The organism is Stenotrophomonas sp. Steno-Z10-BAI (assembly GCF_056393115.1).
The window spans coordinates 1-56215 of sequence record NZ_JBWJOZ010000010.1 but is presented as its reverse complement, the minus strand read 5'-3'; the positions used below and the strand labels follow the sequence as shown (position 1 = coordinate 56215).

50 protein-coding genes and 2 pseudogenes (1 of these 52 cut by a window edge) are annotated in these 56215 nt (G+C 66.6%); 20 read left to right on the top strand and 32 right to left on the bottom strand.

What is annotated here, in order from left to right; translation table 11 throughout:
* The 19 genes from AC06E9_RS18610 to AC06E9_RS18520 form a co-directional block, all read right to left on the bottom strand.
* Positions 1-1173 carry the 5' portion of a sulfite reductase subunit alpha gene (locus AC06E9_RS18610; protein WP_478056592.1) on the bottom strand. The gene continues 441 nt to the left of window position 1, outside the view, so 1173 of the gene's 1614 nt are visible here — the first part of the coding sequence; it begins with the start codon at positions 1171-1173; the stop codon falls past the left edge of the window.
* Positions 1170-2150: an FAD:protein FMN transferase gene (locus tag AC06E9_RS18605; RefSeq protein ID WP_478056591.1), complete on the bottom strand. Its 981-nt coding sequence runs from the start codon at positions 2148-2150 to the stop codon at positions 1170-1172. The genes AC06E9_RS18610 and AC06E9_RS18605 overlap by 4 nt, the downstream gene beginning before the upstream one ends.
* 121 nt (positions 2151-2271) lie before the next feature.
* A complete protein-coding gene (locus AC06E9_RS18600; protein ID WP_121043190.1) occupies positions 2272-3078 on the bottom strand; it encodes a DUF4198 domain-containing protein in 807 nt (268 codons plus the stop codon).
* Positions 3079-3104: 26 nt separating this feature from the next.
* On the bottom strand, positions 3105-3623 hold the full coding sequence (locus tag AC06E9_RS18595; RefSeq protein WP_121043192.1) for a DUF2271 domain-containing protein: 519 nt from the start codon (positions 3621-3623) through the stop codon (positions 3105-3107).
* 22 nt (positions 3624-3645) lie between these two features.
* The gene (locus tag AC06E9_RS18590; RefSeq protein WP_478056590.1) at positions 3646-4284 is read right to left on the bottom strand and encodes a PepSY-associated TM helix domain-containing protein; all 639 of its coding nucleotides are present in this window, start codon (positions 4282-4284) and stop codon (positions 3646-3648) included.
* 149 nt (positions 4285-4433) lie between these two features.
* Positions 4434-6857 carry a TonB-dependent receptor domain-containing protein gene (locus AC06E9_RS18585; RefSeq protein WP_478056589.1) on the bottom strand — a complete coding sequence of 808 codons (2424 nt, stop codon included), beginning with the start codon at positions 6855-6857 and terminating at the stop codon, positions 4434-4436.
* 139 nt (positions 6858-6996) lie between these two features.
* Complete coding sequence (locus tag AC06E9_RS18580) at positions 6997-7434, bottom strand: hypothetical protein (protein ID WP_147433921.1); 438 nt, start codon at positions 7432-7434, stop codon at positions 6997-6999.
* Between the two features lie 132 nt (positions 7435-7566).
* Positions 7567-8280, bottom strand: a complete 714-nt coding sequence (locus AC06E9_RS18575) for a tetratricopeptide repeat protein (RefSeq protein WP_478056588.1) — start codon at positions 8278-8280, stop codon at positions 7567-7569.
* Positions 8273-8962 (bottom strand): Fe2+-dependent dioxygenase, encoded by a 690-nt coding sequence (locus AC06E9_RS18570; RefSeq protein ID WP_121043200.1) that lies wholly within the window; start codon positions 8960-8962, stop codon positions 8273-8275. The genes AC06E9_RS18575 and AC06E9_RS18570 overlap by 8 nt, the downstream gene beginning before the upstream one ends.
* A 48-nt stretch (positions 8963-9010) precedes the next feature.
* Entirely contained in the window at positions 9011-11296 is a 2286-nt protein-coding gene (locus tag AC06E9_RS18565) for a TonB-dependent receptor (protein WP_478056587.1), read from the bottom strand.
* Between the two features lie 149 nt (positions 11297-11445).
* Positions 11446-11841 (bottom strand): hypothetical protein, encoded by a 396-nt coding sequence (locus AC06E9_RS18560; RefSeq protein ID WP_478056586.1) that lies wholly within the window; start codon positions 11839-11841, stop codon positions 11446-11448.
* Positions 11842-11930: 89 nt separating this feature from the next.
* The gene (locus tag AC06E9_RS18555) at positions 11931-12263 is read right to left on the bottom strand and encodes a non-heme iron oxygenase ferredoxin subunit (protein ID WP_121043206.1); all 333 of its coding nucleotides are present in this window, start codon (positions 12261-12263) and stop codon (positions 11931-11933) included.
* Positions 12260-12796 (bottom strand): GNAT family N-acetyltransferase, encoded by a 537-nt coding sequence (locus tag AC06E9_RS18550; protein ID WP_478056585.1) that lies wholly within the window; start codon positions 12794-12796, stop codon positions 12260-12262. The genes AC06E9_RS18555 and AC06E9_RS18550 overlap by 4 nt, the downstream gene beginning before the upstream one ends.
* A 107-nt stretch (positions 12797-12903) precedes the next feature.
* The gene (locus tag AC06E9_RS18545) at positions 12904-14160 is read right to left on the bottom strand and encodes a cysteine desulfurase (protein ID WP_121043210.1); all 1257 of its coding nucleotides are present in this window, start codon (positions 14158-14160) and stop codon (positions 12904-12906) included.
* Positions 14157-15419 carry a Fe-S cluster assembly protein SufD gene (gene sufD, locus AC06E9_RS18540; protein ID WP_282263171.1) on the bottom strand — a complete coding sequence of 421 codons (1263 nt, stop codon included), beginning with the start codon at positions 15417-15419 and terminating at the stop codon, positions 14157-14159. Before sufD ends, AC06E9_RS18545 begins: the two co-directional genes overlap by 4 nt.
* The gene (gene sufC / locus AC06E9_RS18535; protein ID WP_259261285.1) at positions 15419-16183 is read right to left on the bottom strand and encodes a Fe-S cluster assembly ATPase SufC; all 765 of its coding nucleotides are present in this window, start codon (positions 16181-16183) and stop codon (positions 15419-15421) included. Before sufC ends, sufD begins: the two co-directional genes overlap by 1 nt.
* 45 nt (positions 16184-16228) lie before the next feature.
* Entirely contained in the window at positions 16229-16639 is a 411-nt protein-coding gene (locus AC06E9_RS18530) for a lysozyme inhibitor LprI family protein (protein WP_226956678.1), read from the bottom strand.
* A complete protein-coding gene (gene sufB, locus AC06E9_RS18525; protein ID WP_478056584.1) occupies positions 16636-18111 on the bottom strand; it encodes a Fe-S cluster assembly protein SufB in 1476 nt (491 codons plus the stop codon). Before sufB ends, AC06E9_RS18530 begins: the two co-directional genes overlap by 4 nt.
* Positions 18112-18124: 13 nt before the next feature.
* Positions 18125-18577 carry an SUF system Fe-S cluster assembly regulator gene (locus AC06E9_RS18520; protein ID WP_026070170.1) on the bottom strand — a complete coding sequence of 151 codons (453 nt, stop codon included), beginning with the start codon at positions 18575-18577 and terminating at the stop codon, positions 18125-18127.
* Positions 18578-18749: 172 nt separating this feature from the next.
* Between AC06E9_RS18520 and AC06E9_RS18515 the strand changes: the two genes are divergently transcribed.
* The gene (locus tag AC06E9_RS18515; RefSeq protein WP_121043218.1) at positions 18750-19217 is read left to right on the top strand and encodes an SET domain-containing protein; all 468 of its coding nucleotides are present in this window, start codon (positions 18750-18752) and stop codon (positions 19215-19217) included.
* A 121-nt stretch (positions 19218-19338) separates the two neighbouring features.
* On the top strand, positions 19339-19881 hold the full coding sequence (locus tag AC06E9_RS18510) for a type 1 glutamine amidotransferase domain-containing protein (protein ID WP_121043220.1): 543 nt from the start codon (positions 19339-19341) through the stop codon (positions 19879-19881).
* Between the two features lie 40 nt (positions 19882-19921).
* Here AC06E9_RS18510 and AC06E9_RS18505 read toward each other — a convergent pair whose 3' ends face one another.
* The 4 genes from AC06E9_RS18505 to AC06E9_RS18490 form a co-directional block, all read right to left on the bottom strand.
* Positions 19922-20518: a YceB family lipoprotein gene (locus AC06E9_RS18505; RefSeq protein WP_088432783.1), complete on the bottom strand. Its 597-nt coding sequence runs from the start codon at positions 20516-20518 to the stop codon at positions 19922-19924.
* Between the two features lie 101 nt (positions 20519-20619).
* On the bottom strand, positions 20620-21156 hold the full coding sequence (locus AC06E9_RS18500; protein WP_478056583.1) for a hypothetical protein: 537 nt from the start codon (positions 21154-21156) through the stop codon (positions 20620-20622).
* Positions 21157-21208: 52 nt separating this feature from the next.
* Entirely contained in the window at positions 21209-21520 is a 312-nt protein-coding gene (locus tag AC06E9_RS18495; RefSeq protein ID WP_259462203.1) for a DUF3861 domain-containing protein, read from the bottom strand.
* 315 nt (positions 21521-21835) lie between these two features.
* Positions 21836-22234 carry an HU family DNA-binding protein gene (locus tag AC06E9_RS18490; RefSeq protein WP_019185677.1) on the bottom strand — a complete coding sequence of 133 codons (399 nt, stop codon included), beginning with the start codon at positions 22232-22234 and terminating at the stop codon, positions 21836-21838.
* 365 nt (positions 22235-22599) lie between these two features.
* Here AC06E9_RS18490 and AC06E9_RS18485 point away from each other — a divergent pair, with 365 nt between their 5' ends.
* Both AC06E9_RS18485 and AC06E9_RS18480 read left to right on the top strand, forming a co-directional pair.
* Complete coding sequence (locus AC06E9_RS18485) at positions 22600-23034, top strand: OsmC family protein (RefSeq protein ID WP_123728599.1); 435 nt, start codon at positions 22600-22602, stop codon at positions 23032-23034.
* Between the two features lie 85 nt (positions 23035-23119).
* The gene (locus tag AC06E9_RS18480; protein WP_478056582.1) at positions 23120-24793 is read left to right on the top strand and encodes an amidohydrolase; all 1674 of its coding nucleotides are present in this window, start codon (positions 23120-23122) and stop codon (positions 24791-24793) included.
* A 16-nt stretch (positions 24794-24809) separates the two neighbouring features.
* Here AC06E9_RS18480 and AC06E9_RS18475 read toward each other — a convergent pair whose 3' ends face one another.
* Positions 24810-25685 carry a PhzF family phenazine biosynthesis protein gene (locus AC06E9_RS18475; protein WP_478056581.1) on the bottom strand — a complete coding sequence of 292 codons (876 nt, stop codon included), beginning with the start codon at positions 25683-25685 and terminating at the stop codon, positions 24810-24812.
* 150 nt (positions 25686-25835) lie between these two features.
* Between AC06E9_RS18475 and AC06E9_RS18470 the strand changes: the two genes are divergently transcribed.
* Genes AC06E9_RS18470 through murD form a run of 3 tightly spaced genes read left to right on the top strand, consistent with a single transcriptional unit; the run spans position 25836 to position 31215 of the window.
* Positions 25836-28439 carry a bifunctional aspartate kinase/diaminopimelate decarboxylase gene (locus AC06E9_RS18470; protein WP_478056580.1) on the top strand — a complete coding sequence of 868 codons (2604 nt, stop codon included), beginning with the start codon at positions 25836-25838 and terminating at the stop codon, positions 28437-28439.
* Positions 28440-28472: 33 nt separating this feature from the next.
* Positions 28473-29825, top strand: coding sequence for a UDP-N-acetyl-alpha-D-muramoyl-L-alanyl-L-glutamate epimerase (gene murL, locus AC06E9_RS18465; RefSeq protein WP_478056579.1), 1353 nt, complete (start codon positions 28473-28475; stop codon positions 29823-29825).
* Positions 29806-31215 carry a UDP-N-acetylmuramoyl-L-alanine--D-glutamate ligase gene (murD, locus tag AC06E9_RS18460; protein WP_478056578.1) on the top strand — a complete coding sequence of 470 codons (1410 nt, stop codon included), beginning with the start codon at positions 29806-29808 and terminating at the stop codon, positions 31213-31215. Before murL ends, murD begins: the two co-directional genes overlap by 20 nt.
* A gap of 64 nt (positions 31216-31279) precedes the next feature.
* Here the strand turns inward: murD and AC06E9_RS18455 are convergent, their stop codons facing one another.
* Positions 31280-31876, bottom strand: a complete 597-nt coding sequence (locus tag AC06E9_RS18455) for an SMI1/KNR4 family protein (RefSeq protein ID WP_478056577.1) — start codon at positions 31874-31876, stop codon at positions 31280-31282.
* Between the two features lie 182 nt (positions 31877-32058).
* Here AC06E9_RS18455 and AC06E9_RS18450 point away from each other — a divergent pair, with 182 nt between their 5' ends.
* A complete protein-coding gene (locus AC06E9_RS18450) occupies positions 32059-32859 on the top strand; it encodes a dienelactone hydrolase family protein (protein WP_152153497.1) in 801 nt (266 codons plus the stop codon).
* Between the two features lie 29 nt (positions 32860-32888).
* Here AC06E9_RS18450 and AC06E9_RS18445 read toward each other — a convergent pair whose 3' ends face one another.
* The gene (locus tag AC06E9_RS18445) at positions 32889-33887 is read right to left on the bottom strand and encodes a polyprenyl synthetase family protein (protein ID WP_478056576.1); all 999 of its coding nucleotides are present in this window, start codon (positions 33885-33887) and stop codon (positions 32889-32891) included.
* A gap of 304 nt (positions 33888-34191) precedes the next feature.
* Between AC06E9_RS18445 and AC06E9_RS18440 the strand changes: the two genes are divergently transcribed.
* Positions 34192-35805: an alpha-glucosidase gene (locus AC06E9_RS18440; RefSeq protein WP_152153492.1), complete on the top strand. Its 1614-nt coding sequence runs from the start codon at positions 34192-34194 to the stop codon at positions 35803-35805.
* Positions 35806-36416: 611 nt separating this feature from the next.
* On the opposite strand, the gene AC06E9_RS18435 is transcribed toward AC06E9_RS18440, so the two are convergent.
* Positions 36417-39176, bottom strand: a complete 2760-nt coding sequence (locus AC06E9_RS18435; protein ID WP_478056575.1) for a TonB-dependent receptor — start codon at positions 39174-39176, stop codon at positions 36417-36419.
* Positions 39177-39513: 337 nt separating this feature from the next.
* Positions 39514-41580 carry a glycoside hydrolase family 97 protein gene (locus AC06E9_RS18430; RefSeq protein ID WP_461770508.1) on the bottom strand — a complete coding sequence of 689 codons (2067 nt, stop codon included), beginning with the start codon at positions 41578-41580 and terminating at the stop codon, positions 39514-39516.
* Between the two features lie 234 nt (positions 41581-41814).
* Here AC06E9_RS18430 and AC06E9_RS18425 point away from each other — a divergent pair, with 234 nt between their 5' ends.
* From AC06E9_RS18425 to AC06E9_RS18405, 5 genes are all read left to right on the top strand, one after another.
* A complete protein-coding gene (locus AC06E9_RS18425; protein WP_478056599.1) occupies positions 41815-44016 on the top strand; it encodes a glucosidase family protein in 2202 nt (733 codons plus the stop codon).
* Positions 44013-45500, top strand: a complete 1488-nt coding sequence (locus AC06E9_RS18420; RefSeq protein ID WP_121043251.1) for an MFS transporter — start codon at positions 44013-44015, stop codon at positions 45498-45500. Before AC06E9_RS18425 ends, AC06E9_RS18420 begins: the two co-directional genes overlap by 4 nt.
* Positions 45500-47221: an alpha-amylase family glycosyl hydrolase gene (locus tag AC06E9_RS18415; protein ID WP_478056574.1), complete on the top strand. Its 1722-nt coding sequence runs from the start codon at positions 45500-45502 to the stop codon at positions 47219-47221. Before AC06E9_RS18420 ends, AC06E9_RS18415 begins: the two co-directional genes overlap by 1 nt.
* Before the next feature lie 91 nt (positions 47222-47312).
* The gene (locus AC06E9_RS18410; RefSeq protein WP_478056573.1) at positions 47313-47810 is read left to right on the top strand and encodes a GNAT family N-acetyltransferase; all 498 of its coding nucleotides are present in this window, start codon (positions 47313-47315) and stop codon (positions 47808-47810) included.
* 71 nt (positions 47811-47881) lie between these two features.
* On the top strand, positions 47882-48274 hold the full coding sequence (locus AC06E9_RS18405; protein ID WP_121043258.1) for an SseB family protein: 393 nt from the start codon (positions 47882-47884) through the stop codon (positions 48272-48274).
* Between the two features lie 8 nt (positions 48275-48282).
* Here AC06E9_RS18405 and AC06E9_RS18400 read toward each other — a convergent pair.
* The 3 genes and pseudogenes from AC06E9_RS18400 to AC06E9_RS18390 form a co-directional block, all read right to left on the bottom strand.
* A pseudogene (locus AC06E9_RS18400) lies at positions 48283-48465 on the bottom strand (hypothetical protein); the annotation flags it as partial.
* The gene (locus AC06E9_RS18395) at positions 48375-48878 is read right to left on the bottom strand and encodes a hypothetical protein (protein WP_461770947.1); all 504 of its coding nucleotides are present in this window, start codon (positions 48876-48878) and stop codon (positions 48375-48377) included. The pseudogene AC06E9_RS18400 and the gene AC06E9_RS18395, both read right to left, overlap by 91 nt.
* Positions 48875-49474, bottom strand: a complete 600-nt coding sequence (locus AC06E9_RS18390) for an RNA polymerase sigma factor (protein WP_478056572.1) — start codon at positions 49472-49474, stop codon at positions 48875-48877. Before AC06E9_RS18390 ends, AC06E9_RS18395 begins: the two co-directional genes overlap by 4 nt.
* 112 nt (positions 49475-49586) lie before the next feature.
* Between AC06E9_RS18390 and AC06E9_RS18385 the strand changes: the two genes are divergently transcribed.
* Complete coding sequence (locus AC06E9_RS18385; protein WP_121043262.1) at positions 49587-49913, top strand: hypothetical protein; 327 nt, start codon at positions 49587-49589, stop codon at positions 49911-49913.
* A 17-nt stretch (positions 49914-49930) separates the two neighbouring features.
* Here the strand turns inward: AC06E9_RS18385 and AC06E9_RS18380 are convergent, their stop codons facing one another.
* The gene (locus tag AC06E9_RS18380) at positions 49931-50962 is read right to left on the bottom strand and encodes a LacI family DNA-binding transcriptional regulator (protein WP_121043266.1); all 1032 of its coding nucleotides are present in this window, start codon (positions 50960-50962) and stop codon (positions 49931-49933) included.
* A gap of 312 nt (positions 50963-51274) precedes the next feature.
* Here AC06E9_RS18380 and AC06E9_RS18375 point away from each other — a divergent pair, with 312 nt between their 5' ends.
* The 5 genes and pseudogenes from AC06E9_RS18375 to AC06E9_RS18355 all read left to right on the top strand — a co-directional run.
* Positions 51275-51817 (top strand): single-stranded DNA-binding protein, encoded by a 543-nt coding sequence (locus AC06E9_RS18375; RefSeq protein WP_088435225.1) that lies wholly within the window; start codon positions 51275-51277, stop codon positions 51815-51817.
* Positions 51818-52022: 205 nt separating this feature from the next.
* Positions 52023-53213, top strand: a complete 1191-nt coding sequence (locus AC06E9_RS18370) for a site-specific integrase (RefSeq protein ID WP_088435226.1) — start codon at positions 52023-52025, stop codon at positions 53211-53213.
* Positions 53210-53587 carry a hypothetical protein gene (locus AC06E9_RS18365; protein ID WP_478056601.1) on the top strand — a complete coding sequence of 126 codons (378 nt, stop codon included), beginning with the start codon at positions 53210-53212 and terminating at the stop codon, positions 53585-53587. Before AC06E9_RS18370 ends, AC06E9_RS18365 begins: the two co-directional genes overlap by 4 nt.
* Complete coding sequence (locus tag AC06E9_RS18360; RefSeq protein WP_478056571.1) at positions 53509-54735, top strand: site-specific integrase; 1227 nt, start codon at positions 53509-53511, stop codon at positions 54733-54735. The genes AC06E9_RS18365 and AC06E9_RS18360 overlap by 79 nt, the downstream gene beginning before the upstream one ends.
* A gap of 94 nt (positions 54736-54829) precedes the next feature.
* Positions 54830-56215 (top strand): annotated as a pseudogene (locus AC06E9_RS18355) (hypothetical protein); the annotation flags it as partial.

Here is a 56215-nt window from a genome sequence, read left to right as displayed (position 1 = left end):
GCTGCGGAAGCGCAGATCGATGCGGCCCTCCAGCGCAGCGTGATCGCACAGCCAACCACTGCCCAGCCCCGGGGTGCCATCAGGACGCAGCTGCCGGCGCAGCAGCAACTGTACCTGGCCTTCGGCAGGCAGGCTGGCGATGGAGTACTCGCGGTGCGGCAGCGGACGTAACGCGGCGACCAGTGCGTCTGCGTCGGCAAACGTCGGGAGTTCCCCATCACCGGGCAGATGCGCCCGCGCGAGATGTGCGCGCAGCGGCCGTCCATCGATGAGCATATCGCCCTTCCACGGGGTATTTCGCAGCCACGCCTCGACGTCGGCCGGTGCATGCTGCGGCCCGATCTCGACCACGTCGCCGGCCTGCCACGCCGGGAGCACGCCATCGGAGGGCACCAGCGTGATGCGGTACGTCGGTGCGCCCGGGCTGCCCGGGTTTTCCAGATGCCGCGCCTGCAGTTGCCACGGCAGATACTCGGCCGGGGCCCAGTCCGGCAGTTCGGTGGCGTCACCGCCGAGCTGGCCGAGAAGCTGCTGCCAGTGGCGCAGTGCGCCGGGGTCGGCGTTGTCTGCCTCCACGGTATCGAACAGCGGATGCGCGCCGTGCTGGCGCAGCCAGGCATCCAGCTGGTGACCGAAGGCGCAGAAATGCCCGTAGCTGCGATCCCCCAGCGCCAGCACGCCGTACTGCAGTTGTGGCAGTTCCAGCGCCTGTGGCATCACCTTGCGCAGGAAGGGCAGGGCATGATCCGGCGCATCGCCTTCGCCGGTGGTGCTGACCATGAACAGCACCTGCCCGCTGCGCTGCAGAAGCTCGGCGGTCACCGCATGCAGCGCGCGGATGCGGACCGGCAAGCCGGCAGCGCGCAACGCCTCCGCACTGCGTTCGCACAGCTGCTGGGCGAAGCCGGTCTGGCTCGCCCAGACCAGCAGGATCGGTGCGGATCCGGGATCGGCGACGTGGTCTTCGCGCGCGCGCCCGCGCCACCAGATCAGCGTGCAGAACGCCGCATACAGCACCAGGCTGCCGGCGGCCCAGCGCCACTGCGAGGCCAAGGGGGCGCTTTGCCACCACGCCTCACCCAGATGCAGGCGCAGCAGCGCCCAGGCGATGACCGCCAGCAACAGCATGACCGCCAGGTTGCCCAGCCAGGCACGGGAAGGACGCAGGCTCATGCCGCGCCTGCGCGGTCGTCGGCGAGCAGCTGTTCGAATGTAGGGCTCATGTGTTCCTCGATACCGTGCGCACCCCGGCTGACAACGCGGGCGGCCAGTGCATGGGTGCGCGCAAATGCGATGCCCTCGCCGGGGCCCATCACCGTCAATGCGGTGGCCCAGGCATCGGCCTGCATGGCGCTGGCGGCGACCACGGTGACCGCGGCCGCAGCGCGCGTGACCGGTGCACCGGTGCGCGGATCCAGCGTGTGGCTGAACTGCTCGCCGCCCTGTTCGAAGTGATGCCAGCGATCACCGGAGGTGGCCACCGCCCGATCCCTCAGCGCGAGCACGCGCGGCGGATGCTCTGCCTGTGCATCGTCTTCCGGGGCCGATTCCACCAGCACGCGCCACGGCTGACCGTCGGGCTTTTGGCCGAACCCGTGCAGCTCGCCGCCGACTTCCACCAGCGCTGCGCGCACGCCGTTCTGGCGCAGCCACGCGCTGACCTGGTCGACACCAAATCCCTTGGCGATCGCCGAGAGATCCAGCGCCAACCCGCCGGGTTGCAGCAGGCGGCCGGGCTGCCACTGCAGCCGTTCCCAGCCACACCGCGCACGGGTCGCGGCGAGGGCGGCCGCATCGGGAATGCGCCGGGCCTGCGCCTGCGCGCCGAATCCCCACAAGGCCACCAACGGGCCGATGGTCGGATCGAAGGCGCCGCCGCTGCGCTGTGCGATGTCCAGCGCGCACTGCATCACGGTGTCGAACAATGGCGGCAGCGCCTGCCACTCACCGGCGGAGGCGCGGTTGAACCGCGCGATATCGCTGTCGGCTTCCCACGTGCTCATCTGCGCCACGATGGCGTCCAGCTGCGTCTGGATGCCGGCGTGCAGCGGGTGCAGGTCGCGGCTGCGCGCGACGGCCAGCCTTACCTGCCAGGTGGTGCCCATGGTGTGGCCGCCGAGGCTGGCGATGTCGAGATCCAGGTTGTTCATGGGGTGGGCACGTCGGGCCTAGTAAGCCCGATGGCCGGACTGCGTCGGGTGAAAAGCCCCCGTCGTGTCGACGGGGGCGCGATGAGGTGGACGGCGCGTGCAGCGGCCGCGCCGAAGGCCGTTACTCGGGCAGCACTTCCAGCGTGGCCACGTAGCTCAGGCGACGCTTCTTGGCCTCCTTGATCGAGGTCCTGCTGTCTTCGGTGCCGGTTTCCAGCCAGTACATGCCCGCTTCCGGCCAGGTGACGGCGAACTCGCCCTTGGCATCGGTGCTGACCTTGATCTCGTCCTGCGCGTTGCGGTACCGGGTGCCGCCGCGGGTGATCTCGAACGCCAGGCCGGCGGTCGGCTTGCCGTCGACCAGCACGCGGAAGCGCGCGGCTTCACCGGCGACCAGATCGTTCGGGTGGGCCAGCGCGATCATCTCGATGCCCTGGTTGGTCGGCTTGAGCGCGGTGTCGTTCGGCGTGCCGTTGGTGACGAAGGTTTCCACGCGACCCACCGACTGCGAGACCTGCAGGTTCCTGGCGTTCTTCGGCACTTCGGTGGCGAAGGTGGCGGGGGTGCCACGCCAGCGCTTGGGCTTGCCGTCTTCTTCCCAGCTGGCCGACAGGCCGTTGTTGATCGTGGCCAGGCGGTAGGTGCCCTGCTGGGTCAGCTCGACATCGAACACGCTGCGGAACTTGCCGGTCGCCGCGTTCTGCGGCTGCACGGTGCTGCCGTCCGGCGCGGTGATGACCAGGTTGTCCAGGCGCAGCGGCACGTGGTTGAAGTAGAACAGGTCGTTGGAGACCGCCGCATCGACGGTGATCCACGGGTTGGTACCCGCGATCACGGTCTGCGAGGGCTGCAGCCAGGCCTTGTGGGCCAGGGCGGAGAACGGAAGTGCGGCGGCCATGGCGGCGGCGAGGACGAGCGTGCGCTTCATCGAAAAACTCCAGGTGGATGGGGGGATCAGGGCTTGGCGGACAGGGTGACCAGACCGAGTTCGGTCGCGCCCTGGGCCTTGCCGGACTGGGCGGACGTGGCCGGCCAGGTGAAGGGGATCTTGAGCAGTTCGCGGCCGCCGACTTCGCGCACCGCTTCCACCACGAGGGTGTAGTTGCCCGGGGCGAGCGCCTTGAGCGCCGGCTGCTTGTCGCTGAAGGAGAGCGCGTGCTTGCCGACCGGGCGGGTCGGGCCGGTCACGCCGTCCACCGGCACCTCCAGCGTGCGCCCGCTCTTGCGCCACCACTGGCGCAGGTCGGGCAGCCACTTGGTGCCATGGCCTTCGGCGTTGCCGGTCTGCTGGTACCAGACGGAGAGGTTGGCGGCGACCTTCTGGTCGGCCCCTTCCAGCCACACGGCCACATACGGGCGGTGGTACTCGGCCACGTTGAGCTTGGGCACCTCGACGTTGATGTCCAGGGTGGTGGCATAGGCCGGCGAGGTGGCCAGCAGGCCGCTCAGGGCGATGGTCAGGGTGACGCGCATGGTGCGGCTCCGGAAGGGACGGTCAGTGGATGAGGATCAGGGCGATCAGCAGCGGGATCAGCAGGCCCAGGCCGACCAGCGGCCAGGTCATGCGGCGCTGGCGGGCATGCAGGTGCAGCAGGAACAGGCCGGTGATGCAGAACACCAGGCAGGCCACGGCGAAGATATCCAGGAACCAGCCCCAGGCTGGCCCGGCATTACGCCCTTTGTGCAGATCGTTGAAATAGGACACCCAGCCGCGCGCGGTGGATTCGTACTCCACGTCACCCGTTTCGCGGTCGATGCTCAGCCAGGCGTCGGCCCCCGGGCTGGGCATGGAGAGATAGATTTCGCCATCGGACCATTCGGCCGGGCGGCGACCGATCGAGATGCCGAGCTGCGCATCCAGCCAGCGGCTGGCCACGCGGGGCAGAGGAGCATTGCCGTCGGCGCGGCCGCCGAGCTTGCCGAGCAGCTCGGCAGGCAGCGCCAGCTGGCGGCTGACCACCTCCGGCTTGGCTTCGATCCTGGCCGCGTGGTTCAAGGTGATGCCGGTCGCGGCAAACAGCAGCATGCCGATCAGGCACACCGCCGAGCTGATCCAGTGCCACTGGTGCAGCGTGCGCAGCCAGAAGCCGCGGCGTTGTTGTTGCACGCTGGAAGAGGGAGCGCTGGTGGCCACGGTCGGGAGAGAGAGTACTGAGGGGCGAATTACACCATTGATGAGAATGATTCGCAATTTCTGCAAAAAGAAGGCAGCGTTCCGTTGTCGGCGCGCTGCCCGAGGTCAAGGCCCGCGGCGGCGTCACCAGGACGCCGCGGCGGTGTGCCTCAGAACTTGGCGTTCAATGAGATCCAGTAGCTGCGGCGCTGATCCTTGGTGGAATAGTCATCCACACAGCTGTAGTCGCTCTCGCTGATCAGCACGCAGGACTGCGAGACGAAGTTCTTGTCGAACAGGTTGTTGACCCGCGCGTTGACGGTCAGCCACTTGTTGATATCCCAGCTGCCGCCGAGGTGGAAGATGGTGTAGTCCTCGTAATAGCGGGTCTGCGAGCTGCTCACGCCGCCCACGTTGCTGACCAGCGTGTCGCGGTAGCGGTCGTAGCGGCCTTCGCCGATCAGCGACAGGCTCACCGCCTCGCTGATCTGCCAGTTCAGGCTGGCATTGGCCATGTGCCTGGCCGGGTTGCCGGTGATCGGCAGGCCCTTGCCGGTGCCACTGGTCTGCTCGCTCTTGGTCCAGGTGTAGTTGCCGCGCAGTTGCAGGTTGTCCAGCAGATCCACCTGGGCCGCCGCTTCCACACCGCGGGTCTCGGCCTTGTCGATGTTCACGCTCTGGCCGAAGGTGCTGTAGCCCAGCTCGGCCCAGCCCGGGCCGATATCCACGCAGTAGCTGCCATCGTTCGGGGCGACTTCGCAGTTGGCGAAGGTGCCGCCGCTGGCGATCTTGTCGTCGAACTTGTTGAGGAAGCCGGTGAGGTTGAAGCCCCAGCGATCGCCTTCGTAGTACGCGGCGATTTCGTAGTTGGTACTGGTTTCGGGCTTGAGATTCGGCGAGCCGACCAGCGGGATCACGCCCTGGCCACCGAAGCCGACGATGCCGGGGAACAGCTGGTCCGGACGCGGGGTCTTGTAGCCCGTGCTGACGCCGCCCTTGACGGTCCAGGCATCGTTGGCATTCCACACCAGGTAGGCGCGCGGGCTGACGTGACTGCCGAAGATGTTGTGGTCGTCATAGCGCACGCCGACCGTGGCGGTCAGGGTGTCGGTCAGCGACCAGTTGTCCTCGGCGAACAGCGCCCACATGCGGTGCTGCTGCTTCACGTTGTTCTTGTAGCCGGCGCCGTCCATGCCGAACACGCCGTCGATCATGTCGGTATCGTTGTACTGGCCGCCGACGGTCAGCTTGTGCGCGCCGAAGGTGAGATCGAGCATGGTGTCCAGCACGTTGCCCTTCAGTTCCATCGTGCGCAGCGGGCGCGGCAGGAAGGCCTGCAGGCGCGCCATCTCGGCCGGGTTCAGCGCAGCCAGACCGTTGCGTGCGCTGGCGGCGCAGTTGGCGGCGACGCCGGTGCGGCGGCAGACGTCGTTCCACAGGCCCTGCAGATCGGCGCGCTCATCCAGCGTCAGCGGCAGCGACCGGCCGAGGTTGTTGCTGGTGATGTGGGTCAGCGTGGTCTGCCAGGTGCCGAATTCATAGCGGCCCTGGTGGGTCAGTGCCAGCTGGTCGCGCTCATAGCGCTGGTAGGCGGTGTAACCCACGCGCGGCTGCACCACGCGGCGGGTAACGTTGCCGGTGCCGTTCGGGTTGGGGATCGTGGCATTGCCCACGCGCCACAGGCTGGCCAGGCTGTCCAGGGTGCCGGTCTGGCCTTCGCTGTTGTCGTACTTCTGGCGCGACACGTCGTAGTCCAGCCACAGCTCGTGGTCGTCATTGACGATGAAGTTCAGGCGCAGGCCGGTGTTCCAGTTGGTGTTGGCCACCGCCTTGCCGCCGGCACCGAAGCCGATGCTGCGCGACCATAGCGTGCCGTCCGGCAGCGGCAGATCGTCCCATTCAGGGTTGGAGGCTTTGGCGTCGTAGTAGCTGCCGCGCACCGACAGGCCCAGGCGGTCCTTGATCAGCGGGCCGCTCAGGTAGACATCGGTGCTGCGTGCATCACCGAACTGGTCGTCCTGCTGCACCGTGAAACCCTGGGTGACCGCGCCATGCCACTCGGTCTGGTTGCGGCGGGTGATGATGTTGATGACCCCGCCCATCGCATCGGAGCCGTACAGCGTGGACATCGGGCCGCGCACCACCTCGATGCGTTCGATCGCATCCAGTGGCGGCATGTAGGAGAACTGGCCACCGCCGAAGTTGTTCGGGTACAGGTTGCCGGCGTTGCTCTGGCGGCGACCGTCGATCAGCACCAGGGTGTAGTCCGACGGCATGCCGCGCATGGAAATGGTGGCGCGGCCGTTCTTGTCGGTCGGCTCCATGCCCACGTCGATGCCTTCCACGTCGCGCAGCGCATCCACCAGGCTGGTGTACGGGCGCTTGCTCAGCTCTTCGCGGCTGATCACGCTGATGCTGGCCGGGGCATCGGCGATCTTCTGCTCGAAGCCGGCGGCCGTGACGACCACCTTGTCCAGCGTGGTCGGGCCGGCCGCGTCGCCGTGGGCGAAGGCCGGGGCGCTCAGCGCACCGAGCAGGGCGATGGACAGGGTGCAGCGGGACAGGGACGTGCGACGACGATGGCGCTGGGCCATGGGGGTAACCTCGAAAAGGAGAACGCGGACGCGACATGGCAGGCCGCAGGGCGGCAGCACGCGCAGGAATCAGGAAGGCCCGGAACGGGCAGAACGTGCGTGACCGGGCGGGGCGCAATGGCGCCGCCGGCCGTGTGGATCAGCCCTGCGGTGGGGCTTGGCCGCGCTGGACGCGCAGGCCGGGTGCGGCAGGCAGCGGCGTGGCCGGTGCCGAATCAATGGCGGGCACGACCCGCGGCGGCTGTGCCACCAGGGTGGCCATCAGCGCATCCAGCGATTCCACGACCGGTGGCAGCGACGGCTGCGGCGGTGGCGTGGAAGCAGGGCGTGCGCTGGCGACCCGGCGCGGCTTGGCCGGGGCTTCTTCCTGCGGGGTGGTCTCGCCACCGCCGGCCGGGCGCTCGTCCATCGGCATCTGCAGGACCATCACGGTGCTGCCGGGGGCAACGCGCTCCAGTACCGGCAGGCCGGCCAGCAGCAGCGACAACAGGCCCAACCACGCCAGCACGGTCGACAACGCCTGCTGCCGCCCGCGCATGGCGGGAGCAAAGCTGCGATGGCGGTGTGGATGGCGCAAGACGAGCCCCTGTCGAAGCGGCCAGTCGATCAGCCGACCGGCAACGCGGCGGGATTGTAGGTGAGATTCGTTAGCGGACGCAAATGAGAATGATTAATGATTCTGCGCCTGCAGGTACGTCAGCCTTTGCAATCAGGCAACCAGCGCCCGGATCGAGGGATGGGGCGAGGCCGCCAAGGTGGGGCGCAGGTGAGCCAGAAACGACGGACTGCCGTGGGCAAGTGCGCGTCGCAGCCACTGCGCCGCAGCGTCGATTTCCCCGGCGGCGAGCAGCAACGAGGCATGGCTGGCCTGGCCGCGGAAGTCGCCGGCCTCGGCCGCGCGCCGATACCAGGCCGGTGCCGCAGCCGGATCGGCCGCCACGCCGATCCCGTCCTCCAGGCAGCGACCGACCAGATTCATTGATTTGGCATGGCCGAGCCGCGCGGCGCGCAGATACAGCGCGAACGCAGCGCGTTCGTCGCGGGCCACACCTCGCCCGGTAGCCAGCAGGTTGGCCAGGTTGTACTGGCCCCAGTCCAATTCGGCCTGCGCGGCCTTGCGGTACCAGACCGCCGCGAGCACCGGATTGACCGGCGTGCCGCTGCCGAGTTCATGGCAACGGCCAAGCATGTTCATGGCGATCGCCAGGCCACCATTGGCGGCGCGCTCGAACCAGAGCACGGCGGCGGCGGCATCGGGCGCGATCCCGCGTCCTTCCATCCGCGCCTGGCCGAGCAGGCACTGCGCCTGCGGATCGCCGCGCTGTGCGGTAGCTTCCAGGGTGGCGAGTGCGGCGGCCGGATCGTGCCGCAGCTGCTCGGCCAGTGCCGCCACGTCGAGCGCAGCCAAGGGGGCCTCAGACATCGGCCCACTGCCGCAGCAGGTTGTGATACACGCCGGTCAGGTTCACCAGCGCGGGGTGTTCGGGGTGGTCATGGGTGAGACGGCGGATCGAGACATCCAGATCCCACATCAGGCGCCGCTGGCCGTCATCGCGCAGCATGCTCTGGATCCAGAAGAACGAGGCCAGCCGCGTGCCGGCGGTGACCGGGGTGACCTGGTGCAGGCTGGTGCCCGGGTACAGCACCATGTGGCCGGCTGGCAGTTTGACCCGCTGGTTGCCGTAGGTGTCTTCGATCACCAGCTCGCCGCCCTCGTACTCGTCCGGATCGCTCAGGAACAACGTGGCTGACAGGTCGGTACGTATCGGCTGTGGTTGGCCCGCAACGGTGTAGTCGTAGCGCACCGCGTTGTCGACATGGAACCCGAAGGTCTGCCCCGGCTGATAGCAGTTGAACAGCGGCGGGAAGATGCGACGCGGCAAGGCGGCCGAGAAGAAGGTGCTGTTGCGGCCCAGCGCATCGAGGATGGCCGAGCCAACCGCTCGCGCGGCCGGGTCGGACTCGGGCAACTGCAGGTTGTGCTTGGCCTGCGCGGACTGGTAGCCCGCAGTCAGGCGGCCGTCGGTCCAGCCGGCCGTGGCCAGCTGCTGGCGGGCCTGGGTGACCTGCTCGGCGGTGAGGACGTCGGGGATGTGCAGCAGCATGGTGGGCTCCAGCCCCTCCCGCACGAGCGCGCGGGAGGGGGGCATCGCTTAGAACGTGAAATTGAAGGCCAGCGTGGCCGAACGACCCGGCGCGATGGCGGCGTAGTGCGAAGCGTACGCCTTGGTGAAGTAGGTTTTGTTGGTCAGGTTCTGCACGTTCAACTGCAGGCTGTAGCGCTCGCTGAAGGCGTAGCCGACCATCGCATCCCAACGGGTGTAGGAGGGCACCCACTTGGTGTTGTTGACGTTGCCGTAGACCTTGTCCACGTAGTTGGCACCCGCGCCCAGGCTCAGGCCCGGCACGAACGACGGCGCCCACGTGGTCCACAGGCTGGCGCTGTGCTTGGCGGTGTTGGGGAACGCGTTGCCGTTGAACGGCGAGGGCACGTAGACGCCGTTGACCAGCGCGAAGCCGTTGTCCTCGACCACCGCATCCAGGTAGGTGTAACCCCCGAAGACCTGCCAACCCTCCACGATCGTGCCGCTGAAGCCCAGCTCGGCGCCCTTGACCTTCTTGGTGCCTGCGTTCTGCGTGGTGCCTGCATCGCTGGTCACGCGCGCGTTGCTCATTTCGGTCTGGAAGATCGCACCGGTCAGCGACAGGCGGGCATCGAACAGATCCCACTTGGTGCCCAGCTCGATGTTGCGGCTGCGCTGCGGCTTGAGATCCTGGATGGTGGCACTGATGCCGTCGGCGCCGTCGCCGCCGTCCACGCCGACCGGGGTGGAGGAGGTGCCCCAGGAGAGGTAGATGCTGCCGTTTTCCACCGGCTTGAACACCAGGCCGGCCTGGCCGTTCCAGAACGAGGTGTCGTTGCGCAGGTGCTGCAGGTTGGCCGCCGCAGTGGGGTTGAACTGGTGGGTGTTGTAGTCGTCCAAGCGCGCGCCCAGGTTCAACATCCATTGCTCGCTGAAGCTGATCGTGTCGAACACATACGCCGATTTGGTGCGGGTGGTCTGGCGCACATCGCGGGCCGGATCGCTGCGGGTGACGGTATGGGTGGCCGACCACGGATCGTTCGGATTCGGATTGGTCAGATCGGTGCAGTTGTAGCCGGTGGCGGCGCCGGTGGTCGGGCAGCTCTGGTTGGCGGTCAGCGGGTTGTTGGTGCCTGCGGTGGTCTGGCCATTGGGGCGGCGCACATCGGCGATCGCATAGGTGCCGCGCACGGTCTTTTCGCTGCTGTACTCGACGCCGGCGTTGAAGCTGTGGCGCAGCGGGCCGGTTTCCAGCTCACCGGTCACGCTGGTCTGGTTGACGAAGCTGTCGGTCTGCGTGGCGCGTGCATTGGTACGGCGCCAGACGGTGCCGAACAGGTTCGGGTTGCCCTTGCTGTCGTCCGGCTGGGTCCACAGGTAATCGTTGCGGGTATCGCCGTAGCGGGTGATGTTGCGCAGCACGATGCCGCCAAAATCATGCGACAGATTCAACGTGGTGATGTCCGCCTTGGTTTTCTGGAAGTCGCGGTCGACCAGGCCATAGAACGCATCGCGGTTGGTCACGATCGGGCTGCCGTCACCGTTGAGCGCCACGTTGGGGCCGCTGGTGAACGGGTTGTTGTACGGGAAGCCGCCGGCATCGGGCAGGTCGTCGGTTTCCATGTGGTAGTGGCTGATCACCGCCTGGGTCGGGCCGTTCAGGCCGAATGCCAGCGACGGCGCGATGCCCCAACGGCTGCTGTTCACTTCATCGCGGCCGGCCACGTCGGCATCGTGCTTCATGATGTTCAAACGGGCGGCGATGCCGTCGCCGATCACCTGGTTCGCATCCAGCGTGCCGCGGCGGTAGCTGTCGGTGCCGGCGGCCAGGCTGCCGGACACGAAGTCCTCCAGCTTGGGCGTCTTGCTGACCAGGCTGATGGTGCCGCCGGCCGAACCGCGGCCGGAGTAGGCCGAGCTCGGGCCCTTGACCACATCGATCTGCTCGATGGCGAACACTTCACGGGTCTGGCTGCCGGCATCGCGGATGCCATCCACATAGATGTCCGAGGCCGAATCGAACCCGCGGATGAAGGGCCGGTCGCCGGTCGGGTTGCCGCCTTCGCCGGCACCGAAGGTGATGCCCGGCACGGTGCGCAGCGCATCGAGCAGGGTGGTGGCGGCGGTCTGCTCGATCACCTGCTGGGAGATCACGCTGACCGACTTGGGCGTATCCAGCAGCGGTGCGGTGAATTTGGAAGACTGCGCGCGGACGCGCTCGCCGTGGACATCCACGCCGTCCAGTTCGGTGGCGCGCTGCGGATCGGCGGCAGCGTCGGTCTCTGCATGGGCGATGGCGGGGGCGGCGATGGCCAGCAGCAGGGCGGACGACAACGGAGTCGGGCGGACGGTCATGGTGATTCCTGGGAAGACGGACGAAGGCCGGACGGCACGCGGCGGTCACGGCGGAGCGGAGGCAGGTGGGGAAAACGGACAGGCGGCCGACGGCGGCGCGGTGACGCAGGCGTGGCGGGCATCGACGCGCAGCAGCGTCGACGCCGGGATCAGGCGTAGGGAGGCGCGTGGCCGGGGTTGAGCCGCAGCGAGGGTTCCAGCCGCTGCCAACGCAGCGCGTCGGCGCGCCACAGCGGCACCCGCGCGACCCACGGCCCGCGGCTCAGGCGAGGCAGCACGGCCGGGTGGCCGGCCTCGGGGTCTGGGCCGGTCTCGGCTGTCAGGCTGGGCTCGGCGAACGGCAGCTCCGGCGCAGGCGCGGGCGCGGTGGGCGCGGTGACCCGAAGCGTGCTGCCGGCGTCCACTATCGCCGGGGTCTGGCCCGTCGCCGGGGAGCGCCCGGCGTTACCGGAACCGCCGGCGCTCAGCCAGCCGCAGGCCAGCAGCACCACGCAGAACGTGGCCCACAGGGCGGCGATACCAAGGACGGAGCGGTTGGCGGACACGGCTTACCGGGCAGGAGCGGCCGGGTGGCCGCAATGCCTATGGTAATAGGAACAATTCGCGTTTTCAAAACGCCGACGTTCAGCCCGGATCAGTCGCGGTCGTCGCGGGCCCAGACGGCGTCGTGTTCCCGCTTGACCGGGAACTTCGCGACCGGCGAGTAGGCCGGGGCGCACAGCGCGGCCCCGTCGCGGATGTCGAAGCGGGCCCCGTGCAGGACGCACTCGATGCTGGCCTCGGTGGTATCGAAGGTGCCCGAGGACAGCTCGAACTCGTCGTGGGTGCACTGGTCTTCCAGCGCGTACAGCTCGCCGTCCAGGTTGAACACCACGATCGGCGTGCCGGTCACCTCATCGAAAGTGCTCTTCATCTCGCCGGGCAGCAGCTCGGCGCTGGCGCAGACGAAGGTCCAGGTGTCGCTCACGCCGGCACCGCCAGCGCCTTTTCCAGGATCTCGAAGCGCAGATCGTCGCGCTTGGGGATGCCGAAGCGTTCATCGCCATACGGGAAGGGCTTTTTGATGCCGGTGCGCTGGTAGCCGCGGCGTTCGTAGAAGGCGATCAGCTCGTCGCGGATGTCGATCACCGTCATCTGCATGACCGGCACGCCCCACTCGCGCGCGGCGTGGGCTTCGGCGGCCAGCATCACCTGCTTGCCGATGCCGCCGCCCTGCTGGGTCGGGTCCACCGAGAACATGCCGAAGTAGCCTTTGCCCTGGTCATCGGCGATATGGGCGCAGGCCAGCAGCTGGCCCCCGCGCTCGGCCAGCAGGATGGTACTGCGCGGGCGCTCGATGTCTGCCTGAAGACCCTGCGGGTCGATGCGGGCGCCATCGAGGATGTCGGCCTCGGTGGTCCAGCCGGCGCGGCTGGCATCGCCCCGATAGGCGGAGGTGACCAGGGTGACGAGGGCGGGGATGTCGGCCAACGTGGCGGCGCGGTAGGTGAGTGTGCTCATGCGGCCATTTTAGGCTGGCCGGGGCCGGGACGGAAACGACCGCAGCCGGGAACGAAAAACGCCGTGGCAGGCCACGGCGTTCCGGTGAGGCACAGACGGGGGCGGACTCAGCCCAGCAGCTTGCGCACCTTGTTCAGCGCCACGATGAAGCGCTCGATTTCGTCATGCGTGTTGTAGAACGCCAGCGAGGCGCGGCAGGTCGCGGCGACGCCGTAGTACTGCAGCAGCGGGTGCGCGCAATGCTGGCCCGAGCGGACGGCGACGCCTTCCAGGTCGAGCAGGGTGGCCAGATCGTGCGAATGCGCGCCGTCCACCAGGAAGGAGACCACCGCCGCCTTGTCCGGCGTGGTGCCGAAGATGCGCAGGCCGTCGATCTTGTTCAGCTCTTCGGTGAAGTGCGCCAACAGCTCGCCTTCGCGGGCTTCCACGTGCTCCAGGCCCAATGACTCGAGGTAATCCACCGCCACGCCCAAGCCGATGAAGCCGGCGATGTTCGGGGTGCCGGCCTCGAACTTGTGCGGGGCATCGTTGAACACGGTGCCCTCGAAGCTGACTTCCTTGATCATCTCGCCTCCGCCGAGGAACGGCGGCATGGCATCGAGATGCTCGCGCCTGGCCCACAGCGCGCCGGTGCCGGTCGGGCCGCACATCTTGTGGCCGGTGATGGCATAGAAGTCGCAGCCGATCGCGGGGATGTCGACCTTGCGGTGCGGCACCGCCTGCGAGCCGTCCACCACGGTGATGATGCCGCGCTTGCGGGCTTCGCGGCAGATCTCGCGGACCGGGTTGACCGTGCCCAGCACGTTGGAGACGTGGGCAACCGCGAGCAGCTTGACCTCGGGGGTCATGGCCGCGCGCAGCGCATCCAGATCCAATGCGCCCTCCGGGGTGATCTCGGCCACGCGGATCGTCGCGCCGGTGCGCTGGGCGACCAGCTGCCACGGCACGATGTTGGCGTGGTGTTCCATGCGCGAGACCAAGATGACATCGCCGGCCTTCAGCCGCGGCAGTGCCCACGAATAGGCGACCAGGTTGATCGCGAACGTAGTGCCGCTGCACAGCACCAGCTCGCTGGCGCGCACGTTGAGGAAGCGCGCCAGTTTGTTGCGTGCGCCTTCGTAGGCATCGGTCGCTTCGGTGCCGAGCGCATGCACCGCACGGCTGACGTTGGCGTTGTAGCGGCGGTAGAACTCGTCCACCGCGCCGATCACCTGCACCGGCTTCTGGCCGGTGTTGGCGTTGTCGAAGTACACCAGCGGCTTGCCGTGCACTTCGCGCATCAACAGCGGGAAGTCCAGGCGCACGCGGTCCCAATCGGGTGCGGCGCCGGTATCGGCGACCGGGCGCGGCGTGGACAGGTTCATGCCACGCCCGCCAGGGCCAGCGCACGGTCGAGCTGGGCGGTGAGCTGCTCGGTCAGGCGCGCGTCGAGGGCGTTCAGTGGTTCATGGCAGAACGCCGCGCTCAGCAGCTGCTGCGCGCGATCGGCCGGCAGGCCACGCGAGCGCAGGTAGAACAGCGCGTTGGCATCGAGCTGACCGACCGTGGCACCGTGGGCGGCCTTCACTTCGTCGGCATCGATCACCAGCGTGGGCTGGGTATCGATCTCGGCATCGGCGGAGAGCAGCAGGTTCTTGTTGGACAGGTTGGCGTCAGTGCCATCGGCGCCTTCGCGGATGTGGATGCCACCGTGGAAGACCACGCGGCTGCGGTTGGCCGCCACGCCTCGCCAGACCATTTCCGAGGCGGTATCACGCGCGATGTGCTCGATGCCCAGGCGGGTATCGATATGGCGGCGGCCGTTGCCAAGCAGCACGCCGTTGGCGGTCAGCTGGGCGTTGTCGCCTTCCAGGCGGACGTTGAGCTCATGGCGGCTCAGCGCGGCGCCCAGCTCCAGATCGATGCGGCGGTACTGCGCGTTACGGGCCAGCACGGCGTCGGTGCGCAGCAGCGAGGTGGCGCGGGTGGCATCGGCCTGCACGCGGGCGTGCGAGAGCACCGCATCCTGCGCCAGATGGACGTGCACCAGGGTGTTGTCCAGGTGCGCGGCATCACCGACATGCAGGTGGTGCTCGACCACGCCCAGCGCAGCGCCAGCACGAAGCTCGATCAGGTGGCGGTGGTGCCAGGACAGGTCGGTATCGCCGGCCACGCTGATGAACACCAGCTGCAGCGGCGCCTCGACCTGCACGCCTGCTTCCACGCGCAGCAGCACGCCCTCATCGGCGAGCGCGGCGTTGAGGCGGGCGAACACTTCCTCGCTGCGCTCGAAGCGGCGGCCGAGGAAACGAGCGGCTTCATCGCCCGCGGCCAGTGCCGAGGACAGGGTGGCCAGCTGCACACCGGCCGGCACTGCAGCGACATCGCTCAGCGCGCCGGACGGGCGACCATTGACGAACACCAGCCGCGGCGACGGGATGTCGGCCAGCAGGGCGGCATCGACCATGGCCGGGGCGAGCGGGGCGGGCTGGAAGCTGCGACGCTCCAGCTGGCGCAGGGAGGTGTATTTCCAGGCTTCGGTGCGCGGGCCGGGCAGGCCGGCCTGCAGGGCGGCATCCAGCTCGGCGCGACGTGCATCGCTGCCGCAGAAGCCGCTGGCGAGGGAATCGAGCAGGGCGCTCATCAGACCGCTGCCTCCGGCACCACGCGGTCCTTCAGGAAGTGGTAGCCATGGGCTTCCAGTTCCAGGGCCAGTTCCGGGCCGCCGCTCTGCACGATCTTGCCATCGGCCAGCACATGCACCACGTCCGGCTTGATGTAATCGAGCAGGCGCTGGTAATGGGTGATCACGATGAAGGAACGGTCCGGCGAACGCAGCGCGTTCACGCCGTCGGCCACGCTTTTGAGCGCGTCGATATCCAGGCCGGAGTCGGTTTCATCCAGGATCGCCAGCTTCGGCTCGAGCACGGCCAGCTGGAAGATCTCGTTGCGCTTCTTCTCGCCACCGGAGAAGCCTTCGTTGACGCCGCGGTGCAGCAGCTCGTCCTTCAGGTGCAGCACGGCCAGCTTCTGGCGGACCAGCTTGAGGAACTGCATCGAGTCCAGTTCTTCCTCGCCGCGCGCCTTGCGCTGGGCGTTGAGCGCGGCGCGCAGGAAGTAGGTGTTGTTCACGCCGGGGATTTCCACCGGGTACTGGAAGGCCAGGAACAGGCCGGCGGCGGCGCGTTCTTCCGGCGCCAGCTCGAGCAGATCACGGCCTTCGAACTGCACGCTGCCTTCGCTCACGTCATAGCCGTCGCGGCCGGCCAGGACATTGCCCAAGGTGGACTTGCCGGCGCCGTTGGGGCCCATGATGGCGTGCACCTGGCCGGGCTTCACGTCCAGCGAGAGGCCCTTGAGGATGTCTTTGTCGCCGATGCGTGCGTGGAGGTTGTCGATCTTCAACATGTCGATAATCGTCTTGTCAGATAGGGGAACTGGAGGCAGCGCGACTCAGAGGTCGTATTCGCTGCGCTCGAGGAATTCGTTGCGCAGGTAAGTGACCCGCGCGGTGGTCAAGGCCGCCTTGGCGCCGGAATACAGCATCGGGTACATCGAGCCGTACAGCAGGCGAGGGTTCTCGTCATCGCCCACCGGGTAGCGCGCGTCCAGATCGGCGTCGCGCAGCTGGACCCACAGGCGCTGCGCTGCTTTCATCTTTGCCAGTGCGACCGGCTCGCCGGCCAGCTTGGCCACGATCTGGCGGTACACCGCGTTCAGTTCGGCATCGGCCTGCTTGAACTCGCCGTCAGCGCAGGCATTGAGCTCGAGCTGGTTGCCACCCGGATCGCATTTCACGTCCTGCGCGGCCGCCGGCGCCACCGCGCCCAGCAGCAGACCCAGGCTGATCAGGATGCGGATCATCCGACCGAGCCTTCCAGGCTGACGTCCAGCAGCTTCTTGGCTTCCACGGCGAACTCCATCGGCAGCTCGCGGAAGACCTGCTTGCAGAAGCCGTCGACGATCATCGACACCGCATTTTCCTGATCGATGCCGCGGGCGCGGCAATAGAACAGCTGGTCGTCGGAGATCTTGGAGGTGGTCGCTTCGTGCTCGACCGTCGCGCTGGGGTTCTTCACCTCGATGTAGGGGAAGGTATGCGCGCCGGACTTCTTGCCGATCAGCAGGGAATCGCACTGGGTGTAATTGCGCGCGCCCTCGGCGCCGCGATCGATCTTCACCAGGCCACGATAGGTGTTCTGGCCATGGCCGGCGCTGATGCCCTTGCTGACGATCTTGCTCTTGGTGCGCTTGCCGATGTGGATCATCTTGGTGCCGGTGTCGGCCTGCTGACGATGGTGGGTCAGCGCAACCGAGTGGAACTCGCCGACCGAATCATCGCCAAGCAGCACGCAGGACGGGTATTTCCAGGTGATCGCCGAGCCGGTCTCGACCTGGGTCCAGGTGACCTTGCTGCGCGCGCCACGGCATTCGGCACGCTTGGTGACGAAGTTGTAGATGCCGCCCACGCCGTTCTCATCGCCCGGGTACCAGTTCTGCACCGTGGAGTACTTGATCTCGGCATCGTCCAGCGCGACCAGCTCGACCACCGCGGCGTGCAGCTGGTTCTCATCGCGCATCGGCGCGGTGCAGCCTTCCAGGTAGGACACGTACGCCTTGTCCTCGCAGATGATCAGCGTGCGCTCGAACTGGCCGGTATGGCCGGCGTTGATGCGGAAGTAGGTGCTCAGTTCCATCGGGCAACGCACGCCCTTGGGGATGAACACGAAGCTGCCATCGGAGAACACCGCCGAGTTGAGCGCGGCGAAGTAGTTGTCGCCGACCGGGACCACGGTGCCCAGGTACTGTTTGACCAGTTCCGGGTGTTCCTTGATCGCCTCGGACATGGAGCAGAAGATCACGCCCTTCTCGGCCAGTTCCTTGCGGAACGTGGTGCCGACCGAGACCGAATCGAACACCGCATCCACGGCCACGCCGGCCAGCCTGGCGCGCTCATGCAGCGGCACGCCGAGCTTGTCGTAGGTGTCCAGCAGTTCCTTGGGCACATCGTCCAGCGAGGCGTACTTCGGGCCCTTTGGCGCGGAGTAGTAGCTCAACGTCTGCAGGTCGATCTGCGCGATCTGCAGCTTGGCCCAGTCCGGCATCGGCATGGTCAGGAAGTGGCGGTAGGCGTCCAGGCGCCACTGCGTCATCCACTCCGGCTCGTCCTTCTTGGCGGACAGGGCACGGATGGTGTCCTCGTCCAGGCCGGGCGGCAACGAGTCCGATTCGATGTCCGTGATGAAGCCTGCCGAGTACTTGCGGCCGAGCTGCTCATGGATCTCGCGGTTGGGGGTATCGCCGGTGGCGACGGTATCGAGGGTATCGGTGGCCATGGGGGCTGCCTGATCAGGAGACGACATCCGCCGCGATCGCGCGGCGGTGGGCGTCAACAAGGGGAAGAGGGGGCAGGATCTGCGCCAGGGTGACCGCGCGCAGCGCTTCGGACACCACGTCGTTGATCATCCGCCAGCTGCTGCGCGCGCCACACTGCAGCTCGCGGCCGCACTGGCTGTGGTCATGGGCGCACTCGGTCAGGCCCAGCGGCCCTTCCATGGCTTCCACGATCTCGAACAGCGTGATCTGGTCTGCCGCGCGGGTCAGCCGGTAGCCGCCGCGGACGCCGCGCAGGCCTTCGACCAGCCCGGCCTGGGCCAGCGGCTTGAGCAGCTTGCTGACGGTGGGCGGTTCCAGACGGGCGAACTCGGCCAGTTCAGTTGCACTGAGCACCTCGCCCGGGCGGGCAGCGAGCACGGTCAGCACGACGGTGGCGTAATCGGTGAGCTTGGTGACGCGGAGCATGTGGGGTGCAGAACCATAAAGCGGACTGAAATTGTACGCTTTTCTCCGGCGGCATCCAACCCGCCCGTTCAGGCGCCCGCAGGGCGGCCTTGGGCGTGTATTGGACTGCATCGCTTTGGCAATCACAAAGATTAAGCGAGAATCGGGGCTTCCCACCGCAACGGTCAGCCAGATGCCCAAGAAGATCCAGGCCCGCAAGTCCACCATCCATGGCAATGGCGTGTTCGCGCTGGCGCCGATCAAGAAGGGCGAGCGGGTCATCCAGTACAAGGGTCTGCTGCGCAGCCACGCCGACGTGGACGCCGACGACACCGGGGATGTGGAGAGCGGTCATACCTTCCTGTTCACCCTCAACGACGACTACGTCATCGATGCTAACTACAAGGGCAACGACGCGCGCTGGCTCAACCACAGCTGCGATCCGAACTGCGAAGCAGTGATCGAGGAAGCCGAGGGTGACAACCGCCGCGAGGACAAGGTATTCATCGAGGCGATCAAGGACATCAAGCCGGGCGATGAATTGACCTACAACTACGGCATCACCCTGGCCGAGCGTCACACCGCGCGCCTGAAGAAGATCTGGGAGTGCCGCTGCGGTTCGAAGCAGTGCACCGGCACGATGCTGCAGCCCAAGCGCTGATCCCTCCGGTCGCCACCGGCCATGGGCCGGTGGCTGTCCCGACACGATGTGCACATCGTGGTCACCGCCGCCCAATGCGCCCGCGGCCACACTGAGCGCTCCTACTTACTGGAGCCGCTCCATGGCACACGCACTCAACGGCAAGCACATCGCGATCCTCGCCACCGATGGCTTCGAACAGTCCGAGCTGCAGGAACCCAAGCGCCTGCTGGAATCCTGGGGCGCCTCGGTCAAGGTGATCGCCCCCGGTGACGCCCGCACGATCCGCGGCTGGAAAGACAAGGACTGGGGCGAGGACGTCACGGTCGATGCACCGCTGAAAGGCGCGAAGGCCGGCGATTACGACGCACTGGTACTGCCCGGCGGCGTGATCAATCCCGACAAACTGCGCATCGACACCGACGCGGTCGCGCTGATCAAGGCCTTCGGCGCGGCGGGCAAGCCGGTCGCCGCGATCTGCCACGGGCCGTGGCTGCTGGTCGAGTCCGGCTTGGCCAAGGGCCGCAAGGTCACCTCGTGGCCGTCGCTGAAAACCGATCTGGGCAATGCGGGTGCCGAGTGGACCGATGCCGAAGTGGTGGTGGATGGTGGCCTGATCACCAGCCGCAAGCCGGGGGATATTCCCGCCTTCGCCGATGCGGTGGCCAAGGCATTGGCCGGTTGATCGTGTGGGCACCGACCCAGGGTCGGTGCCCACAATCGCGTTACTTGCTCAGCAACCCGGCCGGCACCAGCGCGCCGAGATCCTGGTTGAAGGTTACCACCAGCTTGCCGTTCTCCACTTGGGCCGACTGCACCTGCAGCGTGCCGAGCACCGCGGCCACGCTCGGGTCGATCTTGTAGATCGGTTCGCGCTGGGCGTAATCGGTGAGCCAGGCATTGAGCAGGCCGCGCGTACGTGAATCCAGCTTGCCGCCGTTGTTGGCCGGGGTGAAATCATCGACCGTCGGCTCCTGCAGGTGGAAGCCCTGTGTCTGCGCGTCGTAGCGCAGGCCGCTGCTCAGCTTCACTTTGCCCAGCGGCGCCGGGTTGCCGCCGGCGGTCGCCATGGCGACATCGAAGCCCAGGTCCAGCCGGCTGCCCTGCGGAAGGGTCAGCTGCGGATGGCTCATCGTCATTGCGATCAGGCCCCCCAGCGCGTTCTGCGTGCGCGGGAAGCTGCCGTCGAGGTACTGCTGCACATCGGTAGCGCCGACGGACAGCTGGCGGCCGGATACGCTGGGCGCGGCCTGCGCGCCGATGGCGGCGGCCAGCAGCACGGTGCAGGCGGCGAGGCGGGACAACAGCGGGCGAACGTTCATGGCGGCAGGCCGTGGGGAATGAGATGCCAACAATAGCGCGCGCGGCTGAATCCAGCTTTGACGTACGCGGTCAGGATTCGATGGCGCGCCCTGCGATGCAGTCAGTTCAGCACCGGCTGGATCGAGGCGCCGTGGATTTCCCACCCGCTCCCATCCGCGCGGGGTTGCAGCCGATACCAGCCCTCGAAACGCAGTGTGCGTGTGTCGGTGCTGACCCGGATCTGGACCGGCACTTCGCGCAGCCGGGAGGGCTGGGCGGTGTCGCGTGCGATGGGCGCGCCGGTCTTGATGCGCAGCCCGCGGAAGTCGGGCAGTGCGCGAAGGGGGGCATCGTCCGGGTGGCCGCCCGGGCCGCCGCCGGTCCACTGCGCGTCGGCGGTCGCGACGTCGCCCTGCGCCAATGCACTCAGGTAGCGATGCACCAGCGAAGGCTCATCCAGTGCGTCCGCGGCCACTGCGCTGAGCGCGGTCGGTGCCGCGGCGGTGGGCGGGGGCGTCGGTGCACTGTGCCGAGGCGGCACGTCATCGGCGTCCGCTGCGCCTTCGGGCGCCGCAGGTGACTCGGTCATGGGCGGCTGCTGCTGGCAGGAGCAGCCGTGCAGGAACAGCAGCGGAAGCAACAGGACGGCGCGGCGCATGCAGGACTCTCCCCGGAGAGCGCCGAGTGTAGCGCCACGCCCGGCGCTTGGCTCAGGGCGCGCCCTGGATCGACTCCAACGCGGCGAGCACCTCGTCCAGCTGCGGTTGCAGCACGGTAAGCGGGTGGCCGGGTTCGTCGGCGTGGCGCTGGGCGAGGTCGCGCAGCAGCTGGGTGGCCACGATGGCCGCGGCACGTTCGTCACCGCTGAGCCCGGTGTTGCGCCGCGCGATTTCCAGCAGGCGCATCCAATCCTGCTGCGCACGGTGCTCCAGCTCGATGGTGCAGCGCCCGCTGCACTGAAGGCCGTCCTTTTCGATCGGGGTGACGGTGATGCGGTAACGCTGGGAAGAAGAGCTGGCCATGGCTGCCTGCGCGGTGGGGGGTCAAGGCCACCATAGGGCGCGAGGCGTACCGCGACGACAGGCGCGGTCGCACGCAGTGTTCCACCCTGTGCGTTCCGGTCGGTTCTGCTATGCCCTGGATCACGGCAGGGCAGGCATCTGCGCAGGAAGCAGGCGGCGCGAACGTCTTTGGAAACGCTGTGTTTCGCTAGGCACGCCGAGCCCGCAGCGACCGGCACGCCCTCGGCAACTGTCCCCAGGCCGCCGCCTGGAGATGACCAAAAAAAACGGGACGGCTTATGCCGTCCCGTTTAGGTGCTGCAGGAAGCGCGCAGATTAGAGCGCGGCGTCCTTGAGCTTCTTGAGCGGACGCACCTTCAGCTTGGTCGACGCCGGCTTGGCGGCAAACCACTGCTCTTCCTTGGTGAACGGGTTGATGCCCTTGCGCTTCGGCTTGGCCGGCACGCTGACGGTGGAGATCTTCAGCAGGCCCGGCAGGGTGAAGCTGCCCGCGCCCTTCTTGTGCACCGAAGCGGCGACGGCGCCTTCCAGCGAGGCGAGCACGGCGCGCACGTCCTTGGCGACAACGCCGGACGCTTCAACGATGTGTGCAACCAGACCAGACTTGCTCAGCACTTCCTTGATCGGCTTGGGAGCGGCCGGCTTCGCGGCTGCCTTCGTAGCGACTTTCTTTACTGCCTTCTTCGGGGCAGCCTTCTTAGCGGTCTTTGCCATGGTTTCCTGTTCCGTGAACGGTTGGTTGTTTGGTCGCGCCGAACCCCGTCGGCAAGCGAAATGTAGGGCAACTATGGGGCGCCGCCAATAGGCAGGCGCATAAAAATTCGTGATTTCCACGCCCTTCGTTACCGCAGTGCATCAGGTCATAGCCAAAAAACAGGGTCCGCCCTCGCGGCGGGTGCCATCGGTCATGGACCGTCGCACCCCGACTGTCGCACGAAAACCACTTGAAAACAGCATCGATCTTGAGGACCGATTCAGCTGGGAGCGCCACCTGCCATGCCGCTGACGGCAGCCAGACATGGCACTAACGCGGCACGGTCTAGGCTGGTCTGGTCATTCACGCCGCAGGAGATCTCACGATGGGTATTTCACGCCACGCCACCGCGCATTGGGAAGGTGACCTCAAGACAGGCAAGGGACAATTGAGCACGCCCCAGAGCGGCTTGATGGACAAAACACGCTATGCCTTCAGCAGCCGCTTCGGCGATGAGAAGGGCACCAACCCGGAAGAGCTGATCGCCGCTGCACATGCCGGCTGCTTCACGATGGCGCTGTCGGCCAAGCTGACCGAGGCCGGTTTCGTGCCCACCTCGCTGGATACCGAAGCCAAGGTGGACCTCTCGATGGAAGGTGGCCCGCAGCTGTCGCAGATCACGTTGAAGGTGAAGGCCGTGGTGCCGAACATCGAGGCCACCCAGTTCCGTGCCATCGCCGATGACGCCAAGCAGAACTGCCCGGTCTCCAAGGCGCTCAGTGCGGTACCGATCAGCCTTGAGGCCGAGCTGGCCGGCTGATCCGCGCCAGCGATTGGTGCACAGCAGATTGTGATGGGAAAGCGGCGGCCGCATAGTCGCCGCTTTCCTGTTGTGGGGTATCTGCATGCGTCCGACCGCTCTTGCCACCCTGCTGGCCTGCCTGCTGGCCGGCACCGCGCAGGCCGATGTGCGCCTGCTGACCGCCGCGACCATCCATACCGGGGATCCCGACGCGCCCGCCGCCACTGCGCTGGCGTGGGATACCGACACCGGGCGCGTGCTCGCCGTTGGTGATCGGCAGGCACTGTTGACGCTGTATCCACTGGCGGCGCTGACCGACGTCGGCGAGGCCACCGTGATCCCGGGGCTGATCGATGCGCATGCACACCTGATGTTCCTGGGCGGCACGCTGATGCAGGCCGATCTCACCGGTGCGACCAGTACCCAGGACATCGTGGTGCGCCTGCAGCGCTTTGCGGCCGACAACCCCGAGGGCTGGCTGCTGGGCAGCGGCTGGGACCAGAACCGGTGGCCGGACAAGCAGTTCCCGACCGTGGCCGATCTCGACACGGCGTTCCCGGACCGACCGGTCTGGTTGGGTCGCATCGATGGTCACGCGGGCTGGGGCAACAGCGCGGCATTGCGCGCGGTCGCACGGCAGCCCGGCCAACGCGCGCTGAAGGGCAGCTGGCAGCCGGCCGGTGGTCGCATCGTGCGCGATGCGAAGGGGCAGCCGAGCGGGGTGTTCGTCGATGAAGCGATGACCCTGGTGCAGGCGGCGATCCCGACGCCCAGCGACGCAGCCCGCGAGCAGATGCTGACCCGCGCACTGGATAAAGCGGTCAGCCACGGCCTGACCGGTGTGCACGACATGGGCGTATCGCGCGCCGATCTGGCTCTGATGCGCCGCTTCGCCGATGCCGGCACGCTGCCGCTGCGTATCGATGCGTATGCCGATGGTAATGGCGATGCGCTGGCTGATCTGTGTGCACAGGGCGCGTACCAGCATCCCGGTGGCCGCCTTGAGATGCGCGGGGTCAAGCTGTTCATGGATGGCGCGCTGGGCAGCCGCGGCGCCGCGCTGCTGGCCGACTACAGCGACGACCCGCACAACCGCGGCTTGCTGGTGACCTCGCCGGCCGAGTTTGAAACGGCGGTGCGCAAAGCCGATACCTGTCATGTCCAGGTCGCCACCCATGCGATCGGCGATCGAGGCAACCGGATCGCGCTGGACACCTACGCCAGGGTGCTGGGCGAGCGTCGCAGCAGCGATCATCGCTGGCGGATCGAGCATGCGCAGGTGGTGGCGCTGGAGGACATTCCGCGCTTTGCCCAGCTCGGCGTGATCGCCTCGATGCAACCTACCCACGCCACCTCGGACATGGGCTGGGCGCAGGATCGGGTCGGTCCCGAGCGCATCCTCGGGGCCTATGCGTGGCGGCGGATGCTGGGCTCCGGTGCCCGGCTCGCGCTTGGTTCGGACTTCCCGGTGGAACAGGTGGATCCGCGCCTGGGCCTGTATGCCGCGGTCACCCGCCAGGACCGTGCGGGCCAACCGCCGGGCGGCTGGCAGCCCGATCAGCGCCTGACCGCGGCCGAAGCGCTGCGCGGGTTCACCGCCGATGCCGCGTGGGCAGGCCATGACGAGGCCCAGGTCGGCCGGTTGCAGCCCGGCCTGCACGCGGATTTCGTCGTGCTTGATCGCGATCCGCTCAGCATCGCCCCGGCCGACCTGGCCGACCTGCAGGTGCGTTCGACCTGGGTCGATGGCGCACCGGTGTACGACACGGCGCGTTGACGCGCCGCCGCCGGGATCACCAGTCCAGCGTGCCGCGGATGACGGTCTGCACCTGGCCGCCGGACCAGACATCGCCATGGTCATCGATGCGCAGGGTCAGGCGCGCATCGTGGCCCACTTCACGGCCCTGGCTGACGACGTAGCCGTGCGCGGTGCCGGGCAGCGCATCGCGGCTGTCCAGCCACGCGGCCAGCACCGCATTGGCCGCACCGGAGGCCGCATCTTCAAAGCGACGGCCATTGCCGACGAACGCACGCACCGCCAGATCCCACGCCTGGCCCTGGCTGCGTGCATAGGCGAATACCCCCATGCTGTCGGTGGCCTCGGCCAAGGTGGCCACGGCATCCCAATCCGGGGTGAGGGCGCGCAGGGCGGCCTCGTCAGCGAGTTCCACCACCCACCAGCTGCGGCCACCGGCCATGCTCGCCGGCGGCAGATTGCCCAGCGGCCAGCCCGCCAAGGCTGCCTGCAGGCGCGGGTCGGCGGCAGTGGTCACTTCGGCCACCGCGGCGCGCGGGGTACGGATCGCGATGGTGCGGGCGTCACCGCTGCCATCCACCCGCAGCGGCAGGGCACCGGCGATGCCGTCCTGGACCAGCACGCCCTCGACCGGTGCGGCCACGCCCAGCTCGAGCACGGCATGCGCGGTGCCCACGCTGGGGTGGCCGGCGAACGGAACTTCCTTCTGCGGGCTGAACATCCGGATGCCGTAGCTCGCGCCCGGGGCGGCAGGCGGGAACACGAAGGTGGTCTCCGGCAGGCGGGTCCAGCGGGCGATGGCCTGCATCGCCGTCTCGTCCAGGCCCTGTGCATCGAGCACGACGGCCAGCGGGTTGCCGGCGCCGGGGTAGGGCGAGAACACATCCAGCTGCAGGAAACGACGGGAGGTCATGGCGGGGCGCTCAGGGAAAAACGGGCGGGCAGCTTACCAACCGGGGCCGCATTGCGGGCCCGGCCCCTGCAACGGGCAGGCTTGGCATAGAATCGGGGGTTCGGCCCGGCGTGCCGGGCGATCCCTCTCACTACCCAAACCTCCACCTCCATGTCAGCTTCCCCCCTTGTCGATCGCTGGATCGTACTGAAGTTCGGCGGCACCTCCGTGTCGCGTCGTCACCGCTGGGACACCATCGGCAAACTGGCGAAAAAACGGGCGGAAGAAACGGGCTCGCGCGTGCTGGTGGTGGTATCGGCGCTGTCCGGGGTGACCAACGAACTCACCGCGATCGCCGATGGCGCCGCCGACAGCCGCGACCGTGTCGCCGCGCTGGTCGCGCGCCACCGCGAATTCCTGACCGAGCTGGCGCTGGACGCCACCGCGCTGGACGTGCGTCTGGACGCGCTGGCCGGGCTGCTGGACGATCCGCGTGCCGCCGGTCGGCCGCTGGAGTGGCAGGCTGAGGTGCTGGGCCAGGGCGAACTGCTGTCCTCGACCGTCGGTGCGGCCTATCTGCGCGCCAGTGGCCTGGATTTCGGCTGGATGGATGCCCGCGAGTGGCTCGATGCACTGCCGCCGCAACCCAGCCAGAGCGAGTGGTCGCAGCGCCTGTCGGTGAACTGCCAGTGGCGTGCCGAGGCCGATTGGGCCGCGCGTTTCCGCGCCCAGCCGACCCGCATGCTGATCACCCAGGGCTTCATCTCCCGCCATGCCGATGGGGGCACCGCCATCCTCGGTCGCGGCGGTTCGGATACCTCGGCGGCGTACTTCGGTGCGCTGCTCGGCGCCAGCCGCGTGGAGATCTGGACCGATGTGCCGGGCATGTTCAGCGCCAACCCGAAGGACGTGCCCGACGCGCGCCTGCTGACCCGCCTGGACTATTACGAAGCGCAGGAAATCGCGACGACCGGCGCCAAGGTGCTGCACCCGCGTTCGATCAAGCCGTGCCGCGATGCCGGCGTGCCGATGGCGATCCTGGATACCGAGCGCCCCGAGCTGCCGGGCACCAGCATCGATGGCAATGCCGCGGCGGTGCCGGGTGTGAAGGCGATCAGCCGCCGCAACGGCATCGTGCTGGTCTCGATGGAAGGCATCGGCATGTGGCAGCAGGTCGGCTTCCTGGCCGACGTGTTCGGGCTGTTCAAGAAGCACGGCCTCTCCGTGGACCTGATCGGTTCGGCCGAAACCAACGTGACCGTCTCGCTGGACCCGTCCGAAAACCTGGTCAGCACCGATGTGCTGGCCGCGCTGTCGGCCGACCTGTCGCAGATCTGCAAGGTCAAGATCATCGTGCCGTGCGCGGCGATCACCCTGGTCGGCCGCGGCATGCGCTCGATGCTGCACAAGCTCTCGGACGTGTGGGCCACCTTCGGCCGCGAACGCGTGCACATGATTTCGCAGTCGTCCAATGACTTGAACCTGACCTTCGTCATCGACGAGGCGGACGCGGACGGCCTGCTGCCGATCCTGCACGCCGAACTGATCGACAGCGGCGCGATGCCGGTGGAAGAGGGCGAAGTGTTCGGCCCGCGCTGGCGCGAAATCGCCGGCACCATCCGCCCGCGCGAAACCGCCTGGTGGCGGGGCCAGCGCGAGCACCTGCTGACGCTCGCCCAGGCCGGGACGCCGCGCTACGTCTATAACCTGCCAACGGTGCGGGCGCGTGCGCGCGCGCTGAACGCGATCAAGGCGATCGACCAGCGTTACTACGCGATCAAGGCCAACTCGCACCCGGCCATCCTGGAAGTGCTGGAGCAGGAAGGCTTCGGCCTGGAGTGCGTGTCGCACGGCGAGCTCAAGCACGTGTTCAACACGCTGCCGACGCTGTCGCCCAAGCGCGTGCTGTTCACCCCCAGCTTCGCGCCGCATGCCGAGTACGATGCCGCGTTCGCGCTGGGTGTCACCGTCACGCTGGACAACGTGGAAGCCCTGCAGCGCTGGCCGGAACTGTTCAGCAACCGCGAGCTCTGGCTGCGCGTGGATCTGGGCCGTGGCGAAGGCCACCATGCCAAGGTCCGCACCGGCGGCAAGGACTCCAAGTTCGGCCTGCCGATCGCCCGCGTGGATGAGTTCGTCCGCATCGCCGGCGAGCTGGGCACCCGCGTGGTCGGCCTGCATGCGCACCTGGGCAGCGGCGTGGAAACCGCGCAGCACTGGCGCCTGATGTGCGATGAACTGGCCGGGTTCGCCCGCCGCATCGGCAGCATCGAGACCATCGATATCGGCGGTGGCCTGCCGATCCCGTACAGCGCCGACGACGAGCCGTTCGATCTGGAGGCCTGGGCGATCGGCCTGGCCGAAGTGAAGGCCGTGCACCCGGCGTTCCGCCTGGCGATCGAACCGGGCCGCTACCTGGTGGCCGAGTCCGGCGTGCTGCTGACGCGGGCCACCCAGGTGGTGGAAAAGGACGGCATCCGCCGCGTCGGTCTGGATGCGGGCATGAACACGCTGATGCGTCCGGCGCTGTACGACGCCTGGCATGACATCGAGAACCTCAGCCGCCTGAGTGGCTACTCCGAAGCGATGTTCGATGTGGTCGGCCCGATCTGCGAATCCAGCGACGTGTTCGGCAAGCGCCGCCGCCTGCCGGCCTCGACCGCGCCGGACGATGTGATGCTGATCGCCGACGCCGGCGCGTATGGCTACGTCATGGCCAACACTTACAACCAGCGCGAGCTGCCGCGTGAGGACGTCATCGATGATGGCCATTGACCGCTGCCTGCCGCCATTCAAACCGGATACACCATGACTGCTTTTGATAAACACCAGGTTGCCGTTTTCCGCTTCGTCCGCTGCGAATTCGACGCGGGCACCGGCGTGGCGCAGCTGGTCTACGCCTTCGATGACGGCCCGGAGCTGATCGAGACGGTGACCATCCCGGGCGCGCCGTTCGTGCTCGAGGATGACCGCGCCGAGGCGGTGCAGCGCGCCCTGCGCCTGCTGCACCTGATGGCCGGGGTGAGCTACTACAAGGCCGGCGTGCCCGAGCAGGTGCGTATCGACAGCTACACCATTGACGCGGCCACCGCGGCGCTGGTCGAGACGGTGTACCTCAACGGCCTGGGCGAATTCGCCTACCGCAATGGCCTGAACCTGCGTGGCCGCTTCCGCCTGCCGGTCGAGGGCGAAGCCTTCGCCGCACCGGCGCTGGGCCTGCGCGAACACGCGCTGGTCGCCATCGGCGGCGGCAAGGATTCGCTGGTCAGCATCGAAGCGCTGCGCAGCCTGGGTATCGCCGAAACGGTCACCTGGATTGGCGGCTCGCAGCTGATCCGCGCCTGCGCCGAGCGCACCGGCCTGCCGATCCTCAACATCGGCCGCACGCTGGCCCCGGAGCTGTTCGAGCTCAACCGTCAGGGCGCCTGGAACGGCCATATCCCGGTCACCGCGGTGAACTCGGCGATCCTGGTGCTGGCCGCGCTGCTGCAGGGCGTGGACCAGGTGGTGTTCTCCAACGAGCGCTCGGCCAGCTATGGCAGCCAGATTCCGGGCACCGGCGAGGTCAATCACCAGTGGTCGAAGGGCTGGGCGTTCGAACAGGCCTTCGGTGAGCATCTGGAACGCCACGTCGCCGCGGACCTGCACTATTACTCGCTGCTGCGCCCGCTCTCGGAGCTGGCGGTGGCGCGTCAGTTCGCCAAGAGTGACTTCTACGACGCGCATTTCTCCAGCTGCAACCGCAATTTCCACATCCTGGGCGAGCGCCCGGTGAACCGCTGGTGCGGCGTCTGCCCGAAGTGCCACTTCGTGTTCCTGGCGCTGGCCCCGTTCATGCCCAAGATGCGCCTGGTCGGCATCTTCGGCCGCAACCTGCTCGACGATATCGAGCAGGCCCCGGGCTTCGATGCGCTGCTGGAGTTCCAGGACCACAAGCCGTTCGAGTGCGTGGGCGAAGGCCGCGAATCGCGCGCTGCGATGGCGACCTTGGCCGCGCGCCCGGAATGGAATGAAGACGCGCTGGTGAAGCGCTTTGTCCACGAGATCCGCCCGCAGCTGGACGCCACGGAACTGCAGATCGAACCGCTGCTGGCGCTGGAAGGCGAACACCGCATTCCTCCGGCGATCTGGGAGCGTCTGCGTGCGAATTTCGCAGCTTGAAGGCAAGCGCGTTGCGTTGTGGGGCTGGGGACGTGAGGGGCGCGCCGCGTTCCGCGTCCTGCAGCAGCGGCTGCCGTCGCTGCCGCTGACGTTGTTCTGCCCGGAGGCCGAGGCCGCCGGTGCGCGTGAGGAAACCCAGGGGGCGCTGACGGTTCGTTCGGATGTCACCGGCCTGGCGCTGGCCGCCTTCGAGGTGGTGATCAAATCGCCGGGTATCAGCCCGTATGGCGAGGCAGCCCTGCACGCCACCGCGCAGGGCACGCAGTTCATCGGCGGTACCTCGCTGTGGTTCGCCGAGCACGCCGCTGCCGACGGCATCGTGCACGACACCGTGTGCGTGACCGGTACCAAGGGCAAGAGCACCACCACCGCGCTGCTGGCACATCTGCTGCGTGCTTCGGGCGCGCGCACCGGGCTGATCGGCAACATCGGCCTGCCGCTGCTGGAAGTGCTGGCCCCGCAGCCGGTGCCGCAGTACTGGGCAGTGGAACTGTCCAGCTACCAGACCGGCGAGGTCGCGCGCAGTGGCGCGCACCCGCAGGTCGCCATCGTGCTGAACCTGTTCCCCGAGCACCTGGATTGGCACGGCAGCGAAGCACGCTACATCGATGACAAGCTGCAGCTGGTCACCGGGGCCGCGCCGCGGACCGCGGTGCTCAACGCGGCCGACCCGCACCTGGCGGGGTTGTCGTTGCCGGAGAGCGAGGTCATCTGGTTCAACCAGCCGTTGGGCTGGCACATGCGCGGCGATGTCGTGCATCGCGGCGAGCAGGCCGTGTTCGACACCTCACACACGCCGCTGCCCGGCCGACACAACCGCGGCAACCTGTGCGCGGTGCTGGCGGCGATCGAGGCGCTGGGCCTGGACGCGGTGGCACTGGCCCCGGCGGTGCAGGACTTCCGCCCGCTCCCCAACCGCCTGCAGACCATCGGTAAGCGTGAGGGGATCACCTTCGTCAACGATTCGATCAGCACCACGCCGCACGCAAGTCTGGCGGCGCTGGAGTGCTTCGCCGGTCGCCGCATCGCGCTGCTGGTGGGCGGGCATGATCGTGGCCTGGACTGGCACGACTTCGTCGCGCACATGGCGCACGACGTGCCTCCGGTGGAGATCGTCACGATGGGCGCCAACGGCCCGCGCATCCACGCGCTGCTGCAGCCGTTGGCCGATGCAGGCCGTTTCGGTCTGCATGCCGCCGCCGATCTGCCCGAGGCCATGCGGCTGGCGCAGGTCGCGCTTGGCGGGCAGGGCGGGGTGGTGCTGTTGTCGCCGGGTGCGCCGAGCTACGGCGTGTACCGCGACTACGTCGCCCGTGGCCGCCATTTCGCCGAACTGGCCGGCTTTGATCCGGACCAGATCACCGCGATTCCGGGCATCGGGATCGCCTGATCTGCTCTACCCCGGGGCGACGCGGGATACGTCATCCACCCTGGTTACGCCGGTGATGCAGGCATCAGGCTTCTTCTTCATCGATGAACGCGTAGTCCCCGTCGATGAGCTGCTGCAGATAGACATCGAAGCTCGGCGCGATCACCCGGTAGCTGTCCGGGTCGTGCAGGTAGCGCACCACCTGGCCGGCCGTGCCGCCCGGTGCGGGATCGAAATCCAGATACAGCACCGAGGTGCCACCGTTGTTCATGCAGTGCGAGAAGCACAGGCGCTTGCCCATCGGCAGATCCGCGTCAATGCCCTCGCCAAGAATCTCGGGGTCTTCCTCCAGCCACTCCTCGTAGATCGAGCGGATGCTGTCATCCCACTGCGCGCTGTCCTCGAATACCTGCGCTACCGAGCGCAGGAAGTAGGGGTAGTGCCCCTCCTCGACATCCGAGCCCAGCATCAGCACCACCGCCTCGCCACCCGGGTAGGTGCGGAAATGCGTGCCATCGACCCGCCCCAGCAGCGCCACCAGGCTCTCGGGCACCTGCGGCCAGCGCTCGCGCAGGCGCGCCAGATCGGCCGTGCTGGCGCCCTCGACCCAGGCCCACATCCGCGCATCGTCTTCGGGCAGGCGCGGCACCAGGCCGGAAAGGAAGCGGTCGACAAGGCTCATGAGCTGTTCCATGCACAGGGGGCGGCCAGCCTGCCATAACAGGGACGGAGGTAGTTAATTCAGATGAGGTCGGGCGTGGCCGGCCTGTCAGATCACGGGGTCGCACGTCGCGCCGGCGCGTCTACACGGTCCCGTCAGCCGACCGTCATACACTCGGGGCTCTTTCTGTCGGGAGCAGGCGCATGAACACGCAATGGCGGTGGGGTGCAGCGGTACTGTTGGGCATGACGGCGCTGCCCGCGCTGGCGGCGATGCAGGCCAAGCCGGTGGAGTGGACCCAGGATGGCACCACCTTCAGCGGGGTGCTGGTCTATGACGACAGTGACAACGACAAACGCCCGGGCCTGGTGATGGTGCCCAACTGGAAGGGCGTCAACGACTCGGCCATCGCCAAGGCCAAGCAGCTGGCCGGCGATGACTACGTGGTGCTGGTGGCCGATGTGTACGGCAAGGGCGTGCGCCCGAAGACCGATGCCGAGGCGGGTCCGGTGGCGACCAAGCTGCGCAATGACCGCCCCGTGCTGCGGGCGCGTGCGCTCAAGGCGATCGAGGTGCTGAAGGCGCAGGCCGGCAAGGCACCGCTGGATGCGAGCCGGATCGGCGCGGTCGGGTTCTGCTTCGGCGGCACCACGGTGCTGGAGATGGCACGCGCCGGTGCGCCGCTGGCCGGTGTGGTCAGCCTGCACGGCGGGCTGGGCTCGCCGCTGCCGGCCAAGGCCGGTGGAACCCATCCCTCCGTGCTGGTGCTCAATGGCGCCGACGACAAGAGCGTGAGCAAGGACGACATCGCCAGCTTCGAGCAGGAAATGAATGCTGCGAAGGTGGACTGGGAGTTCACCAACTACAGCGGCGCGGTGCACTGCTTTGCCGAGTCGGATGCGAACAGTCCGCCGGGGTGCCAGTACAACGAACGCGCGGCCAAGCGCGCGTGGAAGGCGCTGGACGAGTTCTTCGAGGAGCGGTTCGAGACGACACGCCGGTAGGTGCCGACCGTTGGTCGGCACGCCTCCGGTCAATGCGAGCGCTGCACCGCGTAACGGGCCAGCCCGCGAAGAGCGGCCACGGCATCGTTGTCGGCCAGGCCGTCGAGCGCACGCTCGGCGGCATCGGCGTACTCCTCGGCGCGGGCGCGGCTGTAGTCCAGCCCGCCGGTAGCGTGGATGGCCGCCAGCACCTCGGGCATCGCCTCGGCGTCACCGTTCTGCACGATCTCGCGCAGGCGCTCGCGGGTGGTGGCATCGGAATGCGCCATCGCGTGGATCAGCGGCAACGTGGCCTTGCCCTCGGCAAGGTCGTCGCCCAGGTTCTTGCCCAGCTCCTCGGCATTGGCCGAGTAGTCCAGCACGTCGTCGGCGATCTGGAAGGCGTAGCCCAGGTGCATGCCGTAATCGTACAGCGCCTGCTGGGTGGCCTCATCGACACCACTGGCCAGGGCGCCCAGGCGGGTGCCGGCGGCGAACAGCACCGCGGTCTTGCGCTCGATCACGCGCAGATAGGCCGCTTCGTCCGTATCCGGGTTGTGGACATGCAGCAGCTGCAGCACCTCACCCTCGGCGATCCGGTTGGTGGTATCGGCGAGGATCCGCATGACCGGCATGCGGTCCAGTTCGACCATCAGCTGGAAGCTGCGCGAGTACAGGAAATCCCCGACCAGGACGCTGGGAGCATTGCCCCACAGCGCATTGGCGGTGCTGCGGCCGCGGCGCAGGCTGGATTCGTCCACCACGTCGTCATGCAGCAGCGTCGAGGTGTGGATGAACTCGATGATTGCCGCCAGCTGATGGTGTTCCGGGCCGGCCTGGCCGACCGCGTGGCCGGCCAGCATCACCAGCATCGGGCGCAGGCGCTTGCCGCCGGCCGAGATGATGTGGTCGGCGATCTGGTTGATCAGCACGACATCCGAGGACAGTCGGCGACGAATCAGCGCATCGACGGCGTCCATGTCGGGCGCGGCGAGCGTCTGGATCTGGGGCAGGCCCAGCGCGGGGCGGGTGTCTTCGGTGATGGTCATGCGGTCTGACTTTCAGGCTTGGGCGGAATTATAGGCGGTGCGGTCGTATTCCGCCCGCGAAGACGTGCCGGTGGTCCGGTCAAGGCGCGGGGCAGGGCGCCGGATCGTGCCGACCTTGGCCGCCGGCGCCCGGGGCCCTGCTGGGCGAAGCGCCGCCTGACCGGGTGCCCGTAACGCCACGCGCACCGCGATCCGGCGTGAATACGTATGCATGCGACCCCACCGCTGGAGGCGCCCCGCTAAGCTTGTCGGGTTCGTTTCTGGCCCCCTCGCGGGTGCCGTGGAAGCCCGAAGGGGGGCCCCAATGTCGCAGTCTCCATGGTGGCGCGGTGCCGTCATCTATCAGATCTACCCGCGCAGTTTCCTGGACGCCAACGGCGATGGCGTGGGCGACCTGCCCGGCATCATCGAGCGCCTGGACTATGTCGCCGCGCTCGGCGTCGACGCGATCTGGGTCTCGCCGTTCTTCAAATCACCGATGGCCGACTTCGGCTATGACATCGCCGACCACCGCGACGTCGACCCGTTGTTCGGCACACTCGCCGATTTCGACGAGTTGCTGGCCAAGGCGCATGCGCTGGGCCTGAAGGTGATGATCGACCAGGTGTTCAGCCATACCTCGATCGACCATGCCTGGTTCCAGGAGAGCCGGCAGGACCGCACCAATCCCAAGGCGGACTGGTACGTGTGGGCCGATCCACGCGAGGACGGCACCCCGCCCAACAACTGGATGTCGATCTTCGGGGGCGTGGCCTGGCAGTGGGAGCCGCGGCGTGAGCAGTATTTCCTGCACAACTTCCTGGCCGACCAGCCCGACCTGAACTTCCATAACCCGGCAGTGCAGCAGGCCACGTTGGACTACGTGCGGTTCTGGCTCGACCGTGGCGTGGATGGCTTCCGCCTGGATTCGATCAATTTCTGTTTCCACGACGCACAGCTGCGTGACAACCCGGCCAAGCCGCTGGAAAAACGCCTCGGCCGTGGCTTCAGCGCGGACAATCCGTACGCCTACCAGTACCACTATTACAACAACACGCAGCCGGAGAACATCGGCTTCATCGAGCAGCTGCGCGTGCTGTTGGACGCGTACCCGGGATCGGTCAGCCTGGGTGAAATTTCCGCGGAAGATTCGCTGGCGACTACGGCCGAATACACCGCGCCGGGCCGCCTGCACATGGGCTACAGCTTCGAACTGCTGGTGAAGGATTTCAGCGCCGGTTACATCCGCGACACCGTGTCGCGGCTGGAAGCGACGATGACCGAAGGCTGGCCGTGCTGGGCGATCTCCAACCACGATGTGGAGCGCGCGGTAACGCGCTGGGGCGGTCATCCGGCACAGCCGCGCCTGGCGCGCATGCTGGTGGCGATGCTGTGCTCGCTGCGCGGTTCGATCTGCCTCTATCAGGGCGAGGAGCTGGGACTGGGCGAGGCGGACGTGCCGTTCGAGGCGCTGCAGGATCCTTACGGCATTACGTTCTGGCCGAACTTCAAGGGCCGCGACGGTTGCCGTACGCCGATGCCGTGGCTGGATGCGCCGAAGGCGGGCTTCACGACGGGTGAGCCGTGGTTGCCGATTCCGGCGGAGCATCAGGCTGCGTCGGTGGCGACGCAGGAACAGGATCCGCACTCGGTGTTGAGCGCGTTCCGTCAGTTCCTGGCGTGGCGGCGGACGATGCCGACGCTGTTGGTGGGCGACATCCGTTTTCTTGCGTGCGCCGAGCCGGTGTTGATGTTCGAGCGTGTGCACGGGGAGGAGACGTTGCTGTTGGCGTTCAATCTTTCGGCGGATTCGGTGCGGGCTGCGTTGCCGGTGGGTGAGTGGCAGGCGGTACATGTGCCGGGTCCGGACGTGGGCGAGGTTGTTGGTAATGAGCTGGTGTTGCCGGCGCAGTCGATGTATTGCGCGCGACGCGGCTGATCGGTGTTCCGGTGGTATTGAGAGGGCGGGGCCAGGTGCCTCGCCCTTTTTTTGTCTTGCGTTCGTGCGTTGGGGTACAGCCACAGCCACAGCCACAGCCACAGCCACAGCACTCGGGGCTGTAAACGTGCTGGTTTGGGCGGGCAGGGGTGGGTCAGCGGGACCCGCTGCAAGTACGTCCATGTAAGCTCGTATGCCGCCATCCATGGCGGCATACGGTCCCGCCAACCCACCCCTGCCCACCCTTTGACAGGGTGTCGGTGTGCAATGGAAAAGCGGCGCTTGCTTGATGGCTCAGTCAACCTGCCCAGACTTCGCGGTGATCGAAACGCAAAACTGACACGGCGGTAGACGCCTTGCTGTGCCATGGCCACCAACCCACTGTCGAAGGGCGGGGGTGTGTGGGTTGGCGGGACCGTTGTGCCGCATGGATGCGGCTCACGAGCCCCCATGGATGGGTTTACGGCGCGCCCCGCGAATCCACACACCCCCGACCAGCCCACGGACAGCCGGCGCTGACGCTCTTCAGAGTCAGAGAGAAGCCAACAAAAAACCCGCTGCACAAGCAGCGGGTTCCCGATGTCGCCACTAAGTGGCTGACAAGAGCAACATCAGAACTTGTAGTTCACGCCCAGCATGTACGTGCGGCCCCACTCCACGTACTCCAGCGGACGATCCTTCGTGCCAGCGTAGGTGCGATACGGCTCGTTGGTCAGATTGCTTCCCTGCAGCAACAGCGTCAGCCCATGCAGACTGCTGCTGTCGGCGAACGTATAACTGACCTGCGCATCCGTCACGTTCTCACCGACCACATAACGCAGCGTCCGGTTGCCGTTGAAGTTGCCGATCTCACCGATGAAATCCGAACGACGGCGCTGGCTCACGCGGGCCTCGAACCCACTGCGCTCGTAGTACGCGGTGAAGTTGTACACGCGTTCGGACAGGCCCGGCAGGCTGATCGGATCGCTGCCCACGCTGGAGGCGCTTTCCGGATCCAGGATCTTGATGTCACTGTCGTTGAACGTCGCACTGGCCTGCACGCCGAAGCCACGAAGGCTCTCCGTCAGCATCTCCAGCGGGAACGAGGCGGTCAGCTCCAGGCCCTTCAGCTTGCCACCCTGGCCGTTCTGCGGGGCCGAGAACGTGCCGGTCGGCAGGACCGGGACGATCATGCCCGGCGGCGGTACGTAGCTGGCCAGCAGGTCGCTGAAGTTGTAGTCGTCGCGCGACTGCGTGTAGACGTAGGACTTGAGATCCTTGAAGAACACCGCGGCCGCCACATACGCTTTTTCGCCGAAGTACTTTTCGTAGGACAGATCGATCGCGTTGGCGCGCCACGGATCCAGCAGCGGGTTGCCACCGCTGCCGCCGGGCTTGCCGGTGGCGGTGTCCACGCCGAACTCCAGGCCGGCACGCATCTGGTCCACGCGCGGGCGTGCCACCTGCTTGGCCACGGCGAAGCGCAGCGTCTGCTGGTGCGGGAACATGAAGGCCAGGTTCAAGCTCGGCAGCCAATCGGTGTAGGTCTTGCCGTCATCGATCGGCAGGATGTTCTGGCCATCGGGACGCGAGCGGTCGAAGTAGTTGGACTGCGAGCTCTGGTCGGTGCGCACCATCTGCACGCCGATGTTGCCGCGCAGGCCTACCTCACCGAGGTCGGTGTTGATGTTGGCGCGGATCCACGCGGTGCTGGTCTTTTCCTGCACCGTCCAGGCCTTGGGAATCAGGTAGTCCAGGTTGGTGACCGGGTTGAAGACCATGTAGCGGTCCACCGCAGCCGGCACGTTCCAGGCCGGGATGTAGCCGATACCGGCGAAGCCCAGATTGACCGGTGCGTACTGCAGGTCACCGGCGATGTTGGCATCGCCCTGGTCGCCAAGCAGGATGTTGCCCTCGGCCTGGGTCTTGTCCTTGCGGCGGTCGGCGTAGTTCACGCCCACGTCCACATCGGAGAACCACGGCAGCGAGTCGGGCATCGCGAAGGTGGCCTGCAGGCGGGCGCCCTTCAGGCGGTCTTCGACCATCGGCACCTTGCCGTAGCCGGAGCCGTAGATGGTGTTGGTCAGGAACAGCGCGTCCGGGTTGGAATAGTCCAAGCCCGGGCTGATCTGCGAGAACCCGTCCGGCTTGACCACCACCCCGACCGAATCCAGCTGCGGCATCGGGGTGAGCTGCAGGTTGTTCTCCAGGTTCAGTTCGTTGCGCGTGGCCTTGGAGTAGTTCACATCCGCGACGACCTTGACGCGTTCGAAGTTGAACTCGTTGTTCCAGCCGAACGCGTCGATCTTGTCCTTGCGCTTGTTGTACATGCCGCGCACCAGCGGATACACGCCGGTCGCCACGCCGCCGGCGAAGGTGCCATCGGCGTTGACCTGCGGGTTGGTGATCAGCAGGCCCGGGGTGTAACCGCCGTTGTAGTTGCTGAGGTTGACCTCGAACTGGTTGGCAGTATCGATCTGCTCGGCTTCGGTGTGGAACGCATCCAGGGTGCTGGTCCACACGTTCGACGGGCGGAACTGCACGGTGGCCATCACGCCGTCGCGCTCGTTGTTGCCGGTGCGGCGCAGCGCCTTGATGCCGTCGGAGAACACCGTGCCCGGGGCCAGGCCGGGGCGATTGCCTTGGTCGGTCTGCTCGGTGGTCCACGGTTCGTACAGGCCGACCTGGTTTTCCTGGATGGGCATGTCGCTGTGCGCGTAGCCGATCGAGATGCCCAGCGTGTTGTCGAGGAACTGGTCGATGTAGCTGGCGCTGAAGCGGTTGCCGTACGGGTCGACGTTGGCGGCCTTGCCCAGCGAGCTCTTCTGGTAGCGGCCGCTGATGGCGATCACGCGCTCGGCGAAGCTCAGCGGGCGCACGGTCTGCATGTCGATGGTGCCCGACAGGCCCTGGCCGACCAGCGCTGCATCCGGGGTCTTGTACACGGTCACGCCGTTGACCAGTTCCGAGGGGTACTGATCGAACTCGACGCTGCGGTTGTCACCGGTGCTGACCACTTCGCGCCCGTTGAGCAGGGTGGTGGCGAAGTCCGGCGACAGACCGCGCACGCTGATCACCTGGGCGCGGCCGGCCACCCGCTGGGCGGCCAGACCGGGCAGGCGGCCCAGCGATTCGGCGATGCTCACGTCGGGCAGTTTGCCGATGTCCTCGGCCGAAATCGCTTCGACCACCGAGGTGGCGTCCTGCTTGATCGCGATCGCGTTCTCGATGCCCCGGCGGATGCCCGTGACCTGGACGGTGTCCAGATTGGTTGCCGCCGTGCCGGTCGGTGTGGTGGTGGTACTGGGTTCGGCGGTCTGCGCCGACGCCATCAACGGCGTCAGGGCGACGGCCAGCGCGAGACTCAGCGCGCTGCGCTTGCGGTTCAACATTTTCCCCTCCCAGGCAATGTTGCCAATCGATTTTTTGGTTGCCCGGAGGACCCGGGAGCGTCATGGCGCGGTGGCCGTTGACTGCGTGGCTATGGTAGGCAGCGCATCGGCTGCGGGAATCACCCTGCATACGTATTCAATGACGTTTGCAGCGTTGGAAGCGATTACAGGCGTGTTATCGCAGTCGCGCTGCTGCGCCACGTTCTGCCATGCAACCGTCGATGGTAGTGCCGGCCGCTGGCCGGCATCCCCGAGGAGATGCCATGCAGATGCAGGAGCCGGCCAGCGGCCGGCACTACACGTCATGGGGCTATGTCGAGGCCACCTCTGATCAGGTCTACAGCGGCGTAAAACGGATCGCCTGGCCGCCACCGGGCGCAAGCACCAGCGCCAGCGCGTCGGCGCTGGTGACCTCGCGGGTTTCGCGCACGAAGGCGAAGGGATTGCTGCGGAAATCGGCGCCGTCGCCATCGCGGTAGATCTCCGCGCGGTAGCGCACACCCGGCTCCAGGAAGCCCAGCGAAACGGGCAGCACGCGGCCGTGTTCGTCGGTGATGCTGCCCAGGAACCAGTCGCGGCTGTGGCGGTCCTTGCGCACGATGGTCACGTAGTCGCCCACCTCGCCGTCGAGCACGCGGGTGTCGTCCCAGTCCACCGCGACGTCTTCGATGAAGCGGAAGGCCTCACGGTGCTGCTCATAGTGCTCGGGCAGGTCGGCGGCCATCTGGATCGGGCTGTAGAGCGTCACGTACAGCGCGAGCTGGCGAGCCAGCGTGCTGGGGATCGCCTGACCGCCGCGGCCCTTCAGGCTCAGGATGCCGGGGGTGTAATCCAGCGGCCCGGACAGCATGCGGGTGAACACCAGGTTGACCTCGTGCTCGGGTGGGTTCGGCGGCTGGCCCCAGGCGTTGTATTCCATGCCACGCGCGCCTTCCCGGCTGATCCAGTTCGGGTAGGTGCGGCGCAGGCCGGTGTCCTTGATCGGCTCGTGCGGATTCACCGAGATATGCCGCTTGGCTGCTTCCTGCACCACCTTGAGGTGATGGCGGGCCATGAACTGGCCGTCGTGCCACTCGCGCCACAGCGGGCCACCGGCCGGGTTGCGGCGGTCGACCTGGCCGTCGTCGCAGACGTAGCCGCTCTTGAACGAATCCACGCCCAGCCGCGCATACAGATCCAGCGCCGCGCCGAGCTGATCTTCGTAGTGTTCGATCGCGCAGCCGGTTTCATGGTGGCCGATCAGGTGCACGCCCTTCTTCGCGCCGTAAGCCGACAGGGCCTCGATATCGAAGTCCGCGGTGGGCCGGGTGAAATCGAAGGCGTAGCCATTGCCGACCCAGTCACCGTTCCAGCCCGGATTCCAGCCTTCCACCAGTACGCCGCGGAAACCATGCCGGGCGGCGAAGTCGATCACGCGCATGGTCTTGGCCGTGGTCGCGGCGTGCCGTGGGCCGGTGGCCCAGCTCTCCTCATCCAGGTGCATCGACCACCACACGCCCAGGTACTTGGAGGGCTTCACCCAGCTGACGTCGCCCAGCACGTTGGGCTCGTTGAGGTTGAGGATCAGGCTGGACTCAACCAGTCCGCCGGCGGTGTCGCTGATCTGCAGTGTGCGCCACGGGGTATTGAAGGGCAGGCTGCGCCGCACTTTCCAGCCTTCCGCCGAGGGCGACAGCTGCGCGCGCAGGCGCTGGCCCTCGGTGCGGCGCAGCCACATGCCGGCGTAGTCCACCAGCGCCGCTTCGTGGATGGCGACATGCAGGCCATCGCGGCTGCGCAGCGTCATCGGCGTATGTGCCAGCGGCACCTGGTCCAGCGGCGTGCGCTGGTAGAGATACTCGTAGTGAATCGGCTCACCGGCCGGAATCCACCAGGCGGTGGAGGTCGGTGCGATCGCGAACTCGGTCAGCTCATCGTCGATGATCGCCTCGCGCATACCCGGCTGCTCGGGGAAGTGGTAGCGGAAGCCCAGGCCGTCGTCATAGACCCGGAACACCACATCGATGCGACGCTTGGCGCCACTGCGTTCGGCCAGCTGCACGACCACTTCGTTGAAGTGATTGCGGGTAAGCCGGCGCTCGCCCCACGGCTGTTCCCAGGTTTCATCGACGCTGCGCGACTGCTGGCCAAGCACGGCAAGATCACGGTCCAGGCGGCCATCGCGTAGCTGGAAGCCGAGCTTGGAGGTGTCCACCACGGCCTCGCCGAACCGTTCAACCCGGTAGCTGGGGTTCCCGCCGTCCAGTTGCAGTGACACGCGCAGCACCTTGCCGGGCGAGTCGACGCTGGCCACGGTGACCGGCTCGGCAAGGGCGGTGGCGCTGAATGCGCAGAAGATCCAGCCCAGCAGGGGCAGGCGACGACGTGCGTGATGCCCGTCCGTTGGATGCGACAGTGACGGCATTTCCCCTCCCAAGGCGGCCGAAAACACCCTCCGGACTATAGCGACGCGGTCGCGATTGCCGACCGCCCTGGCCATGAATACGTATGCATCTCGATGCAGGCTGCGGCGTGCCGTCTACCATGGGCCCAAGGCACCCTGGGAGGGGGCCGCGAGCGCATTGCCGCGAGGCGGTGCGGACCTACAACGCGAGCAAAGGGGAGGGAGGCAACAGGCGTGAGCCGGTTCGCCACTTCGATGCTGAAGATGATCTGCCTGACCGTTGCCCTCGGGGCGGCGATGGGGTCCACCGCACGTGCGGCCGACCTGGATTTCGACGGCCGCCATACGCGCGCCGAGACCGCCGCCGAAGGTGGCTACCGTCTGCACGCGCCGCAGGGCGAGGTGCGCGTCAGTGCGCAGCCGATGCGCAGCGAAACCGGCAGTGTGCTGTTCGATGCGCTGTTCGGGTTGGCCCAGCAGGAGATGGAGGCCGACCGCGTCGATGCGATCCGCGACCCCGCCTTCAATCACGGCAAGCCGGTTCCTTGTGCCTGCTTCCAGACCGGCGAACGCTGGCCCTACGTGTGGACCCGCGATGTGAGCTTCGCCGCTGATCTGGCGCTGTCGCGTCTGGATCCGGTGCGCACGCGCCAGTCGCTGCAGTTCAAGCTGTCCACCGCGCGCGACGGCCACACCCCCGGTCTGTTCGTGGCACAGGACACCGGCTCCGGCGGCAGCTGGCCGATCAGCAGTGATCGCGTGGTGTGGTTCCTGGCCGCACGCGGGCTGCTGGATGACGCGGCCTTTGCCGACCAGGTCTGGCAGGCACTGCAGGCCACTCTGGCGCAGGATCGCGAGGCGGTGTTCGATGCGCGGGTCGGGCTGTATCGCGGTGAGACCTCGTTCCTGGATTGGCGCGAGCAGACCTACCCGGACTGGACCCGCGAGGATGTGCGCTTCATCGGCGAGTCCTTCGCGCTGTCCACCAACGTGCTGCATTACCAGGCGCTGCGACTGGCCGAGCAGCTGGCACGCCAGCACGGCGACGCGCGCGCCACCACCTACGGCCAATGGGCCGATGCGCTGGCCCGCCAGGTCGATGCACGCTTCTGGCGCGAGGATGCCGGCCAGTACATGAGCTACATCGGCGAGGCGGCCCACCCGGTGCCGTACGCCAAGTACGATCTGCTCGCGCTCTCGCTGGGCGTGCTGGCCGATGTGTTCCCGGCCGATCGCGCACGCCGCGCGCTGGCGAACTACCCGGCCGTGGCCGGTGGCAGCCCGGTCGTCTGGCCGCAGGAAGCGCAGCAGCCGATCTACCACAACCGCGGCATCTGGCCGTTCGTCAGCGCGTACTCGCTGCGCGCGGCGCGCCGGCTGGACGATGCGCCGCGCATCGCCATGGAAATCGAATCTCTGATGCGCGGCACCGCGCTGGCCGGCTCCAACATGGAAAACTACGAGATGCGCACGCTGGCGGTGCATGTCGATGAAGGCGTGCTCAGCGGCCCGGTGGTCAATTCGCCGCGGCAGCTGTGGTCGGTGGCCGGGTACCTCTCGATGGTGCTGGAAGGCGTGTTCGGCGTGGAAGACGATGGCCGCATCGCGCCGAAGCTGCCGGTGTCGCTGGTGCCGACACTGTTCGGTGAGCATGACCGCATCCGCCTGGACGACGGCAAACAGCATTACGTGCTGGTGCGACCGAAGCAGCTTGCCGGCGAGCTGCTGGTGGCGGGTGACATCCAGCGCGATGGCAGCATCACCACGGTGCAGCTGGTGCCGTTGCATGCCACGGGCGCGACGCCATCACCAGCGATCCTGCGTCCCTCGGCGGTGTTCGCCCCGGCCACCCCCGCTGCCCCGGTGCCGCGTGAAACGACGGCAGGCTGGCAGATCACGGTGCCCGCCGGGCACGTGCTGTGGCGCGACGGCCAGACGCTGACGCCCACACGGGGTGTCGCCACGATTGCCAGGGACGGTGCCAGTCACTGCCTGAGCCTGACCCGCCGGGAGGGCACTCTGGAATCGCTGCACAGCCCGATGACCTGCATCGGCCCGCAGCAGGTGCTGGCCGGCGACAGGCACTGGCAGTGGACCGCACCGACCGCCGGCCGCTGGCGTGCACGGCTGCGCTACGACAACCCGAACGGCCCGATCAACACCGGTGTGACCGCAGCGGTGAAGACGCTGGTTCTGCAATGCGAGGGTCAACCGGAGCAGCGCCGCCCCATCGTGATGCCGCACAGTGTGGGCGAACAGGACTCCACTGCGGTTGAATTCGAGCTGCCGGCACGCGCCTGCCGCATCACGTTGGACGAGGGCTTCAACATGAGCGCGTTGACCCACTTCGCGCAGTACAACGGCGGCAAGGGCGGCAGTGAGGGCGTGCTCAATCAGGCCCGCGTGTCCGCGCTGACCCTGATGCCGGTCGCGGCCTCGACGGAGCCGCGCCGATGAGCCGGTCGCCCAAACCAACGCTGTCGTTCTGGCAGATCTGGAACATGTGCTTCGGCTTCCTCGGCATCCAGTTCGGCTTCGCCCTGCAGAACGCCAATGCCAGCCGCATCTTCGAGACGCTCGGCGCGCCGATGGATGCGGTGCCTGGGCTGTGGATCGCCGCGCCATTGACCGGCCTGCTGGTGCAGCCGGTGATCGGCTACCTGTCCGACCGCACCTGGACGCGCTGGGGCCGCCGCCGCCCGTTCTTCATGATCGGTGCGGTGCTGACCACGCTCGCCCTGCTGGTGATGCCGAACTCGCCGACGCTGTGGATCGCCGCGGGTACGCTGTGGGTACTGGATGCCTCGATCAACGTATCGATGGAGCCGTTCCGCGCGTTCGTCGGCGATCAGCTGGCTCCACGGCAACGGCCGACCGGCTTTGCGATGCAGAGCTTCTTCATCGGCATCGGTGCGATCGTCGCCAGCTTCCTGCCTTTCATCCTGGCCCAGTTCGGCGTGGCCAACACAGCGGCCGCGGGGCAGGTGCCCGATACCGTGCGCTACGCGTTCTACTTCGGGGCCGCGGTACTGCTCGCGGCGATCACCTGGACGGTGGTCAGCACCCGGGAATACTCACCGGCCGAGCTGGCCAGCTTCGATGATGCCGAGCCGTCCGCGGTGCACCAGAGTGCGCGCGTGGCCGGACCGCCGCCGTGGGCGCAGATCGGCGGCTGGGTGGCGGTGGGCATCGTGTTGGCCGCCGCCATCGCGGCGCGGCAGGGTGACCGCATGCTGTATGTGCTGGCTGGCCTGTGCATCGCCTATGGCGTACTGCTGGGGGTGGCGCGCTGTGTGCCCGGGGCGAACATGCTGGCCACCATCGTCGACGACCTGCGTGCGATGCCGCGCACCATGCGTCGCTTGGCCTGGGTGCAGTTCTTCTCGTGGTTCGCGCTGTTCGCGATGTGGATCTACACCACTGCCGCCGTCGCCGGCACCCATTTCGGCTCCACCGATACTGCGTCGGCCGCCTACAACGAGGGGGCCAACTGGGTCGGCGTGCTGTTCGGTGCCTACAACGGCTTCGCGGCGCTGGCCGCATTGCTGATCCCGGTGATGGTGCGCGCACTGGGCCTGCGCTGGAGCCACTTGGTCAATCTGTGGCTGGGCGGCCTGGGACTGATCTCGATGCTGTTCATCCGTGATCCGCACTGGCTGCTGCTGTCCATGGTCGGCGTTGGCTTCGCCTGGGCCTCGATCCTGTCGCTGCCGTATGCGCTGCTGTCGGACAGCGTGCCGGCGGCCAAGATGGGCATCTACATGGGCCTGTTCAATTTCTTCATCGTGATCCCGCAGCTGGTCGCGGCCAGTGCGCTCGGCTTCCTGCTGCGCACCTGGCTGGGCGGCGATCCGATGCACGTGCTCGCCCTCGGGGGCGGCAGCCTGCTGCTGGCCGGTCTATGCGTGCTGTATGTGCCATCCCAACAGGAGGTTGTCTGATGTTCCGGTATTCGTCGTTGTCGCTGGCCCTGTCATTCGCGCTGTCCGCCAGTCCCGCCCTGGCCATCGAACGCCCGGACTATGTCGGCACGCGTGAGCCGTTCGCCAGCCAGGCGGTCTACTTCGTGGTTACCGACCGCTTCGTCAACGGCGATCCGTCCAACGATCACCGCGATCAGGGCGGCGCGCATCCCACCTTCGATATCCCGGTGCCCTGCCCGGACAAGGTGGATGGCAACATCGGCTACCTCGGCGGTGACTTCAAGGGCGTGCTCGACAACGCCGCGTACATCCGCAATCTGGGCTTCGGCGCGGTGTGGATCACCCCGATCATCGACAACCCGGACCAGGCCTTCACCGGCAGCAAGCCGATCAGCTGCACCAGCACGCTGACCGACCGCGGCAAGACCGGCTATCACGGCTACTGGGGCGTCAACTTCTATACGCTCGACGAGCATCTACCGAGCAGGGACCTGGACTTCGCCGCGTTCACCCGCGGCCTGCATGCCGCTGACCTGAAGGTAGTGCTGGATATCGTCGGCAACCATGGCTCGCCCGCGTGGACGATGCCGGTGGCGCAGCCGCAGTTCGGCCAGATATTCGACAAGGACGGCACGTTGATCGCCGATCACCAGAACCTGCCCCCGCAGCAGTTGGATCCGGTCCATAACCCGCTGCATGCCTTCTACAACAGCATCGGCCCTGTCGACGGGAAGAACGGCTCGATCTTCGATGGCAACCTGGCCGAGCTGTCCGACTTCAACGAGCACAACCCGGCGGTGATGGACTACCTGGTGGGCGCCTACCTGCAGTGGACGGCGCAGGGTGTGGATGCGCTGCGCATCGACACCACCGGCTGGCTGCCGCACCCGTGGTGGCATGCCTTCGTCAACCGCATCCGTGCCGAGCATCCCGGCATGTTCATGTTCGGCGAAGCGTTTGACTACGACGCCAGCAAGATCGCCGAGCACACCTGGCCGGCCAACGCGAATGTCAGCGTGCTGGACTTTCCGCTGCGTGGCGCACTGTCGTCCGTGTTCGGCAAAGAACAGAAAGGCTTCGAAATCCTGGCAGAGCCGCTGCACCTGCTCGATGGGCCGTATGCGAATCCGTACGAGCTGATGAGCTTCTACGACAACCACGATATGGCCCGGCTGGACGCGAACGATGCCGGGTTCATCGACGCCCACAACTGGCTGTTCACCGCACGCGGCATTCCGGTGATCTATTACGGCTCGGAAACCGGCTTCATGCGCAGCCGCGCCGAGCATGCCGGCAACCGCGCCTACTTCGGCCAGGCGCGCGTCGACGACGCGCCGAACAGCCCGATCTACGCGCCGCTGCAGCGCATCGCCAAACTGCGTGAGGCCACACCCGCCCTGCAGCGCGGTCTGCAGGTCAACGAGCGGCTGCAGGGCGATGAAGCGGCGTTCTTCCGCGTGCTGCAGCACGGCGATACCGCCCAGACCGCGCTGGTGCTGCTCAACAAGGGCGACACCGCCCGCACCCTTGAGGTGCGCCGCTATCTGCAGGCCGGGACTTGGCGCGACGCGCTGGGCGGCGCCAACCAGACGGTCAAGGGATCACTGAAGGCCGAGGTGCCTGCGCATGGCGTGCGCGTATTCGTGCTGGATGCCCAGGTCGAACAGGCCGCGCTGCAGGCCCGGTTGAAGGCGGCGGTCGACGATCAGCAGGCACGCACCAAGCGCCTGGCGAAGTAGCCAGATGATGCCCGGCCTGCCGTTCGCGGTGGGCCGGGCACTACAATCGGGCTCGCGATCGCGCAAGGCGATCCTTTCGAGTACGTTCTCCATGTCACGCCTGTCCCTGCGCCCCGCGACGCCCGACGACGCCGAGCGCCTGTTCCACCTGATGCAGTTCTACTACTTCGAGGCGTCGGCCTGGAGCGGAGAAGAAGTTCGCCCTGATGGTCTGTTCGACTGTGACCGGCGCGATGTCGAGGCCTCGCTGCGCGACGATCCACAGTGGGCGCGGTTGTTGTTCGTCGACGAGGCACTCGCCGGCTTCGTGCTGGTGGACCGGGTGGAACGGGACGGCCACCACTATCCTGAACTGGCCGATCTCTTCGTGCTTCCCAAGTACCGGCGGCAAGGCCTGGCGGCCTACGTGGTCAACGCACTGGTGCGCCCCGGCAAGGGGCAATGGCTGCTCGCAGTGTTCCGCGGCGACGTGGCTGCGCATGCCCACTGGCTGCGGACCCTGCCGCGTCTTGGCCTGCCGCATGTCGCGCTGGCCGAGGATGACCCGCGGTTCCACCTCTACCTGATCGGCGGTCCACCGCGCCCGTAATGCCGGCCGCTGGCCGGCTCTCCACAGCCCCGGCGGTACACTAGCGGCCCCCACCCATACCCCTGCATTCCATGAACGATGCCGCCCCCCAGACCCCGATCGAAACGCTGCTCAAGACCGCGATGGATGGTCAGCTGCCGATCGGCCTGTTCATGAAGGCATTCGTGGCGTCCGAAGTGGTGCTGCTCACCGGCAGCCTGGTGACGCCGGATGGCAGCGGTTTCGATCCGCTGCTGTTCGATAAGCAGGGCGTGTTGCACGTGTCCGTGTTCACCGATATGAGCCGCGTCGGTTTCCACAGCCAGCAGGCCCCCCACACCATCCGCATGCTGATGCTGGAGGTGCTAAAGCGCGTCCCCGGCGGCTACGGCGTGGTGATCAATCCGGGCACCTCGCTGGGCTTTGAAATCTCGCCGTCCGGCGTCGGCGAAATCCTCAAGGACTTCGCCGACGGCCCGCGCTGAAGCTGCGTTAAAGTGACGTCGTACGTTGCATCGGCACGCTTCTGCGCGCTCGCGGTCAGGACGCGGTTGTCGTAGAAGCTGATTCTCTCGAACAGGTCCGTCACCCGCTGCTGGCGGTCGGCCGGCGTTTCGGCGCGGATGTAGGCGAGCAGTTCGGTGGAGGTGGTGTAGGGCGGTTGCTGGAAGCCCTTGGGTGCTTCTGGACACGTGTGCGCCAGCGACCGGCCAGCCATGACACGCCCACGCAGCCTGCGACCACCAGCAGCCAGCCGGATGCTGTCGGCCCGGCGCTCTGCTTGATCGCGCCCCACCACGCCGGGCCGAACATCGCCCCGATGGCCAGGACGGCGAGTGCCAACAAGGCAAGCAATACCCGTGACACCCAACGCTCGATACCGGCGTCATGCCGGGCAATGCGCAGCGCGACATCACGGGCGAAGCGCATCGGCGGCCCACTCTGCGGTGCGGAGGCAATGGCCTGGGCGATGCGCAGATAGTCGGCGGCGTCCGGCGCAGCACGCTGGCCACTCAGCGCCGCGCGCAGGCCACGTTCCTGGGCCTGCCATTCCTCGGGGTCGATACGGGGATCATCTGCGGTGCTCATGCGGGCACTCCAATACGGGATTCGAGCAGCTCGCGTAGCCGTTTCCGGCTGCGGAACAGATGGCTCTTGATGGTGCCTTCGGCCAGGTCGGTCAGGTTGGCGATCTCGGCGATGGAGATCTCTTCCAGATGATAGAGGGTGAGCAGCGTGCGTTGCAGCGGGGGCAGGGCATTGATCGCCGCGTGCAGGTGGGTGTTGATGTCCTGCTCGCTGGTGCGTGCTTCCAGATCGATGCCATCGCCGATCCGATCGATCAACGCGGTGCCGTCGTCGCTTACGGTGTTCTCCACCAGCGGAATGCGGCGCCGTTCCAGGTGGCGCTTGGCGATCGAATAGGCGACCTGCGCCACCCAGGATTTCAACGCGCTTTCGCCGCGATACTGATGCAGCGTCTGATGGATGCGCAGGAAGGCTTCCTGGCACAGTTCGCGGGTGTCGTCGGGGTGGCGGACCATGCGGTCGACCACTCGCCAGCACAGCCCTTGATACTCGCGCACCAGCTGCTCGAACGCGCCGGGCTGCCGCGACAGAATAGCGGCGACCAGTGCCCGGTCGGCGTCCAGACAGTCGGCAGGGGTGGGCGGCGGGATGCGCATCCCCATAGGGATACGTCGAGTGCGCCATCGGTTGCAACCGTGATCCGTGCAACCCATTCCGCCCTGGCCGTATCTCAGTGGACAAGCCCCTCCTCAATGGAACGAACGCCCCATGGATTACAACCTGATTCTTCCCGTCGTCCTGATCCTCGGCATCGTGTATGCCATCAAGAGCGTGGTCGATGGCCACACGCGCCGCCGGATCGTTGAAGCGCGCGGCTCGGAAGAGCTGGTGCGCTCGCTGCTGGCCGGCGATACCACCAAGCGGCGGCTGGCCTCGCTGCATTGGGGCTGCGTGTTGCTGACCCTGGCGCTGGCCTTCGGCCTGGTCGATCTGCTCGGTATCGACCGGGTCACGCCCGGCGCGATCGCCCTGCTGCTCGGTGCGACCGGGCTGGGCAACGTGGTGTACTTCGTGCTGGATCGTCGCCTGAAGTAAGGCCGCGCGCGCGTCGCTCAGCCGCGCAGCGAGGAGTCCCGCAGCACCTGCTTCACCGCGATGCTCTGGCCTTCCACCGGCTGGCCTTCGATCAGCGCCAGCAGTTTTTCCACCAGCAGGTGACCGGCCTGCTTGGTGTCCTGCTGCACGGTGGACAGCGGCGGGGAGACCGAGGCGGCCAGCGGGATGTCATCGAAGCCGGTGACCGCCACGTCCTCGGGCACGCGCAGGCCATGTTCGCGCAGGGCGCGCATCGCACCGATCGCGATCAGGTCGCTGGCCGCGCACAGCCCGTCGATACGCTCGCCGCGCGCCAATAGCGCCTGGCAGGCATCGAAACCGGACTGCTCGGTGGTGATCGCATCGTGCTGCAGGGACGGCTCGGCGGTAAGGCCGCGCGCCTGCATCGCCTCCACGTGGCCGCGGTAGCGCTGCTCGAACTCGGGGTAGTGGCTGGAGGCATGGCCGACGAAGGCGATCCGGCGGCAGCCCTGGTCGAGCAGGTGGACGGTGATGTCGAACCCGCCCTGGAAATTGTCGCTGCCGATCGAGACGCCGGGCTGGTCGGGCAGGGACGCGCCCCAGCGCACGAAATGGGTACCTTGTTCGACCAGCCGCTGCAGGCGTTCGCGCGACTCGTGGTAGTCGCCATAGCCCAGCAGGATGATGCCGTCGGCCTTGTTGCTGTCCTCGTAATCGGCCTGCCAGTCGGTGGACAGCTGCTGGAAGGAGACCAGCAGGTCGTAGCCGCGCAGCGCGCAGGCCCGGGTGATCGAGCCGAGCATGGCGTGGAAGAACGGGTTGATCAGCGAATCGTCGTTGGTGGGGTCTTCGAAGAACAGCAGGGCCAGCGTGCCGGCATTGCGCAGGCGCAGGCTGGAGGCGTTCTTGTCGACCTTGTAGTTCAGCTCCCGGGCGATGGCCAGGATCCGCTGGCGGGTCTCGGCATTGACCATCGGGCTGCCACGCAGCGCCCGCGACACCGTCGGCTGGGAGACGCCGGCCAGGTGGGCGATATCGAGGGAGGTGGCTTTGCCGCGGATGGTCATTTCAGCAGGGGGCGAGGCGGTGGAGGAACATCATGCCATGCGCTGCCAGGGCTGGGCCGGGCGGCGGGATGGCCCGGCGGGCCGCGGCCCGGCCGCGTCCGGTGTAACCGCCGTCACCCTTGCGGGATATGGCTCGAGCAGGTTTCCGGTCGCTGCCGGGCAGAATTCCGACAGGGTCGGGGACGGCGGCGATGATAAGATGGGGCAATCTGGATCCCCCCAATTCTCCCGAGGGTGGCCCGGCAGATCTGCACCCCGCCCGGGGCTGTGATATGACTGCGGCCTGCCCTCGGACAACGGAAGAGCAACCCTATGGCGCGCGGCATCAATAAAGTCATCCTGGTCGGCAACCTCGGCAACGACCCGGACGTGAAGTACACCCAGGGCGGTATGGCGATCACCCGCATCAGCCTGGCCACCACCAGCGTCCGCAAGGACAAGGATGGCAACCAGCAGGAGCGTACCGAATGGCACCGCGTGGTGTTCTTCGGCAAGCTCGGTGAAATCGCCGGTGAATACCTGCGAAAGGGCAGCTCGGTCTACGTCGAAGGCAGCCTGCGTTACGACAAGTACACCGGCCAGGATGGCGTGGAGAAGTACTCCACCGACATCATCGCCGATGAAATGCAGATGCTCGGCGGCCGTGAAGGCGGCGGTGGCGGTGGTGCCGGCGGCGAACGTCCGCAGCGCCAGCAGGCCCCGCGCCAGGAGTACGGCGGTGGTGGTGGTGGTGGTGGTGGTGGTCAGCGCGGCGGCGGTGGTGGTGGCTACGGCCAGCAGCGCCCGCAGCAGCAGGCCCCGCAGCAGTCCGCGCCGCCGATGGACGACTTCGCGGATGACGACATTCCGTTCTAGGTTGTACCACGGTCTTAAACGTTAGTTTTAGAGGAAAAGCCCGCTTCGCGCGGGCTTTTCTGTACCTGGGCGCCGTTGCGTATAGGCCATTCCGGAGTAGAGTTCTCGCTACCACCTGCCGCTTTGGTACATAGCCGTGAGCATAAGGACTGGCCCCGTTGTTTCGACCATCGTTTTCAGGGATGGGGAGCGGTTCCCGATACTGATGGACGAGCAGGGAACTCCTCTGTGGAATCCAACGCTGTATATGACTACCCAGCTCAGAAACGCGAGCTTGGCGCCCTCGACGACGAAAGCAGCTCTGGAGGCAATCAAGCTCTTGAATGCGTGGGCCGACTCAGAACGCATCAACCTTGAAGCAAGGCTAGCTCACCGTCAGTTTCTTTCAGACATTGAGATACAGCTGCTTGCTACGTTCCTCAGAACGCGGGCAGCCAAGGCAGCGCTCAGTAGTCGGCCTTTATCGTTGGTGAGATATGCCAGTCGCGTCCGCGCCGCGCCCGGTGCGGCGCGTAGGCAGGTAGACCCGCACACGGCCTATAACCGAATCACGGCGGTTGCATCCTATCTGGACTGGCTCGCTAAGTACCTCTTAGAGCGTGAAGCAAAAGGCATGGATCAGGCTGCAGCGCTGACTATCGCGCTGATGGGAGAACGCCTGAAATGCAAGCGAGGCCGGAAGCGTAAGTCCAGCATCAATGCGCGAATGGGTCTGGATGAACCGCAGAAATCGTTGCTCGATGAAATGATGGGCACCGGCAGCGCCCTCAACCCGTTTCCACTTGAAGTCCAGATCCGGAACGCTGTCATCCTCGACCTACTGGATCTGGGGCTCCGGGCGGGTGAACTGCTTTCCCTGAAGGTCTCGGACTTCGACTTTCAGGCCAACACCTTCACGGTCGCGCGGCGGCACGGTGATAGCTCCGACCCGCGCAGGAGCCAGCCGGTCGTAAAGACAAGGGACAGGGTCCTGCCGATCACGGACGAACTCGCGCGGCGGATTTTAGGCTACGTATCGAGTGAACGAAAAAGCTGCGCCGCGTCGCGACGGCATTCATTCCTGCTGGTGACGCACAAGTTGGGCCCGCATCACGGACAGCCCATGTCCTACCAGGCGCTGTCCAAGGCATTCGCCAAGCTACGCGAAGCTGCGCATGGAAGACTCGACGGATTATCGCCGCACGTGATTCGGCACACCGCGAACGATCGTTTCTCCCGGCAGATGGATTCGCTGGGTACACCGCCTGCCCAGGAGGAGAAGATGCGGTCTTACATCATGGGCTGGCGGGAAGGTTCGGGCTCGGCAGCCACCTACACGCGACGTCACACCCAGCGCAAAGCCATGGAAGCGACCTTGATGCTTCAAAAGTCCAGGCGCGACAAGGGACGGGCATGAAGATCCTGAGCCGAGAGGGATACGAGCTGGATGTAGAAGAAGCCGTATGGGTTTTGTCCCGGGATGTGACCATCCATTTGGAGTGGGTTCGGGAGTCACTTGATGGAGAACTGCGCGACGGATTCCTAAGTGTTGCATCTTGGTATGCATCAAAATTCGCTCCTGGCACGGTGATGGCGGCCCTTGGTGGGTTCAGGAAATTCATCACGTTCCTGACGCATCGTGCCGATCGTGTGTTGTGCGTGGACTCTATAGACCTGATCAACTATCGAAACACCCTAAGTGAGCGGGAACGGTGTCACCTGCCAGGGTTTGGACGTTGCTCCGGCACTGGGTCCGGCTTAAAGCGCCGGGAATCGACAGAGATGTGTTGAACACGATTTGCGCATGGAAGGACAAGAGCTCGCCAAAAGGCGTGGCGGTCAGGACGCGATGCTCGAAGAAGGGTCCGCTCTCGCAGTTGGAGTACGAGGGTTTGACAGATCGCTTGGTACAGGCTTTCTCCGATCGATCTGTAAGTCTGGGAAGTTATGTCCTGGCGGATTTCTTGGTCAGCACGGGCCGAAGGCCGAGTCAGCTGGGAGACCTCAAGTTGGCCGACATAAAACGCCCAGACGGGAGCGTTCAAGAGGAGTGTGGCCTGGTCGTGCTGGTTCCGCGGAGAAAGCAGGCCTGCACTTGGAGATCGGAGTTCAAGCCCGCCTACCTCACCCATGAGAAGGCGGCGCCGATGTTGGAGCTGGTGGAACACACCACCCGGCGCATGAGGCGCTTCTGGCCGGCACTGTCAAAAGACGATATCGACCAGGCGCCGCTGTTCCCCTCTTGGCGCACAGTGCGGCGTGCGCGTGGTCTCCCTCTCGCCGAGGTGAGGCAAAGGCTAAGGTCGGAGGCGTTCCATATACGGACTGCAACCATCACCGCTCGTCTAGAGCGGACGGTGGCGCGTCTAGAGGTCCCGTCCGAGCGCACACGCAAGAGTCTGCATGTCTTTCCGCTAAGGTTGAGGAGGACGGTTGCCACCCGCGCCGCTAGGGAGGGGCTCGGGACGGTCGTGATAGCAGAGCTACTTGATCATACCGACGATCAAAACGCACGTGTGTACACCGAGAATGTGCCGGAACACGTGGCGGCCATTGATGCGGCGGTTGCTGCGCAGCTGGCGCCCATCGTTCAGGCATTTTCCGGCATGTTGGTGGACAAGGAAGCCGAGGCGCTGCGCGGGAATGACATCGCCAGCCGGATTCGGTGTGACAGCGGGTCCAATGTGGGCACTTGCGGCTCGTTTGGCTTTTGCGGCGCCATTGCACCTCTGGCTTGCTACACCTGCAAGGCCTTCCAGCCTTGGCTTGACGCGCCGCACCGCGAAGTCATGGATCGACTCGTCCAGGAGCGTGGGCGCATCCGCACCATCACGATGGACGACTCGATTGCGGCGATCAATGACCGGACCATCATTGCGGTTTCGCAGGTCATTTGCCTGTGTGAGCAACGTAAGACGGAGTTGCGCGACCATGACTAGGCCGCTGCCGTTTAGTTCGAGAAGACAGCAGAGTGCCGCGCAGAATCGTGCATCGTTCATTGAGACATGCAGACACAAGCTCACGGTATTCGGCATGGACCTGAGCTGGGATGAGAACCAATGGCCAAATCCTGGCGTCTCGTTTGGAAACCTGGATCAGACGAGCCGCGTGCTGAAACCTGAGAATGTCCTGCAAGAGCCTTTCTTGACTTTTGCCAAGGCCTACTTTCGCTACATGCAGCGCGCCGGCAAGCGCAAGGCCTTCACGGAGATGCGGGCATTGCGAGTGCTGGAACGGGCGCTCGTTAATCGAACCGGCGGCGCCAGCATCGCCGACGTCGATGGGTGCATCCTGGATGCGGCGGCGATGCTGGCACGCGAAGCATACTCTGCGGGGGTGGCGTATCAGGCGGGAAGGGAGTTGGCCAAGCTCGCCACGTTCCTTTCGGACGAGCGTCTGGTGCCTAGGTGCCTGCAATGGGCGAGCCCGATAGCACGTCCAGCGGATACAGTCAGAACCGGACGGCAGGCGAGGGAGGAACGGGTGCGCAAGTTGCCTGATGCGGCCGCCGTGGAAGCGATGGCGGAGCTATTCGCCTCCCATCCTTCCGAGCCACGTGACGTCTTTACAACCTCGTTGTCGGCGATGCTGCTTTGCGCGCCTTCACGCATCGCCGAAGTGCTCGCATTGGAAAGTGAGTGTGAGGTGCGAGAGACCTGCAAAGACGGATCGATCTCATATGGCTGGCGACTCTGGCCCGGAAAAGGCGCAGCGCCTTATGTAAAGTGGATTCCCGGCGTCATGGCCCCGCTCGCGGAGGAGGCCATCGGTCGCGTAAGGCACATGACGCAGGATGCACGCTGGTTGGCTTCCTGGCTTGAGCGCAATCCCGACCAGTTTCCCAGACACGCGCAATGCCCTAGGGTCGCAGAAGATGATGCGCTGAGCCTAGATCAGATCGGGGCGGCGCTGGGATGCCTGGATGTGGATTCCAACTACATCAGGGGCGAAATCAACCGTCTAGGGTTTTTTCTGAGGCAGGGGCCCATCACACTGAGAATGCTCAACGAATGGGTCCGGTCAAAGTTGCCCAAGGAGTTCCCTTGGTATGACAAGGATCGTGGCCTGCGTTTCGCCGACGCCCTGTTTAGTTGCCTGTCAAACTTGCTCGATACAGAGCGACGGGTCATGCCCCTTGTCTTGAAGAAGCCAACGTCCAACACCTTCAATGACGACGTGGGAAGCCGGGAGAACTCCGCGTCGATCTTCGAAAGGCATGGGATGTCGGTCGACAAGAGCTCAAAGAAGTTGACGTCTCACCAATTCCGTCACCTGCTCAACACCATGGCGCAGCGAGGGGGGATGAGCCAAGCAGACATCGCACACTGGTCCGGCCGAACCAGTATTGAGCAGAACCGGGTCTATGATCACCTGTCGGAGTTTGAGGTCGTGGAGATGATCAAACGCCACGACCCTGTA

Bases quoted from the DNA above. Each gene is read 5' to 3' on its own strand.
- AC06E9_RS18605 (WP_478056591.1), bottom strand. From the start codon at position 2,150: ATGAACAACCTGGATCTCGACATCGCCAGCCTCGGCGGCCACACCATG.
- AC06E9_RS18600 (WP_121043190.1), bottom strand. From the start codon at position 3,078: ATGAAGCGCACGCTCGTCCTCGCCGCCGCCATGGCCGCCGCACTTCCG.
- AC06E9_RS18595 (WP_121043192.1), bottom strand. From the start codon at position 3,623: ATGCGCGTCACCCTGACCATCGCCCTGAGCGGCCTGCTGGCCACCTCG.
- AC06E9_RS18585 (WP_478056589.1), bottom strand. From the start codon at position 6,857: ATGGCCCAGCGCCATCGTCGTCGCACGTCCCTGTCCCGCTGCACCCTG.
- AC06E9_RS18575 (WP_478056588.1), bottom strand. From the start codon at position 8,280: ATGTCTGAGGCCCCCTTGGCTGCGCTCGACGTGGCGGCACTGGCCGAG.
- AC06E9_RS18570 (WP_121043200.1), bottom strand. From the start codon at position 8,962: ATGCTGCTGCACATCCCCGACGTCCTCACCGCCGAGCAGGTCACCCAG.
- AC06E9_RS18565 (WP_478056587.1), bottom strand. From the start codon at position 11,296: ATGACCGTCCGCCCGACTCCGTTGTCGTCCGCCCTGCTGCTGGCCATC.
- AC06E9_RS18550 (WP_478056585.1), bottom strand. From the start codon at position 12,796: ATGAGCACACTCACCTACCGCGCCGCCACGTTGGCCGACATCCCCGCC.
- AC06E9_RS18545 (WP_121043210.1), bottom strand. From the start codon at position 14,160: ATGAACCTGTCCACGCCGCGCCCGGTCGCCGATACCGGCGCCGCACCC.
- sufD (WP_282263171.1), bottom strand. From the start codon at position 15,419: ATGAGCGCCCTGCTCGATTCCCTCGCCAGCGGCTTCTGCGGCAGCGAT.
- sufC (WP_259261285.1), bottom strand. From the start codon at position 16,183: ATGTTGAAGATCGACAACCTCCACGCACGCATCGGCGACAAAGACATC.
- AC06E9_RS18530 (WP_226956678.1), bottom strand. From the start codon at position 16,639: ATGATCCGCATCCTGATCAGCCTGGGTCTGCTGCTGGGCGCGGTGGCG.
- sufB (WP_478056584.1), bottom strand. From the start codon at position 18,111: ATGGCCACCGATACCCTCGATACCGTCGCCACCGGCGATACCCCCAAC.
- AC06E9_RS18520 (WP_026070170.1), bottom strand. From the start codon at position 18,577: ATGCTCCGCGTCACCAAGCTCACCGATTACGCCACCGTCGTGCTGACC.
- AC06E9_RS18515 (WP_121043218.1), top strand. From the start codon at position 18,750: ATGCCCAAGAAGATCCAGGCCCGCAAGTCCACCATCCATGGCAATGGC.
- AC06E9_RS18510 (WP_121043220.1), top strand. From the start codon at position 19,339: ATGGCACACGCACTCAACGGCAAGCACATCGCGATCCTCGCCACCGAT.
- AC06E9_RS18505 (WP_088432783.1), bottom strand. From the start codon at position 20,518: ATGAACGTTCGCCCGCTGTTGTCCCGCCTCGCCGCCTGCACCGTGCTG.
- AC06E9_RS18500 (WP_478056583.1), bottom strand. From the start codon at position 21,156: ATGCGCCGCGCCGTCCTGTTGCTTCCGCTGCTGTTCCTGCACGGCTGC.
- AC06E9_RS18495 (WP_259462203.1), bottom strand. From the start codon at position 21,520: ATGGCCAGCTCTTCTTCCCAGCGTTACCGCATCACCGTCACCCCGATC.
- AC06E9_RS18490 (WP_019185677.1), bottom strand. From the start codon at position 22,234: ATGGCAAAGACCGCTAAGAAGGCTGCCCCGAAGAAGGCAGTAAAGAAA.
- AC06E9_RS18485 (WP_123728599.1), top strand. From the start codon at position 22,600: ATGGGTATTTCACGCCACGCCACCGCGCATTGGGAAGGTGACCTCAAG.
- AC06E9_RS18480 (WP_478056582.1), top strand. From the start codon at position 23,120: ATGCGTCCGACCGCTCTTGCCACCCTGCTGGCCTGCCTGCTGGCCGGC.
- AC06E9_RS18475 (WP_478056581.1), bottom strand. From the start codon at position 25,685: ATGACCTCCCGTCGTTTCCTGCAGCTGGATGTGTTCTCGCCCTACCCC.
- AC06E9_RS18470 (WP_478056580.1), top strand. From the start codon at position 25,836: ATGTCAGCTTCCCCCCTTGTCGATCGCTGGATCGTACTGAAGTTCGGC.
- murL (WP_478056579.1), top strand. From the start codon at position 28,473: ATGACTGCTTTTGATAAACACCAGGTTGCCGTTTTCCGCTTCGTCCGC.
- AC06E9_RS18455 (WP_478056577.1), bottom strand. From the start codon at position 31,876: ATGAGCCTTGTCGACCGCTTCCTTTCCGGCCTGGTGCCGCGCCTGCCC.
- AC06E9_RS18450 (WP_152153497.1), top strand. From the start codon at position 32,059: ATGAACACGCAATGGCGGTGGGGTGCAGCGGTACTGTTGGGCATGACG.
- AC06E9_RS18445 (WP_478056576.1), bottom strand. From the start codon at position 33,887: ATGACCATCACCGAAGACACCCGCCCCGCGCTGGGCCTGCCCCAGATC.
- AC06E9_RS18440 (WP_152153492.1), top strand. From the start codon at position 34,192: ATGTCGCAGTCTCCATGGTGGCGCGGTGCCGTCATCTATCAGATCTAC.
- AC06E9_RS18435 (WP_478056575.1), bottom strand. From the start codon at position 39,176: ATGTTGAACCGCAAGCGCAGCGCGCTGAGTCTCGCGCTGGCCGTCGCC.
- AC06E9_RS18430 (WP_461770508.1), bottom strand. From the start codon at position 41,580: ATGCCGTCACTGTCGCATCCAACGGACGGGCATCACGCACGTCGTCGC.
- AC06E9_RS18425 (WP_478056599.1), top strand. From the start codon at position 41,815: ATGCTGAAGATGATCTGCCTGACCGTTGCCCTCGGGGCGGCGATGGGG.
- AC06E9_RS18420 (WP_121043251.1), top strand. From the start codon at position 44,013: ATGAGCCGGTCGCCCAAACCAACGCTGTCGTTCTGGCAGATCTGGAAC.
- AC06E9_RS18415 (WP_478056574.1), top strand. From the start codon at position 45,500: ATGTTCCGGTATTCGTCGTTGTCGCTGGCCCTGTCATTCGCGCTGTCC.
- AC06E9_RS18410 (WP_478056573.1), top strand. From the start codon at position 47,313: ATGTCACGCCTGTCCCTGCGCCCCGCGACGCCCGACGACGCCGAGCGC.
- AC06E9_RS18405 (WP_121043258.1), top strand. From the start codon at position 47,882: ATGAACGATGCCGCCCCCCAGACCCCGATCGAAACGCTGCTCAAGACC.
- AC06E9_RS18395 (WP_461770947.1), bottom strand. From the start codon at position 48,878: ATGAGCACCGCAGATGATCCCCGTATCGACCCCGAGGAATGGCAGGCC.
- AC06E9_RS18390 (WP_478056572.1), bottom strand. From the start codon at position 49,474: ATGCGCATCCCGCCGCCCACCCCTGCCGACTGTCTGGACGCCGACCGG.
- AC06E9_RS18385 (WP_121043262.1), top strand. From the start codon at position 49,587: ATGGATTACAACCTGATTCTTCCCGTCGTCCTGATCCTCGGCATCGTG.
- AC06E9_RS18380 (WP_121043266.1), bottom strand. From the start codon at position 50,962: ATGACCATCCGCGGCAAAGCCACCTCCCTCGATATCGCCCACCTGGCC.
- AC06E9_RS18375 (WP_088435225.1), top strand. From the start codon at position 51,275: ATGGCGCGCGGCATCAATAAAGTCATCCTGGTCGGCAACCTCGGCAAC.
- AC06E9_RS18370 (WP_088435226.1), top strand. From the start codon at position 52,023: ATGGACGAGCAGGGAACTCCTCTGTGGAATCCAACGCTGTATATGACT.
- AC06E9_RS18365 (WP_478056601.1), top strand. From the start codon at position 53,210: ATGAAGATCCTGAGCCGAGAGGGATACGAGCTGGATGTAGAAGAAGCC.